Genomic DNA, 49,846 nt, shown 5'->3' with positions numbered 1-49,846 from the left:
TGACGGTGCGCGGGAACCTCGAATACGGACTCAGGAACCGCAAGACGCCGCGGGCCGAGATCGACGCCCGCGTGATCGAAGCGGCGCGGGTGCTGGAGATCGAGCCCTTCCTCGACCGCAAGCCGCAATCCCTCTCGGGCGGCCAGCGGCAGCGGGTGGCGATGGGCCGCGCCATCGTCAGGAAGCCGCAGGCGTTCCTCTTCGACGAGCCGCTCTCGAACCTCGACGCGAAGCTCCGCGTGACGGTCTTCCATGGCTTTGCGTTCCTGCGGGGCGGGATCACGGCGTGAGCGCCGCGGTCGGCGATCGCATCGTGGCACTTGCGGGTGTCGTAGGCGCCGTCTGCGGTAACGCTGCCGATCTCTTCGTCCGCCGGGATCTGGTTGAGCAGATCGGGCAGGACCGGGGCGTCACCGATGTGGCTCCCGGTGATCTCGACGGCCCGGACCTCCAGCGTTTCCTCGTCTATCCCGAGGTGGATCTTGCGCCAGACCCGGCGCCTGGGGCCGCCATGCTTGCGCGCGTGCCATTCGGCCTCGACCTTGATCCCGGTGCTGTCGATCAGCAGGTGCATCGGCCCCCCGGAGCCCCGATACGGGATGTTGACGGCCAAAGTCTTCTTGCGCCGCGACAGCGTGCTGAAGTCAGGCACCGTCCAGTCGAGGCCGACCAGGCGAAGCAGGCTCTCGACGAACCCGGTCGTCTGCCGCAACGCCATGCCGAACAGCACCTTCATGGAGAGGCAGGTCTGGATGGCGGCATCGCTGTAGGTCTGCTGTCGGCCACGTCGACCCGTCGCCGCCGCCTCCCAGATCATCTCTGGGTCAAACCAGATCGTCAGCGAGCCCCGGCGCTTGAGCGCTTCATTGTAGGCCGGCCAGTTCCTGGTCTTGTAGGTCAGGCGTGTGGGTCTGCTCATGTCGACCAGCTACCATGCTGGATTCGCGACGTGAATCCCTGAAGGGATTTGTGCAACAGAGCCCCTTCCATGGCTTTGCATTCCGGCGGGGCGGGATAACGGCGTGAGCACCTCGATCCGCGATATGAGGTGATCGCCAAGACAATCGTCAGCAAACGGACCGGACGCCGCGCTCGAGGAGTGCGGGAATCTGCGGCCGGTGCTACAATCGCCCGCATAGCAGGTGAGCCACGGCGATGAAGCTCCCCCAGACGCGCTACGCCCGGAGCGGCGACCTGCGGATCGCCTACCAGGCGGTGGGTCAGGGGCCCATTGATCTCGTCTTCGTGCCCGGATTTCTCTCGAACATCGACCTTCACTGGGAGGATCCGGGTTATGCCCATATGTTGCGCCGCTTGTCGGGATTTACTCGGCTGATCCAGCTCGACAAGCGTGGCACGGGCCTGTCGGACGGGGTTGATCCTGTCCATCTTCCCGATCTCGCAACCTGCACGGATGACGTGCGGGCGGTCATGGACGCGGCCGGAAGCGGGCGGGCCGCGCTTCTCGGCGCGTCCGAGGGCGCACCCCTGTCGCTGCTTTTCGCAGCGACTCATCCTGAGCGGTTGCGGGCCCTGGTGCTCTATGGCGGCTATGCCTGCTTTCACCGCTGGGTGCAGGACAGCGAGGCGGTCGAGCGCTTCGTAACGCAGGCCGAAACGAGTTGGGGCCAGGGCAGGACGCTCCGGAACTTCGCCCCTGGGCGGTCGGTCGATCCGGAGCTTCAGGCTGGGTGGGCGCGGTTCGAGAGGTTGTCCTGCAGCCCCACCGCCGCGATCGCGCTGGCCCGTATGAACGCAGCCATCGACCTGCGGGCAATCCTGCCCCGCATCCGGGTGCCAACCCTGATCCTGCACCGTCGTCACGATGCCCGCGTGAACCCCGAGGCGGCATCATACCTTGCGCGGCATATCCCCGGTGCGGCGTTGCGTTGGCTGGAGGGGCGCGATCACCTGATCTGGACCGGTGACACGGACGCCGTCGTCGATGCCATCGAAGAGTTCCTGACCGGCACCACGCCATCGACCATGCCCGAGCGGAGCCTTGCGGCTCTCCTCGCCCTGCGTGTGACGGGTGCGTCCCGGCGGGCGCTTCTTGACGCTGAACTCGCTGAGCGCATGGCCGGATTCGACGCACGCCTTTCCAACGAGGCGCGATGCTTTGGCGGTTCCGTCATGGCATCAGGGCCCGAAGGCCGGCTGCTGCGCTTCGACGGGCCCTCGCGGGCGCTGGCTTGCGCGCAGATCCTGAACGATCTCGCGCGCTCGCTGGGGATCGGGTTGGGTCAGGGCGTGCATGTGGGCGAGGTCCTGCCCGGCGAGAGTGCCGCCTATGGCAGCATAGCGCGAATTGCCCTTGCCTTGGCCGGGCAGGCGGCCTCCGGCATCGTGCTGGTCTCGACCGTCGCCGCAGAGGTTGCCTTCGGCGCAGGCCAGCATTTTGCCACGTGGGGAGAGGTTCGGATCGACGGCGCGTTTGTGGCGGTCGAACGGCTCGTCCCCGAGCAGCATCTCGGGCGGGCGCGCCGCGTTCCACGGCGAGATCCTGAACTCGCGCCTCTCACCCAACGCGAGCGGGAGGTTCTCGCGCTGGTGGCCGAAGGGCTCAGCAATCACGAGATCGCCGGGCGGCTGGAGCTTTCTGCGCATACGGTCAAACGGCACGTTGCCAACATCCTTCTCAAGCTCGATCTGCCCTCGCGCGCCGCTGCCGCCGCCCTGCTGGCGCGCAGCGAGGGCGCCTGAGACTGGCCCGATCGGGCCATCGTCGTCATAGCCCGTTCGGTGCAAGCGGAACCCGGAGCGCTTGGGGCAGACTGCCCCCGAGTTCGCCGTTCGGGCCGATCCTCAGCCCGGAGCGGCGCCTGCGATGGAGGCTTGCCATGTCCCGAATCCTCATCCTTGCTCTGATCGGCACTGCGCTCCCGGCCGTGGCGCAGGAGGCCACCGACATGATCAAGAGCGCGGAATCCGCCGCGCCGGCCGCGGTCGCCGCCGGGGCCACGATCCACGGCTTCGACGAGAGTGGCGCGATGACCACGCTGCGTGAAGGCAGCAACGGCTGGTGGTGCATGCCCGACAACCCTGTAACACCCGGCCCCGACCCGATGTGCGGCGACGCAAACGCGATGGATTGGGTAATGGCCTGGATCAACAAGGCTGAGCCGCCAGCGGACCGGATCGGCTTCATCTACATGCTGGCCGGCGGAACGGATGCCAGCAACACCGACCCCTATGCCGCGGGACCGACGGCGGGCAACAACTGGATCGAAACCGGTCCGCACGTGATGGTCGTGAACGCGGGAGACGCAATGTCGGGCTACTCCGAGGAGCCCAGCCCCGACACGACGATGCCCTACGTCATGTGGGCCGGCACGCCTTATGCCCATCTCATGATCCCGGTCGAATAGACACTCGGCCGCGGGGGCCTATTCCGAGGAGGATGCCTTGCAGGGCACGACAGCTGAGCGCGTAAGCGCCGAGGGCCTGAAGCATGCAATCGAGAACCGCGATGCCCGTCGGCTTGCCAGCCTCTACGCCGATGATGCCGAGGTCCGGATGATCGATCGCAACAATCCGCCGAGCCATCCGCGCGTGGTGAGCGGCCGTGCCGCCATCGCGACCTACTGGGACGACATCTGCTCGCGCGCCATCACCCATGCGGTGGATTTCGCCGTCACCGAAGGTGACCGACTCGCCTTCACTCAATCCTGTGCTTATCCGGACGGCACCAAGGTCTTCTGTATCGCGACGGTGGAACTCGGAGACGGAAGGATCGCCCGGCAGACGCTCGTGCAGGCTTGGGACGAGTGAGCTGCGCAAACCCGCGGAATACGACCGCGCCCGTGGCCTGATGAGCGGCTTCTGCAGCGCACCCGGACGCACCATAGACCGCCTCGTCACTGGTCGGCTCCCAGTCAACGCCACCGGACACTCTTGGGTGCGAACGAGCCGGCCACTGCCACTCTCTTTCCCCATGAGCGAAACGAGGAGTAGCTGCCTTAGTTGACTCCGGATGGGCGTTGGACGAGTAATCGCTCTCTCCGCGTTGCTGCCGGACAGTGCTGCAGGGAACACGAAGGTCGGCTTCGGGAAAGTCGCACTGCGAGGCCACGCTCGGGACGACCGTCGGCCATGGGCCGATTGACGCGGCGACGAGGTCACACCGTATCGTGCAAGCAAGCGCGGCGAGCATTGCAGCCGACGGCCGCATTACGGTCGAACCAGCCGCCGTGGTCGAAGATCATCCGCTCGGTGGCACCGCGGGCAGGTGGCCTACGCTTCCTGAGAAACTGACGAGGCTCAGTGCGCTTATGTTTCCACTCAACCTTATTGCTGGCGGATGACGCTATAGAGGGTCACTGCGTAATGGTTTTGGAGAGCGGCGACGACATCCTCGCTGTGGTGGCGTCGCGCGCCTCGAACATCACCTCTCGGCGGGCGGCCTGGACGCTGGGCGAGGTGAGGAGACGATGGTGGGAGACCTCGATGATGTTCGCCGCGACCGCGCCGATCCGGCCGGCTATGTCGGCGAGCACGCCGGGGCGGTCGGGAATGTTGAGCGCGAGGCGCATCAGGCGCCCGTCGCGGAACATCACGCGCTGGAGGACCGAGGCGAGGGCCCGGTTGTCGATGTCGGCGCCGCAGATCGGCCCGCCGACGCGCTGGCCGCGGAAGAGCTCGGGGTAGGTCAGCAGCGCCGCAATGCCGGCGGCGCCCGCGCCCTCGGCCACCACCTTCGCCTCTTCGGCGGGGCAGGCAATCGCGTTCTCGATCTGGTGCTCGGGGACCCTCGGGACGCGGATGGCGTGCTCGGTCTATTCGAGAAATTGGGAATGGAGGTGGGTCGCGCAGCTCATGCCGCGCCCGGCAAGCAGCAGGAATGGCTGACCTCCCGCAGGTCCCGCCCAGCCATGGCGCTTAAGTCGACCGACCAGCTGCCACGGGCGACGGCTCATTCGGCTACGTCGAAGTCCTAGAAGATCCCGCGCGCGTCGATGGAGGTGCCTTCTGGCGCCACAACCTCCCCGCGGACGGAACGTCCGTATTCGCGACCGCACAGACGCCCGAAAGGGAAGCGTAGTTGGGATCGTAGCCCATCTGATGCCCCATGCCACGCCTCCAGCCGTGCTCGAACGGGGCAAGTCTCTATATAATGGGTCATTTTGCTCTGATAGCTTCCCTCGGGTGACCCGATAATGAGACATCGGGGCCCTGGAGAGCCCAGCCCCCCAATCAGCGGAAACCATGTTATCAAGATCCTTCCCTCTCGGCCGAAAGTGATTTGCCCTGATACGCCCCATTGCGGACGTGTTTTCTGGTTTTTTAAGGCATGGCCGGACCTTGTCGGTGTCGGTCACCACGGCTGCTCGAAACGAGGACGGCACAGGCAAGCAACGCTTCTAGCGGCGGCGCCAACTCTCCGCAGCCGACATCCACTTCTGGCTGTGGTCCTCCGGGCCACGCACTGCTGGCGCTCTCCCCATAACCTGCCCCGATGACGAGACCTGAGGCGCCGGCCAGACGCTCGACACGCCGCGTAGAGGGTTGCTGCCGCCGAACGGCTGGAGCCTTGCTCCGCGGCCAATGTTCTTCCTATGTTCCGGCCGTGACTCGCCGGTCGACCCCGCAGAAGATGATAGATGATCGAGCCTTCCAGTGCGGATGCTCGTGGTCGTGCCGGCTATCGGCTTCGGTGCGAGGATGAGGCCGCTCCATGAGTGGCTAGATCGGGAGGTCGGGCGGACAGAACACGCGATCCACGGCGACCGGCCAGTCCTCGCCCCGATACGGTCGCGATCTATTTTCGAGATCCCGGCGACGCTCACGCGTTCCTGCAGGCGCATCCCTGGCTCGAGCTGGCAGACGGCACCACTGCGGCTTGGTATAGCTCGCCGCACCTGCCCTTCGGCCGCCGTGAGGAGTTCCAGCCCGTGTGCAATCTCTACAGCAACACCACGACGCAGGAGGCCATGCGCCAGCTTTTCCTGCACCTGGGCTGGCAGGATCGCGCGGGGAACCTGCAGCCGGGCGAAATCTATCCCGATCAGCTCGCCCCCATCGTTCGCCACACGCCCGAGGGCGATGGCCTGGAGCTGGTCCGGGCGCGGTGGGGCATGCCGACGCCGCCCATGCACATGAGGACCGAGCGCGATCCCGGCGTGACCAACATCCGCAACACCGGCTCGCCGCACTGGCGGCGATGGCTGGGGCCGGAGCATCGCTGCCTGGTGCCGATTACGTCGTTTGCCGAGCCGCGGGGCAAGGGCCTTTGCAATGTCTGGTTCGCGGCCGCGGACGATAGCCAAATGTTCTTCGCTGGCGTCGAGACGCGCGGCTGGCGATCGCTCCGCAAGGTGAAGGACGGCGTGACGATCGACGACCTGTTTGCCTTCCTAACGACCGCGCCGAACGCAGAGGTGGCGGCGATCCATCCCAAGGCGATGCCGGTGATCCTGACGGCGCCGGCCGAGTGGGAGACGTGGTTGACAGCGCCCTGGGCGGAGGCCCGTCAGCTACAGCAGACACTGCCTGACGGCGCTTTGCGGCTGGTCGCGACCCCCGTGTAACGCTACGTCACCGTGCCAGAATCGTTCCCTTCCAGCGTGCCAGAAACTCACGCAACACATTGTTTTTTATAGATCGATTGATTTTTCAATCCTCTCCCGCAGCACCATGACTTAGCAGTCACTGCGGCCTCATCGCGCACAGTTATCTGCACAGGTTATTTCCTCCTTTCGATGATCTCCACTGCGCTCTCCTGATGGTGCGGGCTGTGGTGCAGTAGTGTTTGCGGGATGGTTTCGGGGGACGTGTCGAAGTATTCGGCGGCATCCTCGACGTGCAGGCCATCCTTGATCGCCCAAGTGATCGCCGTCTGCTTCAGGACGTGAGGGGTGACGCTCTCGATGCCGGCGCGGGACGCCGCCTTGGCGATGCCGATCTTGACGCTGGCAACAGGCTTGCCCCGGAACATGATGACGTGAGTGCCGCGCCGTCGCGACCAGCGATGCAGTGGCCCTTCTACTGGCGCGGGATGCTGATGCCGCCCGCCGCTTGTTCGGCCTGCTCCTCGGCCCGGAAGCGGATCAGCCCCGCCTTCAGATCGACACGCGGCCAGATCAGGTCCAAGATCGTGGAGGCTCGGCGGCCGGTGTAGATCGACAGGACGATGAACCGCCGCACGGGCGGCTCGGGGTGACGGATCAGCCGGGCGACTTCGGACCACGTAAGCCAACGCTCGCGGGGCGCTCCAGCCTGAGGCAAGGTGACGGCGATAGGATGGATCACCAGCCCTTGGGCATGGGCGTGGTTGAGCGCGGCTTGCAGGACGCCGAGTCCGCGGCGAACCGTCGCACGCCCGGCCGAAAGCTCGCGCGTCATGCGCTTCCCTGTTTTGGTGATGGTTGTCACGGTGCGAGCCTTCGCGCGGTCTTTCGCGTAGAGGCGGCAGGTCGAACCTTTCACCGCGTCGCAAGTCAGGCCGTCCCAGGCTCGGGGCCCATAAGGGGATTCCGTTGGCGAGCCGGTTCTGATTCAAGCTTCTCAAGGAGGAGCTTGCATGTCCGACGGCGCTTCCTCGTTCACCGAAGAGCAGATGTCTCGGCTGGCGCCGCTGCTGCCACGAGACACGCGTGGTGTTCCGCGAGTGGACGACAGGCGGGTGATCAGCGGGATCGTTCACGTCCTGAGAGCGTTGCCGCTGGAAGAACGCGCCGCCCTGCTACGGGCCGCACAAGACCTGTCTCACAACCGCTTCGTTGGTCGCGCCCAACGTGGTGTAATTTCGGTTGTGGTTCCGGGCCGTCCTGGTCAGGCGGCCTTCGGTGTAATCTGAAGCGGCTTTTCCTCCTCGGTTGCTGGCGGGATCGAATCGGCCATGGCCTCGACCTGCATGTATCGGTGCTGACGCTGCCACTCGTCGCTGGCTTTGAGCAGGACAGCGCCGATGAGGCGGACGATGCTCTCCTCGTTCGGGAAGATGCCGCCCACATCGGCTTCGGCGTCGTCCATGAACGCTCCCAGCTTCGGCCATCTGGCGCGGAGTTGGTCGGCGACATGCCGCCAGGTCTGCACCGCATTGTCGTGATCGCGCTGGTCGAAGGCCTGCCGGATCGCGGCCGCGACCATCGTGTGCTGGCCCTTGGGAACGTAGGCGAGCGCGTTGCGCCTGGCGTGAACCCGGCATCTCTGCCATGACGCGCCGAGCACGCGGGTGATGGCGGCCTTCAGCCCTTCGTGCGCATCGGCAGATGACAAGCTTCACGCCGGTCAGCCCACGACGCACCAGATTGCGCAGGAAACTCGTCCAGAACGGCTCGGCCTCGGAAGGGCCGATGTGCAGGCCGACGATCTCGCGCTTTCCGTCCGTGTTGACGGCCACTGCGATTATGGCCGCCACCGAGACGATGCGCCCGCCCTCGCGCACCTTCAGGTAGGTGGCGTCGAGCCACAGATAGGGCCAGTCGCCGGCGAGCGGGCGCTTGAGGAAGGCGTTCACCCGGTCATCGATGTCCTTGCACAGCTTGGACACCGACGATTTCGAGATGCCGGTCAGGCCCATGGCCTGCACCAGTTCATCGACCTTGCGCGTCGAGACGCCGTTGATCCAGGCTTCCTGGATGACGGCCACCAGCGCCTTCTCCACCGTCTTCCGCGGCTCCAGGAAGCCGGGGAAGTGGCCCCGGAGCGCATCTTCGGGATCTTCAGGTTCAGCGTGCCAAGTCGGGTGTCGAGCGAGCGCTCGCGGTAGCCGTTGCGCCAGGTCTGGCGGGGCTCGCGCTCGTAGCGGCCAGCGCCGATCAGCCCGTCGACGTCCGCCTCCATGATCAGCTGCAGCACGTTCTCGGCAATGAGGCGCAGGAAATCGGTATCGCCGCTCTTCGCGGCAAGCTCGGCCAGCGGTAGTCTGTCGTTGGTCAACGGGGTTTCCCTTTCGGTCAGGTTGAAGTCGATCAACTGCACCTTCCCGACAGGCCCGGTGACCACCCGACGCAGGGCGAAACCGGCAGCGAAATCTCCACCGCAAAGTCCACCCACGTCGCTCCCCGAAATCACACCACGAGCTTGGACGCTACCGCTTCGTTCGCTGGGCGGCAAAGGGGGGCTGGGAAGACGTCTTCGTCCGGGGTCGCGGAGGCTGGTGGTCCGTCGGCGGCGCTGATGGCGCAGTGACCGCAGTTCCAACCACAAACGCGATCTGGAAGGGGGGCTAGACCCGGCTATTTCTGGTTCTTTCATCGCCGAGCTGGCCAGTTAGCGATGCCAGTTAAGCCTCCCCGCCGACACAGGCATGCCAAAACGGACCGCCAGCTTGCCTCAGAACCGTTGCAGCCAGGTCTCGAAGGTGGCCATGCAGTCCGACAGGAACTTCTCGCTGCCGTCCTTGACGATGTTCCCCTCCTTGTCGAAGACATTGTAGGAATCGCCGATATACATCTCGGGTTGCGTCATCAGCGGCAGGCCGAGGAACACCGTCGCCTGCCGGATCGCGTGGTTGGAGAGCGCGCCGCCGATGCCCGAGGGCGAATGCGTCGCGACCGCCCCGGCCTTGCCCTCCCAGATGCTGCTGCCATACGGGCGCGATCCCACATCGATCGCGTTCTTCAGCACCGAGGGGAGCGAGCGGTTGTATTCGGGCGAGACGAACAGGACCGCGTCCTGCGCCCCCATCTCGCGGCGGAAACGAGCCCAGGACTCGGGCGGATTGTCGGTGTCCAGATCCTCGTTGTAATGCGGCATGTCGCCGATCTGGATCTGCGTCATCTGCAGGCTGGAGGGCGCCAGGCGCATCAGCGCCTTGGCCAGCTTCAGCGCATAGGAGTCCTTGCGGAGGCTGCCGACCAGCACGCCCACATTCTTGTTGTCCGCCATGATCTCGCTCCTGATGCCGGGTTCCAGACGGCTAACCGCGCGCCCCGGCCGAAGTTCCGCGCCGCGCGGGGAACGCCGCCGCCGCGGGATGCGTTTGCCGTGCATTCGCGCGCCCGCCGGCGGCGGGCTCCCTTCCCTCTGACAGGAGCGTCTGCCATGCGTGTGTGGAAATCCCTCTGCCTCACGACGGCCCTGAGCGCGGTGGCCATGCTGTCCGCCGCGAACGCCCAGCAATCGCCGCAGGACGTGACCGATGCCGAGTTCCCGTTCGAGAAGGCGGTCCTCGCCTCCGGCCTCGGCAACCCCTTCGAGATCCGCCTCGGACCGGACGGCATGCTCTGGGTGACGGAGCGCACCGCCGGTCGCCTGAGCCGCGTCAACCCCGAGAACGGCAGCGTCATCAGCGCCTATGAGTTCGCCCTGCCCGAGATCACCAGCGGCGCCCAGACCGGCGTCATGGGCTTCGCCTTCCATCCCGACTTCGGCAATGGCAGCGATCAGGTCTTCGTCTATGTCACCTACGAGGACGAGACCCGCACCGACCCCACGCGCCCGGACGAGGCCGATCCCTATCACGACCTCTTCAACAAGGTCGTGCGGCTCGACTATGACGCGGCGACGGGCAGGCTCTCCAACCCCACCGACATCCTGACCGGGATTCCGGCCAACAACGATCACAACTCGGGCCGGATGCAGGTCGGACCCGACGGGCTGATCTATCTGACGGTCGGCGACATGGGCCACAACCAGCTCGCGAACTGGTGCCATCCGATCGAGTCGCAGACGCTGCCCTCGGCCGAGCAGGTCGAGGCCGAGGACTGGTTCGCCTATCAGGGCAAGGTGCTGCGGATGAACCTCGACGGGGGGATTCCCGAGGACAACCCGGAGATCGACGGCGTCCGCAGCCACATCTTCAGCTATGGCCACCGCAACCCGCAGGGGATCGACTTCGGCCCGGACGGGACGCTCTACTCGAACGAGCACGGGCCGGATACGGACGACGAGATCAACGTAATCGAGGCCGGCGGCAACTACGGCTGGCCGCATGTGGCCGGGCAGCAGGACGACAACTTCTACCTCTATGCCAACTGGTCCGAGGCCTCCGAGCCCTGCGAGTCGCTGCAATGGATCGGCCCCTCGCAAGGCGCGCCCGAGGTGGTGCCGCAGCAGCAGGAGACCGAGTGGCAGGCGCCCGAGAACTACAAGCCGCCGCTCGCCACCATGTTCACCGTGAGCGAGCCGATCCCCGGCTGCGAGGACTTCGGCTATTTCTGCCGCCCGAGCATCGGGCCGTCCTCGATCGACTTCTACGAGGGCGGCGTGCCGGAGCTTGAGGGCATGCTGCTGATGACGGCGCTGAAGCACGGCTCGATCTACGCCTTCGATCCGAAGGCCGGGGCCGAGGGTGACTTCACGCGCTACTACCTCGGCATGAACCGCCTGCGCGACCTGGAGATCGCGGATGACGGGCGGACGATCTACATCGCCACCGACTCGCAGGGGGCGGTGCAGAATGCCGAAGGCGAGGGCGCGGCGGGGCTGGAGAACGCCGGCGCAATCCTCGTCTATACCGCGCGCGATGGCGGCACCGCGGCCGAAGCACAGCCCGCGAGCGAGGCGCAGCCGGCGCAGCAACCGGCGTCGGAGGCCGAGGCCACCGAGGCGGAGGCCAAGGGCGGCGCCGCCGCCGCGACGACGTCACCTGAAGGCGGCAATGCGGCGCAGCCCGCGGAGGCTGCTGCCAGCGGCGAACCGGCGTCTGACGCGCAGGCCGCGGAAGGCGAGGCCGGGAGCGGCGCGGCTACCGGGAACGAGGCAACCCCAGGAGGCGATGCGGCCCAGCCCCCGCATGATGCCGCGAGCCACGAGCCTGCGGCCGACGCCGCCGCCACGGATGCCCCTGCTGACGGAGCCCAGGGCGGCGGCGAGCCGGTGGCGGGGCAGCCCGCGGCCAACTGACCCATGCAGACCGGCGCGGCCCATTGCGGCCGCGCCATCCACCGGAGAGAACCATGCCATCCATCAGCCCCGACGCCCCTACCATCGAGCGCGAGGAACAGCCGAGCCGTGGGCGCTATGTCCTGCGGCTGGACGGCGCCGAGGCCGAGCTGACCTATTCGCGTGCCGGAGACAGCACGATCATCATCGACCACACCTATGTTCCTGACGCGATGCGGGGCCGTTCGGCCGGCAAGCTGCTGGTCGCGCGGGCCGTCGAGGATGCCCGCGCCGAGGGCCGCGCGGTCATCCCCCTCTGCCCCTTCGCCAAGGCCCAGATCGAACGCCACGAGGAATGGCAGGACGTGCTGGCTCGCTGAAGGCTAGCCACCCTCGGCCAGCACCAGGCTGACCTCGGTCCGGCCGCCGCCGCGCAGCAGGCCCAGTTCCACCGTCGCCCCCGCCTCGCGGATGTCGAGCGCGGCGCCGAGATCCGCGGAATCCCGGATCGCTGCGCCGTCGAGCGCGACGATCACGTCCCCGAGGCGCAGCCGCCCGTCCCGCGTGACGCCCAGCGGCCGCAACCCTGCCGCCGCCGCCGGGCTGCCGGGCACCACGTCGAGAACCGGCACCCCCGTCATCCCGGCCCGCCGCAGCAGCGCATCGCCGCGTGGATCGAACAGGACGCCCATCGTCGGCGGCGCGTAGCGGCCGGTCGCGATGAGCTGCGGCACGACCCGGTTCACCGTGTCCACCGGCACCGCAAAGCCGATCCCGACGCTCGCCCCCGAGGGGCTGTAGATCGCGGTGTTGACGCCGATCAGCAGCCCCGCGCTGTCGAGCAGCGGCCCCCCGGAGTTGCCGGGATTGATCGCCGCATCGGTCTGGATCAGCCCGCGGATGCTGGTCCCGCGCTCGCCCGGGATCTCGCGCCCGAGGGCCGAGACGATGCCGGTCGTCAGCGTCCAGTCGAGGCCGAAGGGGTTGCCGATGGCAAAGACGCTCTGCCCGACGCGCAGGTCGGCGCTGCCGCCGAGGGGCAGGGGCGCCGGCTGCTGCGGACCGGCGTCGATCCTGAGGACCGCAAGGTCATGCCCGGAGGCGGTGCCGACCAGCCGCGCCGGAAAGGCCTCGCCATCCGCGAGGCGCACGATGGCGGAGGTCGCGCCCGCGATGACGTGGTTGTTGGTCACGACATGGCCCTGCCGGTCCCAGAGGAACCCCGAGCCGCTGCCGAGCGGCACGTTGACGGCATCGCGGGTCCAGAAATCAACGACCCGGTTCTCGGTGGTGATCGAGACGACGCTGTCCTTCGCGCCCTCGAACAGGGCGATCGTGCTCTGCTCGCTGTCGGCGAGGTCGCCGCGGGCGACGATGAGCTGCGGCGCGGCCGGCGGCGCGAGGGTTCGCTCGATCAGCGGGAGCCCGCGCCAGACCAGCACGGCGAGCACGGCGACGATTGCGATGAGCGCCAGGCGGGCGCCGGAGCCGCCCCTCATGGTTGCCTGCGCCCCGGCGCTGTCCTCGGTCTTCGTGCCAGCATGGGGCCGCAACACCCACGCATGCGGCCGGGTTCCCTCGCCCCGCGCCGCCCCGCGCTTCCCCTCCGCCGCCATGCATGTTAGCGGGCGCGCTGCCATTCCCCCCGCCTTCTGCACGGCTCCCGCGCATGTACGAGCTCTGCCCCGAGACGCCCGACGACACGCCCGAAGTCGAGGCGCTGCTCGACCTGTGCTTTGCGCCGGGGCGCACGGGCCTCAGCTCCTATCGGCTGCGCGAGGGCGTGCCGCCGGTGGCGGAACTCTGCCTCGTGCTGCGCGATCCGGGGGACGTGATGGTGGCCGCGATCCGCTACTGGCCGGTCAGCATCGCCGGGCGGCCGGTGCTGCTTCTCGGCCCCATTGCCGTCCACCCGACCGCGCAGGGGGAGGGGCTGGGCGGCTACCTGATCCGCAAGAGCCTCGAGCGCGCGGCCGCCTCGGGCTGGGAGCGGGTGATGCTGGTGGGCGATGCGCCCTATTACGCGCGCTTCGGCTTCAGCCGGCTGGATGCGGTCGAGATGCCGCCGCCGACCAACCCCGACCGGGTGCTGGGGCTGGAACTCGCGCCCGGCGCATGGGTTGACCTGCGCGGCCCGGTCGAGCGTGCGCTCTCGCCCGCGCCGATCCCCGCCGGCACGCCCGAAGCCTGCGTCGAGGTCGAACTGCGCCCCGAGGAGACCGAATGACCGTGCCCGCCCCGCGCCAGGACATCCTGCCGCCGATCACCGATCCGACCGTGCACGCCGAGCTCGACCGGCTGGCCCGCGCCTATGTCTCGGCCGGAGGGCTGGCGATGGAGCTGCTCTCGACCGTTGGCGGCGGTGCCGAGGGCGCGTTGCGGCGGCTGCCCGGCTTCGTGCGCGGGCGGCTCGACCGGATCACGCTGATCGGGCTCGAGCGGGCGATCGGGGCGGCGGCGGCCTCGCGCGGCGTTGTGCGGGACCGGGGCGACTGGTTCAACCGGCTGGCCTCGACCACGACCGGCGCGCTCGGCGGGGCAGGGGGGCTGGCCGGGGCGATGATCGAGCTGCCGGTGACGATCACGATGCTGATGCGCGCGATCATGTCGATCGCGGCCGAGCACGGCTTCGACCCCGACGACGAGGACACGCGGATGGAGGCGCTGCGCGTCTTCGCCGCCGCCGGGCCGCTGGAGGGCGATGACGGCACCGACCTCGGGCTGCTGGCCGCGAAGCTGTCGATCACCGGGCATTCGCTGCAATCGCTGATGGCGAAGGTGGCGCCGAAACTGGCGGCTTCGCTGGGCCAGAAGCTGGCGGCACAGGCGGTGCCGCTGCTCGGCGCCTTCGCCGGGGCGTCGATCAACTACGCCTTCACGCGGTATTACCAGCAGGTCGCGCGGGTGCATTTCGGGCTGCTGCGGCTGAGGGACGAGTCGGGGCTGCCGAAGGAGGCGCTGCTCGAGGCATTGCGGCAGCGGGTGGAGGCGCTGCAGGCGAAGCGGGCGGTGAAGCGGGTGTGAGGAAGGACGGCGTCCGAGAGACGCAGCCTGAGGGTTCCCCGCTAAATCCCGCGCGTCCGCCAAAGCGGACGGGTCCGCGCCCGCCCGCCCCACAGGCGGGCGCGTCCGCGCCCACCTTCGTGCGTGCGCGGACCCTCTGTCCCGCTTCGTCATCGGATCAAGCGGGATTGGGGCCCCGCGCCCCAATCCCTCGCGCGGAGGCGTCGCTCACTCCTCCTCCACCCCGAGCGCCAGGGGAGCCGACGCCACCGCATCCAGATCCCCCACGCTCAGCGGCCCGGATGGCCGCGACAGCCGCGCCCGCACCACCCAGTGCAGCCGCTCCTGTGCCCGCGTGATCGCCACATAGGCCAGCCGCTTCCACAGCGGGATGCCGGCCTCGCTGCGCCCCGACCAGGCCGCCGCGGCGATGTCGGGCGCGAAGACCTGCACATCCGGCCATTGCGAGCCCTGCGCCTTGTGGATCGTGACCGCAGCGCCGTGCAGGAACGCGGCGCCCATCCGCGCCGCCGAGGCGATGAACGGCTCCTCCACATCCGGCGTCTCGATCTTGATGATCGCGGCGGCGCTGAGGCGCGGGTCCTCGGCGCCCACGACATGCAGCCGCGCGAAGCCGGGCTTGCGGCCGGGCCCGAGATAGACCACCTGCGCGCCCTTGATGAGCCCGCGCGCCTCGAGGTCGATGCGCTTCCTGCGGTGCTTCATTGGCAGCTCGATCCCGTCGCAGATCAGCGGCTCGCCTGGCAGCAGCGCGTCGCCGGGCGCGCCGTGGGCGGCGCGGAAGGCGGCGATCAGGCGCACGCGGGTGGCGTTGCGCCAGACCAGCACCGGGCTGCGCGCCATCAGGTCGCTCTCGACCCGCTCGGCCCATTGCACCCGCGGGTCGCGGGCGGCGGCGTCGCGGACGAGGCGCTCGAAGCCGGCGAAGTCAAGGTCGGGATCGGCGAGCGCATGGGCGAGATCGAGGATCGGGTTGCCCTCGGCCTGGCGGTGGATGCGCTCGAGGACCAGCTTCTGCTTCGGCGCGAGGCGGTCGAAGACCATCTCGCCCGACTGCCCCACGGGGGCCAGCTGCGCGGGGTCGCCGAAGAGGATCAGCGTCGGGAAGATCTCGCGCAGGTCGTCGAACTGACGCTCGTCCAGCATCGAGGCCTCGTCCACGAGGCCGATGTCGAGCGCATCCTCGCGCCGCTTCCAGCCGGTGATGAAGTCCGAGCCGCGCAGCCCCGCCGCGGCGAGCGCGCCGGGGATCGAGGCATGGCGGGCGTAGAAGGCCTGCGCCCGGTCCATCGCCTCGGCGCTCAGGCCCTCGATCACGGGGCGGTCGCCGGTGCCCGCGAGCCAGTCGGCAAGCTTTTCGTATTGGGGGTCATAGACCGGGGTATAGAGGATGCGGTGGATCGTCGTGGCAGGCACGCCACGGGTCCGCAGCACGAAGGCGGCCTTGTTGGTGGGCGCGAGGACCGCGACCGTGCGGCGTTCCTTGCGGCGGCGGCCCTCGTAATCGCCGGACACGACCTCGGCCCCGGCCGCCGTCAGCGCGCGGGTGAGCTGCGCCAGGAGCAGCGTCTTGCCGGAGCCGGCCTTGCCGATGACGGCGCGGACCTGGGCTCCGCCCTCGCCGGGGGGCGAGAGGGCGCCTGCGTCGAGGTCCACGCCGGCGGCGTCGAGGGTGGCTTCGAGCGCCTCCCAGGCCGCCGTCTGGTCGGGGGAGAAGGCGGGCGGGGCGGCGGCGTGGTCCATCGCGGGACGTTAGCCGTCATGGCTCCGCCGCGCAAACCGGGGGCTGCCGCCCCCGAACCCCCGCGGATATTTCCAGACAGAAGAAGAGGGTGGCGGAAGGCGCGCCGCGCTGCGGCGTTGCACCGGCGGCGGCGCGTCCCTATATCGGCGCCTCACCCCCCTGCCTGCGAGGACCGCGCCAAGTGACCGACCTGCCGACGCCCTACTACCTCATCGACGTGGCGCGGCTGCAGGCGAACATGGGCAAGATCGCGGCGCTGCGCGAGGCGTCGGGCGCGAAGGCGCTGCTGGCGCTGAAATGCTTCGCCACTTGGTCGGCCTTCCCCTACATGCGCGACTTCATGGACGGGACCACCTCCTCCTCGCTCTACGAGCTGAAGCTCGGGCGCGAGGAGTTCGGCAAGGAGACGCATGCCTATTCCGTCGCCTGGGCCGATCACGAGATCGCCGAGGCCGTGGGCCATGCCGACAAGATCATCTTCAACTCGCTTGGGCAGCTCGACCGCTTCGCCGCCGCCGCCGCCGGGATCGCCCGCGGGTTGCGGCTGAACCCGCGCTTCTCGACCTCGGGCTTCGACCTCGCCGACCCGGCGCGGCCGTTCTCGCGGCTGGGCGAATGGGATCCCGCGCGCCTTGAGGCGGCGATGGACCGCATCACCGGCGTGATGATCCACAACAACTGCGAGAACGACGATTTCGCCGGCTTCTCGGGCCAGCTTGACCGGATCGAGCGCGAGTTCGGGCCCCTGCTCGAACGGCTCGACTGGGTCAGCCTCGGCGGCGGCATCGCCTTCACGAACGAGGGCTATCCGCTGGAGGACCTGGCCGCGCGCCTGCGCGCCTTCGCCGACCGCCTCGGCGTGCAGGTCTATCTGGAGCCGGGCGAGGCCGCGGTGACGCAATCGACCACTCTCGAGGTCACGGTGCTCGACCTGCTCGACAACGGCCGCAAGCTCGCCATTGTCGACAGCTCGATCGAGGCGCATATGCTCGACCTGCTGATCTACCGCGAGCGCGCGACGCTGCCGCAGGACGGGGCGCACGAATACCAGATCGCCGGGAAATCCTGCCTCGCCGGGGACATCTTCGGCGATGCGCGCTTCCCCGCGCCGCTGAAGGTCGGCGACCGCATCAGCGTGGGCGATGCCGCCGGTTACACGATGGTCAAGAAAAACTGGTTCAACGGGGTCGCGATGCCCGCCATCGCCATCCGCGAGACCGATGGCACGGTCCGAACCGTCAGGCAGTTCGGCTACGGGGATTTCCGCGCCGCGCTCTCCTGACCCCTTCCCCTGCCGCCTGACCGCAAGGAGACAGTCGAAGTGAAACCCAACGTCCTCATCATCGGCGCGGGCGGCGTCGCCCAGGTCACGGCGCATAAATGCGCGCAGTGGGCGGCCGAGTTCGGCGCGATCCATATCGCCAGCCGCACCCGGTCGAAGGCCGACGCGATCGTCGACGGCATCCGCGCCAAGGGGCACGAGGCCGCGATCCCGACCCATACGCTCGACGCCTCGGACAGCGCGGCGGTCGCGGCGCTGATCCGAGAGTTGGAGGCGGGCATCGTCATCAACGTCGGCTCGCCCTTCGTGAACATGCCGGTGCTGAACGCCTGCATCGAGACGGGCGCCGCCTATATCGACACCGCGATCCACGAGGAGCCGGACAAGATCAACGAGGCGCCGCCCTGGTATGCCAACTACGAGTGGAAGCGCCGCGAGGATGCCGCTGCCGCGGGCGTCACGGCGGTCCTCGGCGCGGGCTTCGATCCCGGCGTCGTCAACGCCTATGCGCGGCTGGCCGAGGACGAGTATTTCGACGAGATCACCTCGATCGACATCGTGGATGTCAACGCCGGCTCGCACGGGCGCTACTTCGCCACCAACTTCGATCCCGAGATCAACTTCCGCGAGTTCACCGGCAAGGTCTACACCTGGCAGGGCGGCGAGTGGCGCGTGAACGAGATGTTCGAGGTCGGGCGCGAATGGGACCTGCCGGTGGTCGGCAAGCGCAGTGCCTATCTGTCGGGCCATGACGAGATCCACTCGCTCGCCGCCCGCTATCCGCAGGCGGATGTGCGCTTCTGGATGGGTTTTGGCGAGCACTACATCAACGTCTTCACGGTGCTGAAGAACCTCGGGCTGCTGTCGGAACATCCGGTCACGACCGCCGAGGGACTGGAGGTGGTGCCGCTGAAACTCGTCAAGGCGGTGCTGCCGGATCCGGCGAGCCTCGCGCCCGATTACGAGGGCAAGACCTGCATCGGTGATCTGGTGAAAGGCACCCGCGACGGGCAACCGGGGGAGGTCTTCATCTACAACGTCGCCGACCATGCCGAGGCCCATGCCGAGGTCGGCAGCCAGGGCATCAGCTATACCGCGGGCGTGCCGCCGGTCGCGGCGGCGATCCTGATCGCGCGCGGGCCCTGGGACGTGAAGCGCATGGCGAACGTCGAGGATCTGCCGGCGCGGCCCTTCCTCGACCTGCTGGGCGAGATGGGCCTGCCGACCCGGGTGATCGACGCCGAGGGCGACCGCCCGATCTGACGCCTCTGATCGGACTCAGCGCGGCGGCGCGGCGGTCAGGAACCGCAACGCGCCGCGGCCGTTCCCCTCGGCAGCCGGACGCGGGGAGAGAGTGACAGACATGACGGAACCGCGGCAGACGCCTGAGCGCGCGGCCTTTCCCCGGCTCGCCCGCGATTCCGCCCGCCTCAAGCGGTTCCCCCGGTGGCCGGTCATCGGCATCTTCCTGATCCTCGCCTTCCAGATGGTGGCCGAAGCGCGGGCCTTCCTGATGCCGGTCACGCTGGCGATCCTGCTGTTCTTCGTCTTCTCGCCGGTGCGCCGCCTGCTGCGCCGCCTCGGCCTCGCGTCGGGTATCACGGCGGGCCTCATCACGCTGAGCCTGCTCGTCGCGGTGGCGGTGCTGGGCTACCTCGTTTCCGGTCCCGTCACCAATGTCGTCCAGAACTCGGACGAGATCTCGGCCCGCGTCGAAGCGGCGGTTCACGACCTCCGCAGCCAGTTCCGCGGGCTGGAGGAAGCGGTCTCGAGCATCGGCCTCGACGGCGGCGGCGGCGGAGAGACGACCGTCAGCACCAGCCCCGACGGCACGACCACGGTGCAGACCGGCCCGGCGGTGGCGGGCACGACCACGGACGCCACGGGCGCGGTCGTCGGCGGGGATGCCGGCCAGGACATCACCGTCACGGTGGACACGGCCGAGAACGGCAGCGTCACCGGCACGCTGATGACCCTCGGCCCCGAAATCGCCGGGCAGGTCGCCTTCACGCTGATCCTGCTGTTCTTCCTTCTCGATGCGGGCGATCTGCTCTACCTCAAGATCGTGCAGAGTTTCGGCACGATGGGCGAGAAGCGCAGGGCCTACATGGCGCTCCGCGAGATCGAGGACAGCCTCGGCGCCTATCTGGGCGCCATCACGCTGATCAACGCGATCCTCGGGGCGGCCTTCGGCCTCGCCATGTGGGCCTGGGGGATGCCGAGCCCGGTGCTGTTCGGGGTCGGCATGTTCCTTGCGAATTTTGTTCCCTATATCGGCCCGACGCTGGTTGCCCTGGTCACCGCCCTGGTGGCGCTGACGGTCACGGGCGACATGTGGTCCACGGTCCTCATCGCCGGCACCTCTGTCATGATGAATTTCGTAGAGGGCCAGTTCGTCACGCCCTATTTCCTGTCGCGGCGGCTGCGCATCAACACGGTGGTGGTGTTCACGACGGTCGCGCTCTGGGCCTGGCTGTGGTCGGTGATCGGCATGATCGTCGCGGTGCCGGTGCTGGTGGTGGTGCGGGTGCTGGCGGGGCACATTCCGGGGCTGGAGAAATTCGCGAACTTCCTCGCCGGCGAGCCGCCGCCCGCGCTGGAGGAGGAGGAGGAGGAGACGCCGCCCGAGAAGGATCTCGACGGCGGCGCGGCGCGGGTGCTGGTCGAGGCGGGCGACGCCGAGCCCGACAGCGGCGCGGCCGAGGAGCGCGTGGCCGCGGTCGGGCGGGCGGTGGAGGAGGGCGGCGTGCCGCCGCAATCGCGCGGCTGATACCCCGCGCGCGATTGGATGGCGTTGACGCGTTGCGGTAAGCGCGGGATGGCCCTAATGTCGCGCCGATGCAGATGCATATTCCGCAACAGCCGGAGTCCGAGCCGGGCGAGCCCCTGCCCGAGCACGACCCCGGCGATGCCCCGCCCGAGGGCCATAGGCGCGGCATCGCGCCCGAGCCGAAGGCTCAGCGCCGCTGGCGTCTGTCCGACATCCTGACCCGTCTGGCCGAGGACACCACGCGCGAGCGCGTGTCGGTCGGCGACATCGTCGCGGCGATGCCGGGGCGCGCCACGGCGGCGCTGCTGTTTCTCTTCGCGGCCCCGAACGCGATCCCGACGCCGCCCGGCACCTCGGCGCTGCTGGGCCTGCCGATGGTCTACCTCGCCTCGCAGATGATGCTGCGCCGCCAGCCCTGGTTGCCCAAGCTCGTGGCCGCGCGCTCGATGCGGATCGAGGATTTCGCGGCCCTCGTCGGCCGGGCGGTGCCGGTGCTGGCGCGGGCCGAGCGGATGCTGCGGCCGCGGCTGCTGCCGCTCGTCAGCCCCGCGGCCGAGGTGCTGATCGGCGCCTTCTGCTTTCTTCTCGCGCTGGTCGTGGCCCTGCCGATCCCGCTCGGCAACATGCTGCCGGGCTTTGCCGTCGCGATCCTCGCGCTCGGCGTGCTGGAGCGCGACGGGGTGTGGGTGATCGTCGGGACCATGCTCGGCCTGACCTCGCTGCTGGTCGTGGGCGGCGTCGTCTGGGCCATGATCGCGGCGCTGGTCTTCATGATCGGACAGGCCTGGGGCTGAACGCGATGCTGCTGGAAATCCTCGCGGTCCTGATGCTGACCGTCATCAACGGCGCGCTCGCCATGTCCGAGCTCGCGGTCGTCTCCTCGCGCCCGGCGCGGCTGAAGGTCATGGCCGAGGGCGGCAGCCGCGGCGCCGCCACCGCGCTCGAACTGGCCGAGGAGCCGGGGCGCTTCCTCTCGAGCGTGCAGATCGGCATCACGCTGGTCGGCATCCTCTCGGGCGCGGTCTCGGGGGCGACGCTGGGCCTGCGGCTGGCCAATGCGCTCTACCAGGCGGGGCTGAGCGCCTCGATGGCGCAGACGCTGGGCGTCGGCATCGTGGTCGTGCTCATCACCTATCTGTCGCTGGTCGTGGGCGAGTTGGTCCCGAAGCAGATCGCGCTGCGCTCGCCCGAGGCGGTCGCGGCCCGCGTGGCGCCGTTCCTGAAGGGTCTCGCCCGGGTCGTCGCGCCGCTCGTCTGGCTGCTCGACGCCTCGGGCAAGCTGCTGCTGCGGCTGCTGGGCCTCGGGAAGACGAGCGAGGGCGGCGTCAGCGACGAGGAGGTGAAGATGATCATCTCCGAGGCCGAGAGCGCGGGTGTGATGAAGCCGGCCGAGACCGAGATGATCGCCGCCGTCATGCGCGTGGCCGACCGCAACGCCCGTGGCATCATGACCCCGCGCCACGAGGTCGAGACGCTGCCCCCCGACTGCACCTTCGAGGAGGCCGTGACCGCCTTCGCCGAGAGCGGCACGGGCCGCCTGCCGGTGCGCGACGCCGATGGCGACATCGCCGGGGTGCTGGCGCTGAGCGCGCTGCTGGAGCAGCGGCAGGCCGGGGGACCCTACGACCCGCAGGCCGTGATGGAGCCGGCCGAGACGGTGCGCGAGGGCCTCGGCGCGCTCGAGGTCCTGGAGCGGCTGCGGACCTCGCCGACGCGGATGCTGTTCGTCTATGACGAATACGGCCATTTCGAGGGCATGGTTACGCCCATGGACCTGCTGGAAGCGATCACGGGCGAGTTCGCGGATGGCGAGGTGGACGAGCCGAAGATCACCGCGCGGGAGGACGGCAGCCTGATCGTCGCGGGCTGGATGCCCGCCGACGAGTTCGCCGACCACCTGCGGATCGCGCTCGAGAGCCCGCGCGACTACGAGACGGTGGCGGGGCTGGTCCTCGACCGCATGGGCCGGTTGCCGGAGGTCGGCGACCTGGCCGCGGTCGGCAACTGGCGGATCGAGGTGATCGACATGGACGGGCGGCGGATCGACAAGGTGCTGGTAGCTCGGATCGAGGAGTAACGGCGGCCGCGTAGGGTGCGTGCTCCGCACGCACCATCAGGACGTTCATGGCCGGTGCGTGCGGAGCACGCACCCTGCGCATCATCCCCCGGCGCCCCGCGCCGCCCCGGTCGCCCGCGTGGAAGAACTCCCGAAGCCGCCCCGCTGCGCCACCTGCGCCGCCGACATTGGCGGCCGTCCCAGGGTCGAGGGGCCGCGGTTGAAGGTCGCCGGCGCGACCTGCCCGGCGCCGCGGTTGGTGGCGAAGGTCTGGCTGCCCGCGGGGTTCGAGAAGCGGCCGTCCCCGGTCCGCACCATCGGCTGGCTGAAGACCCCGCCGCCACGGCCCATCATCGAGCCGATCATGTAGCCCATCAGCAGCGGCATGAACGAGAAGCCACCGCCGCCCTGCTGCTGCGCCACCGGATCGCCGCCGCAGTTGCCGACGCCATGCTCCTGCTCGCAGAGTTCCAGGCTCTCGTAGCGCGGCGCGGTCTCCTCCCAGGCCGCCTGGGCCTCGGCGAAGGTCGTGCGGCAGTCATCGGCGGTGAAGAAGAGCGAGCCCGTTTCGGCCTCCGCGAGGCAGCTCTCGAGGTCCGGGAAGGCCGCGGCGTCAACCTTTTCCTCGCAGCCGGCGAGGGTGAAGACTGCCGCGCCGGCGAGGAACAGGGCGACGTGGCGCGAGCGCTTGCGCGGGCGCGGGGTCGCTTGAGCGTCGGTCAGGGTATCCTTCATGGGCGTCACCCCTCGATGAAATGCGGCTTGAAGCGGGACAGGTCCTGCGTGATCCGGGCGCGGTCCTCGCGGATGCCGAGGCCCGCGCAGGTCTCGCCCACGATCCACGCACCGAGGACCGGATGGAAGCCCTCGAAGGCGGGGAGCGGGGCGAGGGCCTGGACAATCATGGGATGGTGCGAATAGGCGCGGTCGGGCGAGGCCTCGGCCGCCCGGCCCCCCTCGACGATCTCGACGCCTGCGCCCTCGCGCGAGAAGAGGGGCTTCAGCACATGGCCGCGGCTCAGCTGCGCCTCGGCCGCGGCGAAGGCTTCGGCCACGCGCGGGGCAGGGGTGCCGCCGGTCAGCGCCTCGGCCACATCCGCCGCGAAGAAGGCGGGCAGCAGGTTCGGATGGCCGGGCGCCAGTTCCCAGAGGAGCGGCAGCAGGCCCTTGTTCGACAGGATCGCCTTCCACGGCGGCTCGATGAAGCGTGTGCCCGAGGGGGCGAGATGCGCGGCGAACTCGTCGCGCAGCATGTCCTCCCACGGGTAGAGCTTGAAGAGCGTGCCGATCACCCGGTCGGCGCTGTCGGTGAACTGGCCCTCGGTCGAGAGGCCGATGGCGGCGAGGTCGGTGAAATGCGCCCCGAGGCCCGCCTCGCGCGCGGCCCAGGCGAGCGCCTCGACGGTGGCGTAGTCCTCGGGGTTGTCCTGGTCGGCGGCGAAATGGATGTCGGCGCCCTGTTCCGCGAGCGCGGCCCAGCGGTCCACGAGGGCCTCGTGGATGGCGTTGAACTGGTCCGCGTCGGCCGGGATCAGCCCCTCGGCCTTCGCCTCCTCCAGCCAGAGCCACTGGAAGGAGGCGGATTCGTAGAGCGAGGTCGGGGTGTCGGCGTTGTATTCCAGCAGTTTAGCCTCGGAGGTGCCGTCATAGGCGAGGTCGAAGCGGCCATAGAGCTCGGGCTCGCCCGCGCGCCAGCTTTGCGCAACGAGGTCGTGATGCACGGCCGGGATGCCGAGGCGGTCGAGCCATTCCTCCGAGGCCACGGCACGTTCCACCGCCTCGCGGCAGAGGGCGTGGAGTTCGGTCGCCGGGTCCTCGATCCGGGTCTCGATCTCGTCAAGGGTGAAGCGGTAGGCGCTGGTTTCGTCCCAGTAGGGCTCGCCGCCCATGTCGGCGAAGGTGAAGCCCAGTTCGGCGGCGCGGCCGCGCCAGCCGGTCCGTTCGGGCAGCGGCAATCTCTGCATGCGTTCCCTTCCAGCGGTCCAAGGGACATGACCATGCCCGCCGGTGGATGCAAGGGTCAGGCGGCGCGGGCCTCGGCGCGCGGCGCGGCGTCGCGGGCGAGGATCAGGTCGCGCAGGGTGGCGTTGACCGGGGCCTCGATGCCCGCAGCCTCGGCCTCGCGCACGACAGCGCCGCAGAGCGCGCCGATCTCGGTCGCGCGGCCCTGGCGCAGGTCCACGGCCATCGAGGGCAGATGCGTGGCGGCGTCGCGTCCGACGGCGTCGAGATAGGCGAGGGCCTCGGCGTCGGGCAGGTCGATGCCGCGGGCGCGGGCGATGCGGGCGACCTCGGTGGCGGTGGCGGCCAGCAGTTCAGGGGCGCCGGGGCGGGCGCGGGCCTCGCCCACGGTGCAGTCCAGCAGGCCGCAGATCGCGTTGTAGCAGCAGTTGATGACCAGCTTCTTCCAGATCCGCAGGTCGATGCCGGGGTCGATCACGGCCCGCGCCGCCGGGCCGTCGAGCAGCGCGCAGAGGGTGCGGTCGGTCTCGTCGGCCTCGCGGTCGAAAGGCGCGAACCAGGTCTCGCCGCGCCCCGCATAGCTCGCCTCGATCTCGCCCGGACCGAGCATTTCGCTCGTGAGCGTCGTGAGGCCATAGGCGAGGCGCGCTTCGGGGAAGGCTTCGCGGATCAGCGGCAGGTTGCCGATGCCGTTCTGCAGCGTGAGGATCAGCGTCTGCGGCCCGACCATCGGCCGCGCCGCCTCCATCGCGGCGGCGGTCTGGCCGTGCTTGACGAAGACGATCAGCGCGTCGCAGGGGCCGATGGGGGCGGCGTCGCTGCTCGCCCCCATCGGCACCACCCGCTTGCCCGCGGCGGTGTGGACCATCAGCCCGCGCGCGGCGATGGCATCCACATGCGCCTGCCAGCGGTCGAAGGCGAGGACCTCGGCCCCCGCCTCCGCCAGTTGCCAGGCGAAGAGGCTGCCCATCGCGCCGGTGCCGACGATCCCCATCCGCATCGCGCTTACTCGCTGTAGAGTTCGCGCAGCTTCGCGCCTTCCTCGGGGTTGGCGGCGACGACCGGCTTCCAGCCCTCCTCGATCGACAGCGCGAGGAAGGCCGCGGCCTCGTCCTCGGGCAGCGTCACGGTCGCGATGCCGGCCTCGGCCTGCTGCTGAAGCTCGGCCTCGGCGGCGGCGGTCAGGTCGGCGCCGTCGGCCTCCCAGGCAAGCATCTGCTCCTGCAGGAACTGCTTCTGCGGCTCGCCGAGGTTCTCCCAGCTGCGGGCGCTGAGATAGACGCCGGTCTCGACCTGATAGAAACCGGGCTCGACGCGGGCGGCGGTCTTTTCCTGCCAGCCGAGGTCGAACACCCCGCGCGAGGGCCAGGCATAGCCGTCGATGGTGCCGCGCTCGAGCGCGGTGAAGACCTCGCCCGCGGCGGTCTGCATCGGGTTGATGCCGAGCGCGGTGAAGAACGCCTGATAGGTCGGCGCCGAGCGGATGTTGAGGCCCTCGAACTTCAGGTCGGTCGGCTCCTTCGCGAGGTAGATGTAGTATTTCATTCCCTCGGACAGCCGCCCGAGCCAGTGGATGCCAGCCTTCCGCATGTGGATGTCGTCGAGCAGCTGGTAGCCGCCGTTCTCGCGCAGCTCGGGCATCTTCTTGTCGGTCAGCGTCATCGCCAGCCCCTCCGGGACCAGGTTCGCGTGATAGACCGCCGTGGTGTTGGCGAGGTCCACGACGCCGCCGCGCAGCGCGTTGCCGACCTCGAAGGGCGGCATGGTCTCGGGCCCGCCGATCACCTCGATCCGCAGGATGCCCTCGCCGGCCTCGTTCACACGCTCGACCCAGGCGTTGAAGGGCTCGGCGATGGCGGTGTCGAGCTGGAACGCCGAGACGGCGCGCAGCACCGTCTCCTGCGCCGAGGCGGTGCCGGCCATGAGCGCGAGGGCGAGCGCGGCGCCGGCTGTCAACTTGATGGTCATGGTTGTCCTCCCTGGACGTGTTGGGCCGCCGCTCAGTCGAGCATGCGCGGCAGGTAGAGCGTGAGATCGGGCCAGAGCAGCATCAGCGCGAGGATCACCAGTTCGATCACGATGAAGGGCGCGGCGGCGCGGTAGATGCGGGTCAGCGGCATGTCGCGGATCGTGCCCTGCATGACCATCAGCAGCAGGCCGAAAGGCGGCGTCAGCAGGCCGAGTTCGATCGCCACCAGCATCAGCAGCCCGAACCAGATCACGTCGATCCCGGCCGTGTGGACCAGCGGGATGAAGAACGGCAGCGTGATCATCATGATCGAGATCTGGTCGATGAGGCAGCCGAGCAGCAGCACGATCAGCAGCATGACCAGCAGCAGCATGAAGGGCGTCATGTCGAGGCCCTGCACCATCCGCAGAAGGCCCGTGGTCGCGCCCGAGAAGGACAGGATCTGCGAGAAGGTGGTGGAGGCCACGATGATGAAGAGGATCGAGATCGAGACCTTGGCGGTCTCGGTCAGCGACTTCATCAGGTTCGCAAAAGTGAGCTGGCGGTAGAGCATGGTGGTCAGCAGCGCCGCCACAGCCCCCAGGGCCGCGGCCTCGGTCGGCGTGGCGATGCCCGAGAGCATGCCGCCTACCACCGCGATGAAGATGCCCGAAAGCGGGATCACGTCGCGGATGAAGGGGGTGACGCGTTCGCGGAAGGGCATCGGCGGGGCGGTGTCGCGCGGGGCCGAGGTGGGATCCGTCATTCCCACAAAGATCACGTAGACGAGGAACGCGACACCCATCAGCAGCCCCGGCATGATGCCGCCGATCAGCAGTTGCGAGATCGAGATGCCCGACAGCGAGCCGAGCATCACCGCGAGCGCCGAGGGCGGGATCAGCACGGCGATGCCGCCGACCGCCATCGCCGGACCCATCGACAGCGTCGGCGAATAGCCCCGGCGCAGCATGTCCTGCGAGACGGTGCCGCCGAGCATGGCGGTGTTGGCGATGGAGGAGCCCGAGAGCGTGGCGAAGATCGTGCCGCCGACGACCGTGACGCAGGCCAGACGCGCGGGCAGGCGGCTCAGCAGCCGCTCGACCGCGTCGATGGCGCGGTAGGCGAGGCCGGTGTGGAACAGCAACTCACCCATCAGCACGAAGAGCGGGATCGGCACGAGCGAGAAGGAGTTGACCGAGAGGGAGGCGTTCCGCGCGAGCTGCATCAGCCCCATCTCGCCGCCGAGAAACAGCCAGGCCCCGACCAGGTTCACGCCGAGGAAGGCGATGGCGACCGGCAGGCCGACGGCGAAGAGGATCGCCAGCAGCACCAGGAACAGAAGAAGCGTCTGCCACCAGATCATGTCGGACGCACCTCACCACCGATCCGCAACACGAACTCGATGGTCGAGAGCGTGAAGCACCAGACCATCGGCAGCATCAGCCACCATTCCGGGAAGACGAGGTTCTTGAACACCGCGGCGCCGCTGGCCCGGCTGTCCAGCAGCACGGTGATCGCGAGCCAGGCGCAGATGCCGCAGATCACCGCGCCGAGGACATAGGAGACGCGGACCACAACGCGAGCGACCGCCGGGCTCATCAGCCGAAGCAGGATGTCGATGTTGACGTGCCCGCCATGCCGCAGCACCCAGGGCGCGCCGAGGAAGGTCGAGAGGGTCAGCAGGTATTCCGTGACCTCGTTCAGCCACGGCCAGCGGGCGAGGGCGAGGTTGCGCACCACGATGTCGGTGGCGACCAGCAGCGCGAGCAGCCCGAAGCCAACCGCGGCGACAATCCCTCCGGCATTGACGACGAGGGTGAAGACCCCGTCCCGTTTGCTGGGCTGCATGGTGAAGGAGACTCCTCCGCTGAAGGCCTGTGGAATAGTTCAAGCTCAAAACTTGTCAAGCGCCGCGTTCGCGGGCCGCGGCGCGCGGCTCAGAAACTGTTGCGCTCGTGGTAGGTCCGCAGGAAGGCGCGCATGCGGGGGTCGTCGGGCTGGTGCAGGATGCGGGAGGGCGTGTCGGCGGCGACCAGTTCGCCCTTGTCCATGAAGGCCACGCGGTCCGCGACATGGGCGGCGAATCCCATCTCGTGCGTCACCACGGCCATCGTCATGCCCTCGGCGGCGAGCGCCTTCATCACGTTCAGCACCTCGCCCACCAGTTCCGGGTCGAGGGCCGAGGTTGGCTCGTCGAAGAGCATCAGCCGCGGCTCCATCGCGATGGCCCGCGCGATGGCGACGCGCTGCTGCTGGCCGCCGGAGAGGCGCACGGGGTGACTGTCCATCTTGTCGGCGAGGCCGACCTTGGTCAGCGCCTCGGCCGCGCGTTCGCCCGCCTCGGCGCGGTTCATACCACGCACCCGGATCAGCCCCTCGGCCACGTTGCCGCGCGCGGTCATGTGCGGCCACAGGTTGAACTGCTGGAACACCATGCCGATCGAGCAGCGCATCTCGCGCAGGCGGCGGGCGCGCATCTTCCGGCCCGGCGTCTCGTAGCCGATCAGCTCGCCGTCGATGCGGATCTCGCCCGAATCGTATTCCTCGAGGAAGTTGATGCAGCGCAGCAGCGTCGACTTGCCCGAGCCGGAGGGACCGATGATGCAGGTCACCTGTCCAGGCGGGATCGTCAGGTCCACGTCCTTCAGGGCCTGGAACGGGCCGTAGAACTTGTTGACCTCGATGATCTCGACGGAAGCGGCCTGCATCGTCACGTCCTTTCGACCAGATGCCGGGTGATCCTCGCCTCGAGCCGGCGGCCGACGCGGCTGATGACCTCCACGAGGCCCCAGAAGAAGAGGGCGAGGGCGAGGTTCGCCTCGAGGTAGCGGAAGGTCTCGGTCGACATGCGCTGCGTCTGATACATGAGTTCCGGCACGGTGATGATCGACAGGATCACGGTCTCCTTCGTGAGGATGATCGCGAAGTTGACGAGCGCGGGCAGGGCCGAGACGAGGCCCACCGGCAGCAGCACGCGGCGCACGATCACATGCTCGGCCATGCCGATGGCGCGCGCGGCCTCGATCTGGCCGGGGGGGACGGCGCGGAAGGCGCCGCGGAAGATCTCGGCGAAATAGGGGCTGCCGTAGATGGTGAGGCCGAGGATGCCCGCGGGCAGCGCGTCGAGGCGGATGCCGATCATCGGGCCGCCATAGTAGAGCAGGAACAGCTGCACGAGGAAGGGCGTGCCGCGGATCACCTCGATATAGACCTGCAGCGGCCAGCGCAGGACCGCGCCGCCGTAACGCTGCACAAGCGCGATCAGGAGGCCGAGGGCCATGCCGAAGACGGTGCCCAGCACCCAGCAAAGGACGGTCATGCCGAAGCCGCGCAGCAGCATCGGCCCGTAGGTCGGGATGAGGTCCATCAGACGGCCATCCGGTATTCGAGCCATCGGCCGAGTGCCGCGAGGACGAGGTTGATCGCCAGATAGAGGCAGGCGGCGGCGAGATAGACCTCCAGCGGGCGGAAAGTGGTCGCGGCCTGCGCCTGGCTGGCGCGGGTGATCTCCATGATGCCGACGACCGAGACGAGGGACGATGCCTTCACGAGCAGGATCAGCTCGTTGACCAGTTGCGGCAGCGACAGCGCGACCGCCTGCGGCAGGATCACGCGCCGCCAGACATGGGCCGGGCGCATGCCGATGGCGACGGCGGCCTCGGCCTGGCCGCGCGGCAGGGCGTTGATGGCGCCGCGCCAGATTTCCGAGATATAGGCGCTGGCAACGATGGCGGTGGTGCCGACGGCGGCCACGATCGCGGGCACGTTGATCCCGATGACCGGCAGCAGGAAGAACACCACCAACAACTGCACCAGCATCGGCACGCCGCGCAGATAGCTGACCCACAGCGCCGCGATGAAGCGGAGCGGCCGCGAGCGCGACAGCGCCAAGATGCAGACCACGGCCCCGATCACCAGCCCCAGTGCGATGCCCAGGCCGGACACGAGCAGCGTGTAGCGCGCGGCCCAGGCGAGGGGCGCGAAGCTGTCGAAAAAGACCGGGATCGAGAACATGGCGGCCTGCCGGATCCGGCGCGGGCGGGCGAGCCCCGCCCACGCCGTTTGCCTCAGTTCGTCGGCACCTCGCGGGGCAGTTCGGTGTAGCTGCCCAGCCACTTCTCCTGGATGGCCTGCACGCGGCCGTCGTCGGTCATTTTCAGCATCGCCTGGTTGATGGCGTCGGCGAAGCTGGCGCTGTCCTCGCCGGGACGCAGGACCCAGGCGAAATAGGTCGGCTCGCCGAAGCTGGCCGGCTCGAAGAGTTCGAAGGTCTCGCCGCGGTTCTTCACCAGATAGGTCAGGTTCGGCATCGAGCCCGCGACCGCGTCGAGGCGGCCGGCGGCGAGGTCGGCATAGGCCTCGTCGGTGGTGCCGTATTCGCGGACGGTGACGCCGCCCAGCTCCTCGCCATAGGCCTGAAGCTGGCGGAACTGCGCGGTGCCCTGCTGGACGCCCACGGTCTTGCCCTTGATGTCCTCGGGCTTCTGCAGATCGTCATTGCCCGCGCGCTTCACGAGCGAGACGGTGGCGTCGGCGATCGGCAGGGTGAAGGTGTAGCGCTCAAGCCGCTCGGGGGTGATCGTCACGGGGGCGATCACGATGTCGAACTTGCCGACCTCGAGGCCGGGCAGCTCGGCGGTCCAGGGGATGTCCTGATAGACCGGCTCGACGCCGATCTCTTTTGACACCTCGTCGAAGAGGTCCTTGGTCATGCCTTCGTAGGTGCCGTTGTTCAGCATGTCGAAGGGCGCGTAGTGCATGTCGGTCGCGGTCACGATCTTGCCCGCGGCCTTGATGTCGGCGAGCTGGTCGGCCGCGGCGGCGCCGGCGGCGAAGGCGGCGAGGCCGAAGGCGGCGGCGCCGAGGGTGGTGCGGAAGTTCATCGGTCACTCTCCTTGCTGGTCAGTCGGTTGATTGCGGCGCCGGATCGTTGCGGCGCCGCCCTGTCTTACAGGATCGCGGGCAGGTTCAGCCCGTATTCCCGCGCGCAGTCCAGTGCAATTTCATATCCCGCGTCCGCATGGCGCATGACGCCGGTCGCGGGGTCGTTCCACAGCACCCGCTCGATCCGCCGGTCGGCATCCTCGCTGCCGTCGCAGCAGATCACCATGCCGGAATGCTGCGAGAAGCCCATGCCGACGCCGCCGCCGTGATGCAGGCTGACCCAGGTCGCGCCCGAGGCGCAGTTCAGCAGCGCGTTCAGCAGCGGCCAGTCGCTCACCGCGTCGCTGCCGTCGCGCATGGACTCGGTCTCGCGGTTGGGCGAGGCGACCGAGCCCGAATCGAGGTGGTCGCGGCCGATCACCACCGGCGCCTTCAACTCGCCCGAGCGCACCATCTCGTTGATCGCCAGCCCTGCCCGGTGGCGGTCGCCAAGCCCGATCCACATGATCCGCGCCGGCAGGCCCTGGAAGGCGATCCGCTCGCGCGCCATGTCGAGCCAGTTGTGAAGATGGGTGTTCTCGGGGAACAGCTCCTTCATCTTCGCGTCGGTCTTGTAGATGTCCTCCGGGTCGCCCGAGAGCGCGGCCCAGCGGAACGGGCCGATGCCGCGGCAGAACAGAGGACGGATATAGGCGGGGACGAAGCCGGGGAAGGCGAAGGCGTTTTCCAGCCCCCCCTCGAGCGCGACCTGGCGGATGTTGTTGCCGTAGTCGAGCGTCGGCACGCCCGCGTTCCAGAAGTCCACCATCGCCGCGACATGGGTCTTCATCGACGCGCGGGCGGCGGCCTCGACGGCCTTCGGGTCGGTCTCCTGCCGCGCGCGCCATTCGGCCACGGTCCAGCCGAGCGGCAGGTAGCCGTGGATCGGGTCATGCGCCGAGGTCTGGTCGGTGACGATGTCCGGCCGCGGCCCGCCGTCCTTCATGCGGCGCACGAGTTCGGGGAACACGTCGGCCGCGTTCCCGATCAGGGCGACGGACTTCGCCTCGCCGGCCTTGGTCCAGCGGTCGATCATCGCCAGCGCCTCGTCGAGCGAATGCGTCTTGGCGTCGCAATAGCGTGTGCGGATGCGGAAGTCGGCGCGCGTCTCGTCGCATTCCACCGCGAGGCAGCAGGCCCCGGCCATCACCGCCGCCAGCGGCTGCGCGCCGCCCATGCCGCCGAGGCCCGCCGTGAGGATCCACTTGCCCTTCAGGTCGCCGCCGTAATGCTGCCGCCCGGCCTCCGCGAAGGTCTCGTAGGTTCCTTGCACAATCCCTTGCGTGCCAATGTAAATCCATGAGCCCGCCGTCATCTGGCCATACATCGCCAGCCCCTTGCGGTCGAGTTCGTTGAAATGCTCCCAGGTTGCCCAGTGCGGCACGAGATTCGAGTTCGCGATCAGCACCCGCGGCGCGTCCCTGTGGGTGCGGAAGATGCCCACGGGCTTGCCCGATTGCACCAGCAGCGTCTCGTCCTCTTCGAGCGAACGCAGCGAGTCGCAGATGCGGTCGAAATCCTCCCAGGTGCGCGCCGCGCGGCCGATGCCGCCATAGACGACCAGCTCATGCGGGTTCTCGGCCACGTCGGGGTGGAGGTTGTTCATCAGCATCCGCAGCGGCGCCTCGGTCAGCCAGCTTTTCGCACTGATCTCGGGGCCGGTCGGGGGGAAGACGTCGCGGATGTTGTGGCGGGGGTCGGTCATCGCGCACCTTTCAGGTTGAGGATCCTCGCCATCACGGCCGCAGCCCCTCGAGCCCCGCCGTGGCGAGCAGCGCGCCCGAGGCCACCAGCCGCGCCGCGCGCTCGATGTCCGGCGCAAGGTAGCGGTCCTCGACCACCGCCGGCACCTCGGCCCGCAGCGCCTCCAGCACCGCCTCGAGCCGGGCGGAGGTCCTCAGCGGGGCGCGGAACTCGATCCCCTGCGCCGCCGCCATCGCCTCGACGCCGAGGATGACCGAGAGGTTCGCGTTCATCCGCAGGAGCCGCCGCGCGCCATGCGTGGCCATCGAGACGTGGTCCTCCTGATTGGCCGAGGTCGGGGTCGAATCCGTCGAGCATGGGTTCGCCAGGTGCTTGTTTTCGCTCATCAAGGCGGCGGTCGTCACCTCGGCGATCATCAGGCCCGAGTTGAGGCCCGGATCGGGCGTGAGGAAGGGCGGCAGGTCGTGGCTCAGGGTCGGATCCACCATCAGCGACACGCGACGCTGGGCGATGGCGCCGATCTCGGCCAAGGCAATGGCGATCTGGTCGGCGGCGAAGGCCACCGGCTCGGCGTGGAAGTTGCCGCCGGAGACGATCCGCCCCTCGCCCAGCACGAGGGGGTTGTCGGTGACCGCGTTGGCCTCGATCTCCAGCGTCTGCGCGGCGTGGCGCAGCAGGTCCATCGCCGCGCCCGCGACCTGCGGCTGGCAGCGGATGCAGTAGGGGTCCTGCACGCGCGTGTCGCCCTCGCGGTGGCTCTCGCGGATCTCGGAGCCCTCCATCAGCGCCCGCATGCCGCGCGCGACCTCGATCTGGCCGCGATGGCCGCGCAGCTCGTGGATTTCCGCCTGCAAGGGCGCGGTCGAGCCCATGATGGCGTCGGTCGAGAGCGCCGCCGTGACCACCGAGGTGGCGGCGTTGCGCCAGCCGTCGAACAGACCGATGAGCGCGAGCGCGGTGGAGACCTGGGTGCCGTTGATGAGGCCCAGCCCCTCCTTCGGGCCGAGCACGATCGGCGTCAGGCCGGCCCGCGACAGCGCCGCGGCGCCGGGCATCCGGCGGCCCTCGTAGAAGGCCTCGCCCTCGCCGATCATCACCGCGCTGACATGGGCGAGCGGCGCGAGGTCGCCCGAGGCGCCGACCGACCCCTGCGCAGGGACCAGCGGCGTGACGCCGCGGGCCAGCATCGCCTCGATCAGCGCCACAGTCTCCCAGCGGACGCCGGAGGCGCCGCGGCCGAGGCTCAGCAGCTTCAGCGCCATGACCAGCCGCACCGTGCCGGCGTCGAGAGGCTCGCCGACGCCGCAGCAATGCGACAGGATCAGGTTGCGCTGCAGCGCCTCTGTGTCCTCGGGCGCGATCTTGACCGAGGCGAGCTTGCCGAAGCCGGTGTTCACGCCATAGACCGCCGCGCCGCCGCCTGCCGCGTCCGCCACAATCGCCGCAGCCGCCTCGACCGGCCGGCGCGCGGAGGGGTCAAGCCTGGCGGCCAGCCCCCCGCGCCAGAGGCGTTCGAGTTCGGCCAGGGTGGCAGTGCCTGGCGTCAGGGTCAGTGTCATTCGGAACCCCCGAAGATGCGGCGGTGGAGCGGGTTGAAGCCGATGCGCCAGGAGAGTTCGGCCGGGCTGGCGACGTCCCACACGGCGAGATCGGCGCGCAGGCCCGGCGCGATGCGGCCGCAGTCGTCGAGGCCGAGGGCGCGGGCGGCGTTCACGGTGACGCCACGCAGCGCCTCCTCGGGCGTGAGGCGGAAGAGGGTGCAGCCCATGTTCATCGTCAGCAGCAGCGAGGTCATCGGCGAGGTGCCGGGGTTGCAGTCGGTGGCGAGCGCCATCGCCACGCCGGCCTCGCGGAAGGCCTCGACGGGCGGCATCTGCGTCTCGTGGAGCGTGTAGAACGCGCCGGGCAGCAGGACGGCGACGGTGCCGGAGGCGGCCATCAGCGCCGCATCCCCGGCGGTCGCGTATTCGACGTGATCGGCCGAGAGCGCGTCATAGCGCGCGGCGAGCGCGGTGCCGCCCTGATGCGAGAGCTGCTCGGCGTGCAGCTTCACCGGCAGGCCCAGTTCGCGCGCGGCATCGAAGACACGGGCGATCTGTTCGGGCGAGAAGGCGATCCCCTCGCAGAAGCCATCCACGGCGTCCACCAGCCCCTCGGCATCGGCGGCGCGCAGGGCGGGGATGCAGGTCTCGGTGAGGTAGTCGTCGGCGCGGCCGCTGTATTCCGGCGGGACGGCATGAGCGCCGAGGTAGGTGGTGCGGATGCGGACCGGGCGCTCGTCGGCGATGCGGCGGGCGGCGCGGAGCATCTTCAGCTCGCCCTCGCGGTCGAGGGCGTAGCCGGATTTCACCTCGATGGTGGTCGCGCCTTCGGCGATCAGCGCGTCGATGCGGGGCAGTGCGGCCTCGACCAGCGCGTCCTCGGAGGCCTCGCGGGTCGCCGTGACGGTCGAGAGGATGCCGCCGCCCGCCCGCGCGATCTCCTCGTAGCTGGCCCCTTGGAGGCGCAGCTCGAACTCGCGGGCGCGGTCGCCGGCGAAGACGGCATGGGTGTGGCAGTCGATGAAGGCCGGGGTGACGAGGCGCGCGCCGAGGTCGGTGCGGGGCCAGCCGCTGAACCGCTCGGGCAGGGTGGCTTCGGCCCCGGTCCAGGCGATGCGCCCGCCCTCGATCGCGACGGCGCCGGCTTCCACCAGCCCGTAGCCGGGGCCGTCGAGGGTGGCGAGCTGGGCGTTGACGAGGATCTCGCGGGTCATGCGGATTCGCTTGCCATGTTGCGGGTATCGGGAATATGTCTGCACAATAGACGAGCTGTCAACAGCGGATGCGGGTCGCGCGATGACGATACTCTGGGCCGGGCAGGCGCTTCTGGAGGACGGCTGGGCCGAGCGGGTGCGGATCGAGATCGACGCTGCGGGCCGGACCGCCTCGATCCGTGCGGGCGCCGAGCCCGAGGGCGACCGCCGCGCCATCCTGCTGCCCGCGCCCGCGAACCTCCATTCCCACGCCTTCCAGCGGGCGATGGCGGGCCTGACCGAGCGCCGCGGCCCCGATCCGCGCGACAGCTTCTGGACCTGGCGGCAGCTAATGTTCCGCTTCCTCGACCGCCTCACGCCCGAGGACGTCGAGGCCGTCGCAGCCTTCGTGCAGATGGAGATGCTGGAGGCGGGCTATGCCTGCAACGTCGAGTTCCACTACCTCCACCACCGCCCCGGCGGCCTGCCCTACGAAAACCTCGCCGAGATGTCCGCCCGCATCGCAGCCGCGGCCGAGACGAGCGGCATTGGCCTGACGCTGCTGCCGGTCCTCTATCAGTTCGGCGGCTGCGACCGCCGCCCGCTCGGGCCGGGGCAGATCCGCTTCGGCAACGACCCGGAGCGATTCGCGCGGCTGTTCGAGGGGGCGGGCGCGGCGCTGCGCGGCCTGCCCGCCGACACCCGCCTCGGCGTCGCGCCGCACAGCCTGCGCGCGGTCGGCCCCGAAGGGCTGCGCGCGGCCACGGCCCTTGGCGAGGGGCCTATCCACATGCACTTGGCCGAGCAGCTGGCCGAGGTCGAGGAGGTCGAGGCCGTCCGCGGCGCCCGACCGGTGCGCTGGCTGCTGGCGCATGCGGCGGTGGACGCGCGGTGGTGCCTGATCCACTGCACGCAGATGGAACCCGACGAGACCCTCGCGCTGGCCGCGACCGGGGCGGTGGCGGGGCTCTGCCCGATCACCGAATCCTCGCTGGGCGACGGCATCTTCGACGGGGTGCGATGGACCGGCGCGGACGGGCGTTTCGGGATCGGCTCGGACAGCAACATCCGCATCGCGCTCAGCGAGGAGCTGCGGACCCTGGAATACTCGCAGCGGTTGCGCGACCGCTCGCGCGCGGCGCTGGCAACGCCGGACGCCTCGACCGGCCGGGTGCTGTTCGAGGGCGCCGCCCGCGGCGGGGCGCAGGCAGCAGGGCGCGGGCGCGGCGTGATTGCGGAGGGCGAGTGGGCCGACCTGCTGGCGCTCGACGGCGAGGCGGTGGACCTCGCCGGGCGGCGGGGGGATGTGGCGCTGGATTCGTGGATCTTCGCCGGCGACGACCGGATGGTGACGGACGTGTGGTCCGCCGGGCGGCATCTCGTCACGGGCGGCCGCCACGTCGCGCGCGAGGCGATCACCCGCCGCTATGCCGAGACCCTGCGCGGCCTCCGGGATGCGCTCTGATGCTGGAGGCGCCGGTCACTTGGCAGGCGATCCGCGACGAGGCGCTCGCCCGCATCCGCAGCCGCCGCTGGCCGCCGGGCGAGCTGATCCCGTCCGAGACCGACCTCGCGCGCGAGTTCGGCTGCGCCCGCGCCACCGTCAGCCGGGCGCTGCGCGAACTGGCGGAAGCCGGCTACCTCGACCGCCGCCGCCGGGCAGGCACCCGCGTCGCCCTGACCCCGGTGCGCAAGGCCACCCTGAAGATCCCGGTCCTGCGCCACGAGGTTGCGGCCCGCGGCGCCCGCTACGGCTACGCCCTGATCTCGAGCGGCGAGAAGCCGGCGCCGCTGCATGTCAGCAGCGTCCTCGGGCTGGAGGCGGGGATGCCGCTCCTGCATGTGCTGGCGCTGCACCTCGCCGACGGCGCGCCCTATGCGCTCGAGGACCGCTGGATCAACGCGATGGCCGCGCCGGGGATCGAGGCGGCCGACCTTGCCGCCATCAGCGCGAACGAATGGCTGGTGCGCAACGCCCCCTATTCGCATGGCGACCTCGTGCTGTCGGCGGCCGCGGCCGACGCCGAAACGGCGGCGATCCTGCGCTGCCCCGAGGGCGCGGCGCTGTTCGTGGCGGAACGCGCGACCTGGCTGCACGACACGCCCATCACCAGCGTGCGCCAGAGCTATTCGCCGGGGTATCGGCTGGCGACGACGCTGTGATGGCTGAGTGGCGACCCCGGCAGAACGCCAAATCGCCAGGATCAATGATGTAGCGAAAAGCCGTCCAAGTTCTTCGCCCTGTCGGCAGCGCCAGCATCCACAAGGCTATGTGCTCCGCCACGGCCGGATCTGTCCTGGCAAGAAGGGTTGGACTGGAGCCTGCCGGCGCCGGCTCGCGCTGGTGCGCTTCACGCAAGCGGGGCGACAGATCGTTCGGCAGGCTCATAGGCGCGGCCGCTGATGCCGAGGCACGGGTGGGAGCGGCTGATCGAACAGATGGCGGATCTGCTGCTGCAGTGGAGCCTCGGCGCCGTGGTCGCGGCGGTCCAGGCGATGCGCGGGGGTGGGTTGATCGTCGCGGTGACGGTAGTGGCAGAGGGCGGGCGCAGAGGTTACATCCGCGATATCTTGCGGAAGTTCCTGCCTCAGCTGCGGCTTGGTGTCCTTCATTCCGGGATCCTCGTGCAGCGCAGCTCAGGCCTTCCCGTCACCAGGGCTTCCTCCGTCAGCATCCCGTGCGAATGCTCGCCGTCCGGGTAGAGAAGGGTGCGCATGAGGGCATCAGCCGTCGGCGCGGTGGTAGCACGTCGGCGCAGTGGTAGGACCAGACGGCCGAGGCCGATGGCGCGCTTGATCTCGCCGCAGATCGCCTTGACGCCCTCCAGCGACGGCTCCCCCTTCCAGACGTGGATGCGCACGGCGGTCGTGCCTGCACTGATGCGCGAAGCCTACAAGGTAAAGGACACGATGAGGAGCTGGCGCCGGAGGATACGCGCGACCTGAAGAACACTGGCAGTACGCGTCTTAAGCTCGCTTACACACACAGGATCTAATAACCATGTAAGCAAAGGTTCCCCCAAAGGGACCTTTGTATACTGTTCAACTATAATAGAAAATATGGAGCGGGCGATGAGATTCGAACTCACGACCCTAACCTTGGCAAGGTTATGCTCTACCCCTGAGCTACGCCCGCGCTCCGATCCGGTGGCATCGGCCGCCGGTGCAGGCTGATCTAATGGGCCGCGCGGGGGGGTGCAAGCGGATTTTTTCCGCTTGTCGGATGCGCGGCGGGGGGCCACCCTCCGGCCGACTGTGAAGACGAGGGGGAGGGGCGATGCGGCCGTCCGACCAGCTGGCCGAATTCGTGCGCGCGGGCCTCCTCGCGGGCGAGGCGCCGGCGCGGCTGGGCGAGGCGTTGCAGGGCGCCGGCTGGTCCGAGGCCGAGATCGAGGGCGCCTTGTCCGCCTGGGCGCCACCGGTGCCGGGGCTTGGCCTGCCGGTGCCGCGACCGCGGCCTTACGTCTCAGCGCGCGACGCGGTCCTCTACGGCATCCTGTTCCTCGCGCTCGTCAACATCGCCTGGGCGCTCGGCGCGCTCGGCTTCGACATCATCGATGCGCTGATTCCCGATCCCGGTGCCTTCGGCGCACCGCCGCGCGGGGTGATGCGGTTCTCGATCGCGCAGATGACGATCTTCCTGCCGGTGTTCCTGTGGCTCAACCACCGCGTCGTGCGCGCCACCCGCAACGATCCCGGCCAGCGGCGCTCGCTGGTGCGGCAGTGGTTCGCCTCGGTCTGCTTCGTGCTGGCGGTGATGGCGCTTCTGGGCGACGCGGTGGTGGTCGTCTATGCGCTGCTGCGCGGCGAGCTGACGGCGCGCTTCGCCGCCAAGGCGGTGCTGGTGGCGGTGATCGGCGGGCTGGTGGTGGCCTATCTGCGGGACGAGCTCGATGCGCGGTGAGGCGAAGGGCTGGGCCACCGGGGCCATCACCATCCTGTCGGTGCTGGCGGTCGGCGGGGGCCTCGCGCTCTCGGGCGGGCCGATGCAGGGCCGCAAGGAGCGCCGCGACGAGGCCCGGCAGGCGGATCTGCAGCGGCTGGCGAACCTGGTCCAGTGTCGCGCGGCGGAGGCCGAGGGGGCCTTGCCGCCGGACCTCGCCAACAGCGCCGTCTGCCCGGAAGAGGTGCGCCGGGCCGATCCGTTTACCGGCGAGGCCTATCGCTACGAGATGGTGGATGCGCGCAGCTTCCGGCTCTGCGCGGGGTTCGAGTTGCCGCTGGACCGTGGATCTGTCTGGGGACCGGCGGAGATCGATGCCGAGGCGCGCTGCCTGGTGTGGCACCTGCCGCCTGAGGTGGAGGTCAGGCCGGCGCGGGAGAGGGGGTAGGCAACGAGTCGGTGCGTGCGGAGCACGCACCCTACGCCGCGGCGACCCGTGGGGTGTGTGCTCCGCACGCACCGGGTGAGCCGAAAGAAAAAGGCGCGGCCCGTGCGAGCCGCGCCTCCGAAAATCCGTTCGCGGCTTACTCCGCGACCGTCACCGTCAGCATCTGGTCGGGCTCGTCCACCTTACCATTCTGGTCTGCGTCGCCCTTCTTGATCGCGTTCAGCACGTCCCAGCCGTCGATCAGCTGGCCCACCACCGTGTACTGCCCGTCGAGAAACGGCGCCGGGGCGAGGTCGATGAAGAACTGGCTGTTGGCGCTGTCGGGCGACTGGCTGCGGGCCATGCCGACCGTGCCGGCGCCGAAGGTCGCGTCCGAGAACTCGGCCCCGAGGTCGGGCTGGTCCGAGCCGCCCATGCCGGCCATCGCCAGATCGCCGCCGGTCTTGCCGTATTGCACGTCGCCGGTCTGGGCCATGAAGCCGTCGATCACGCGATGGAACACGACGCCGTCATAGGCGCCGCTTTGCGCGAGTTCGGTCAGGCGGGCGACGTGGTTCGGGGCGCGGTCCTCGTAGAGGTCGAGGATGATCGTGCCCTTCGGCTGGCCCTCGGCATCGGCGACCTCGATCACGAGGTTCGGGCCGGGGCCGTCCTCGGCCTCGGGCGCCGCTTGCGCCAGGGCGAAAGCCGGGAAGGCGAGGGCGCCCGCGAGGATCAGGAGCTTACTGGACATCGGCGGCCACCTTCATCGAGACGATACGGTCGGGGTTCTGCGGCGGCTCGCCCCGCTGGATGCGGTCGACATGATCCATGCCTTCGATCACCCGGCCATAGACGGTGTACTGGCCGTTGAGGAAATGGTTGTCGCTGAAGTTGATGAAGAACTGGCTGTTGGCGCTGTTCGGGTTCTGGCTGCGCGCCGCGCCGATGGTGCCGCGGTCATGCGGCAGCTTCGAGAACTCGGCCGGCAGGTCGCCGAGGTCCGAGCCTCCGGTGCCCGCGCGGCGCAGGTCGAAGTCCTTCTCCATGTTGCCATGCTGAACGTCGCCGGTCTGGGCCATGAAGCCCTCGATCACGCGGTGGAACGCCACGTTGTCATAAGCGCCGCTGCGGGCGAGCGCCTTGATGCGCTCGACATGCTTCGGCGCCACGTCGGGCAGAAGCTCGATGACGACGCGGCCGCCGTCCTTCAGCTCCAGGACGATGGTGTTCTCGGGGTCCTTGATCTCGGCCATGCCGGTCTCCCTTTGTTGCCGCCCCGAGGTAAGGTCGGCGCGCTCCCGGTGCAACACGCGGGGGGCCGGCAGGGGTCAAACGCGCCCGCAAAAGTTGACGCGGCCCGCCTGCCGTCGCAAAGAGGCGCGTGGCCGTTCACGAGTGCGAGAGGCAAGGACCATGGCGGATTTCCTGACGATCGACGACCTGAAGATGGACGGCAAGGTGGTGCTGGTCCGCGTGGACCTGAACGTGCCGGTCGAGGGCGGGCAGGTGACCGACGCCACCCGGATCGAGAAGATCGTGCCGACCATCAAGGATATCCAGAAGAAGGGCGGCAAGCCCGTGCTTCTGGCGCATTTCGGCCGCCCCAAGGGGCAGCCCGATCCGACCATGAGCCTGCGTCAGGTGATCCCCGCGCTCGAGGCCGCGCTCGGCCAGAAGGTCGGCTTCGCCGAGGACTGCATCGGCGGCCCGGCCAAGCGCGCCGTCGCCGCAATGGAGGCGGGCGACGTCCTGCTGCTGGAGAATACCCGCTTCCACGCAGGTGAGGAGAAGAACGACGCGACCTGCGCCGCCTCGCTGGCAGCCCTCGGCCAGGTCTATGTGAACGACGCCTTCTCGGCCGCGCATCGCGCCCATGCCTCGACCGAAGGGGTGGCGCGGCTCATTCCGGCCGCGGCGGGGCGGCTGATGGAGGCGGAGCTGAAGGCGCTGAACGCGGCGCTCGCCAACCCGGACCGCCCGGTGGCAGCGGTGGTGGGCGGGGCGAAGGTCTCGACCAAGATCGAACTGCTCACCAACCTGATCGAGAAGGTGGATCACCTTGTCATCGGCGGCGGCATGGCAAACACCTTCCTCGTCGCGCAAGGGATCGAGGTCGGGAAGAGCCTGGCCGAACGCGACATGGCAGACACCGCCCGCGGGATCCTCGAAAAGGCCGCGGCGGGCAACTGCCGCATCCTTCTGCCGGCGGACGTGGTCGTTGCGCGCGAGTTCCGCGCGGGGGCGCCCTCGGAGGTCGTGGCCGCCGATGCCTGCCCGCCCGACGCCATGATCCTCGACGCCGGTCCGCAGACGGTGGCCGAGATCGCCCGCGTCTTCGCCGCCAGCCGCACGCTGATCTGGAATGGCCCTCTTGGCGCCTTCGAGATCGCGCCATTCGACGCCGCGACCAACGCCGCCGCGCAGGAGGCAGCGCGGCTGACGCGCGAGGGGCTGCTCGTCTCGGTCGCAGGCGGAGGCGACACCGTGGCGGCGTTGAACCATGCCGGTGTCGCGGATGACTTCACCTTCATTTCGACCGCGGGCGGGGCCTTCCTCGAATGGATGGAAGGCCGCGATCTTCCCGGCGTCGCGGTGCTGGAGCGCCCCTGAGGCCGACTCAGTCAGCGGTGGTGGCGCCTTCGACAGTGCCGGGGGTGATCGCCGCCTCGGGCGTCTGGATGTTTGCCGAGGTCTGGCCCGGGTCATCATGGCCCGGCCCCAGGTCCGAGTCGCGGGCCGGCGTGAAGAACAGGAACGCCAGGGCCGCGATCACGAGCGCCGCCACGATGCCCCAGATCGCGAAACGATGGCGCCGGGCTGATCTGGGGACGTTGCCTTCGGTGTTGGACATGGGCAGGGCTCCGCCTTCAGGGTTCAGCGGCATAACTCGCCGCGCCGCGCGGACGTTCCGTCATTCGCGTTGTTGCAAGGCCCCCGTCGGTTGCGCCGCGCCGGACTCGGCGTCGCGCTCGAAGGTGGCCCAGCCCGCGGGGCGGCCGGTCGGCGGCAGGTCGCGGGGCGACAGGCTGCGGTGGATTACCGACTTGGCGATGAAGAGGGCTGAGACCGGGGCCGTGATCAGCAGGAACACGCTGATGAGCAGCTCATGCCCCCAGGGCTGGCCGCGAAAGCCGTAGGCGAGCATCGACGCCAGCAGCACGCCGCCCACACCCAGCGTCGTGGCCTTGGTCGGCGCGTGCAGCCGCGTCATGGTGTCGGGCAGCTTCACGAGGCCGATGGAGCCGACCAGCCCGAAGAAGCCGGAGACCACGAGCAGCGCAGCCACGACCATGTCCACGAGCGCCATCATTCGATGATGTCCCCGCGCAGCAGGAAGCGCGAATAGGCGACGGTGCCGATGAAGCCGGTCATGGCGAAGAGGATCGCCACCTCGAAGACCACCAGCCGGCCGGTCCAGATCCCCGCGAGGACGATCAGCGCAATGGCGTTCACGGTCAGCGTGTCGAGGGCCAGCACCCTGTCGGGCACGTCGCGCGGCCTGAGGATCCGCCAGGCGTTCAGCAGCAGCGCGATGGCGTAACACACGGCGGCGAAGCCGAGGGCGATGTTGACGAGGAGCTGGGTCGTCATTCCATGAACTCCTTCAGACGCGCCTCGTAGCGCGACTTGATGTCGTCGCGGACCGAGTCGGGGTCGGGCGCATGGAGGCAGTGGATCAGCAGCGCCCGTCCATCGGCCGAGACATCGGCCGTGACGGTGCCGGGCGTCATGGTGATGGTCCCCGCAAGCACCGTGATCGCCTCGGCATTGGTCAGGTCCAGCGGCACCGTGACCCAGGCGGGCCGCAACGCGCTGCGCGGCAGGAAGAGGACGATCCTTGCCACGACGACGTTCGAGACGGCGATGTCCCACAGGACCAGCAGCGCGTAGCCGGCCGCGCGCGGGAAGCTGCGGACGACCAGCGTCTCGGGCCAGAAGGGGCGGACGACGGCCGGGATCACCACGCCCAGCATGACGCCGAAGAGGACCGAGTTCGCCGACAGGCTGCCCACGAGCGCGCACCAGACCGCCGCCAGCAGCAGCGTCAGGCCGGGATGGGGCAGGACGCGGCTCACGACAGCACCGCCCGGATCAGCGGCGCGGGATCATGCAGCGCGGCGGCGGCGTCCTCGAGCCAGCCGAGGACTGGCCCGGCCGCGAGGGTCCAGAGGACCTGCGCCGCGATCAGCCCGGCCACCGCGCTGAAGGCCAGCGGCTGCGCCGGATGGGGCAGCGCCGGGGCATCGGATTCCTCCGCCTGCCAGAAGAGGGTCGAACCGGCCCGCGCGAAGCCCATGATCGCCAGGATCGCGGTCCCGATCACCAGCCACCAGAGGCCCCACTGCCCCCAGAGCGCCTCGAGGATCATCAGCTTGCCGAGGAACCCGGAGAGCGGCGGCATCCCCGCCATCGCCACGGCGGCGGCCATCGTCAGCGCCGCGATCAACCCGCCCTGCGCGAGCCTCGGGCCGCGCGCGAGGGTGAGGGTCCCGCGACGCGTGAGGATCAGGTCGGCCAGCAGGAACAGCGCCGCCCCCGCCAGGGTCGAGTGGACAAGGTAGTAAAGGCCCGCCGCCGTCGCCCCCGCCTGGCCGAAGGTCATGGCCAGCATCAGCGTGCCGACCGAGCCGATCACCGACCAAGTGATGACCCGCCCGAAATCCCGCGCGCCGTAGAGGCCGACCATCGCCACGATCAGCGTCGCGCCGCCGGTGACGCGGAGGATCTCGGCCAGCGCCGTGCCGGTTTCGGTCCCGGCCGGGAACATCAGTGTCAGGCTGCGCAGGATCGCGTAGACCCCGACCTTGGTCATCACCGCAAACAGCGCCGCCACAGGGCCGGGGGCGCGCTCGTAGGTGGCCGGCAGCCAGATGTGCAGCGGCACGAGGGCGGCCTTGATCGCGAAGACCACCATCAGCATCCCGGCGCCGATGCGGACCAGCCCGTCATGCTCGATCGCCGCGGCCTTCACGCCGATATCGGCCATGTTGAGCGTCCCGGTCGCGGCGTAGATCGTGCCGAGCGCGAACAGGAACACCGCCGAGCCGGCGAGGTTCACCACCACATACTGCACGCCCGCCTTGATCCGCGGCCCGCCGCCGCCATGCGTCATCAGCCCGTAGGAGGCAATCAGCATGACCTCGAAGAACACGAACAGGTTGAAGGCGTCGCCGGTCAGGAAGGCGCCGTTCAGCCCCATCATCTGGAACGCCATCAGCGGGTGGAAATGCACCCCCAGCCGATCCCAGCCGGTGCCGATGGCGTAGAGGACCACCGCGAGGCCGAGAACTGCCGCCAGCATCAGCATCAGCGCCGCCAGGCGGTCGAGCTGAAGGATGATGCCGAAGGGCGCTGGCCAGTCGCCGAGGCGGTAGAGCGCGGGCTCCGGCAGCATCAGCGCGGCGAGCGCGAGGCCGGTCAGCGCGACCATCCCAGCGACCGACAGCACGCGCCTGGTGATCAGGTCGTGCGGGACCGCCAGCACCATGACAGCGGCGACCACGGCGGGAAGCACCACCGGAAGGACGGGAAGGTGCATCATGTCCCGCCCCGCTCCGCCGGGTCGATGCCGATGGCGGCGCCGGTGGCGGGGGCGCTGTCGGGCCCGGCATTCGGGTCGAGGTCGATCCGGTCGCTGCGCGACTGGAAGAAGGCGCCGAGCGACATGACGACCACCACCGCGGTCATGCCGAAGGAGATCACGATCGCCGTCAGGACGAGCGCCTGCGGCAGCGGGTCGGTCATCGGCGCGTCCGGGACCGGCCCGGTCAGCAGCGGCGGCGCGTCGATGGCGAGGCCGCCCGTGGCGAACAGGAACACGTTGACCGAATAGCTCAGCAGCGACATGCCCACGATCACCGGGAAGCTGCGGCGCTGCAGGATCAGGTAGACCGCGGCCATGGTGGTCATGCCGACGCAGGCGGCGACCAGAAGCTCCATCCCCTCAGCCCTCCCGCCGTTCGGCGTCGCGCGCCGCCACGCCCAGCCGCGACAGCGAGGCAAGCGCCAGCATCACCGCGCCCATGACCGTCAGGAACACGCCGAGATCGAAGAGGGCCGCGGTCGCAAGCTCAAGCGGCTGCAGGCCGGGCAGGGTGACGTAGCCGAAGGCCGAGGTCATGTAGGGCAGGTCGAACGCCCAGGAACCCGCGCCCGTCGCCACCGCCACGGCGACGCCGGCGCCGATCAGCCCGTGATAGGGCACCGTCACCCGCTCCTGCGCCCAGGCGAAGCCCGAGGCCATGTATTGCATCAGCAGCGCGATGGAGAAGAGCAGCCCGGCGACGAAGCCGCCGCCCGGCGCGTTGTGGCCGCGCAGGAACATGAAGACGCCCACGACCATGGCCACGGGCAGCATCAGCCGCGTGGCCACGATCATCATGACGGGATGCCGGTCGCCGGCGCGCGGCGCCTCCATCGCGGGCGTGCGGACGGCGTTGGCCTTCAGCAGCCCCTGCGCGAGGGCGTAGATCGTCACCGCGGCGATGCCGAGGACGGTGATCTCGCCGAAGGTGTCATAGCCGCGGAAGTCCACGAGGATCACGTTGACGATGTTCCAGCCGCCGCCGCCGACATAGCTGTTCTCGGCGTGGTAGCCCGAGATCGTGGCGAAAGCCGGGTCGCGGCGCATGATCGCGTAGCAGAGCGTCGCGAGGCCGAGGCCCGCCGCGCCCGCGAAACCGAGGTCGAAGAGCCGACGCCGGTTGCTGTGCTCGACCGGGTCGGTCTTCGGCAGGAAGTTCAGCGCCAGCAGCATCAGCAGGATCGTGACGACCTCGACCGAGACCTGCGTCAGCGCAAGGTCGGGGGCCGACAGCCAGGCGAAGCCGAGCGAGATCATCAGCCCGATGATGCCGACGAAGACCAGCAGCACGAGCCGCGTGCGGTGCAGCACCACCGCCGCCGCGCCCGCCATCATCAGCAGCAGCCAGCCGACGAAGACCACCGGCGAGACCGGCACAAGGCCGCGCGTCGCCGGCCCGAGGCTGCCCGTCAGCGCGCCCCAGAGGCCAATGGCCAGCGTCGCCCCGGTGATCGCGGCGGAGTTGCGCGCCATGCTGCCCGACTGCAGCGCCTCGCCGAAGCGCGTGGCCCAGGCCGTGCTGCCCTCCATGAGACGCCAGTAGATCGCCTCGGCATCGGGGAACGGCGAGGCGCGGCGCGGCATCGCGGGCCCGATCGCCAGCAGGAGCAGCAGCCCCCCGGCCAGCGCCACGGCAGAGAGGGCGAGCGCCGGGTTCAGCCCGTGCCAGACGCTGAAATGGACCTCTACCGCCCCACCGGTCACGGCCGAGGCCGCGAGATCGACCACCGGGGCGGCCAGCATCGGCATCAAGCCGACCGCGACGACGCCTAGGACCAGCACCGCCGGGCCAAGCCACAGTCCCGCGCCCGGATCATGCGCCGCCGCTGCCTCGGGCGAGCGCGCCGCGCCGAAGAAGGTGCCCCAGAGGAAGCGGAAGCTGTAGGCGGCCGACAGGATGAAGGCGAGCGTCGAGACCGCGGCGAGGCCCCAGTCGGTGCCGCCCCAGCGAGTGCTCAGCGCCTCGTTGAGCATCAGCTCCTTCGAGATGAACCCGCCGAGCAGCGGCACCCCCGCCATCGAGAGCGACGAGAGCAGCGCAAGAACGAAGGTGATCGGCATCAGCTTTCGCAGCCCGCCCAGTCGCCTGAGGTCACGCTCATGCGCGGCGTGATCGACGATCCCCGCGACCATGAAGAGCGGCGCCTTGAAGAGCGCGTGGTTGAGGATATGCAGCATCGCCGCGGCCGCCGCCGGAACCGTGCCGATGCCGAGGAGCAGCGTGACGAGGCCGAGATGGCTGACCGTGGACCAGGCGAGCAGGGCCTTGAGGTCGGTCTCGGTCAGCGCGAAGGCGGCGCCGAGCAGCATGGTCAGCAGCCCCGCGGTCACGACGATGGCGAACCACTCGGGCGTGCCGGCGAAGACCGGCCAGAGGCGCGCCATGAGGAACAGCCCCGCCTTCACCATCGTCGCGGAATGCAGATAGGCCGAGACCGGCGTCGGCGCCGCCATGGCGCGCGGTAGCCAGAAGTGGAACGGCACCTGCGCCGACTTGGCGAAGGCGCCGGTCAGGATCAGGACCATCGCCGGCACCCGCAGCGGCGAGGCCGCCACCGCCTCGCGCGCCGCGAGGATGTCGCCGATCCGCATGCTGCCCGCGATCTGCCCGAGGATCAGCATCCCCCCGATCATCGCCAGCCCGCCGAGCGCGGTGACGGCGAGCGCCATCCGCGCGCCACGCCGGGCGTCGGGCTCGTGCGCCCAGTAGCCGATCAGCAGGAAGGAGGCGAGCGAGGTCAGCTCCCAGAAGATCAGCAGCAGCAGCACGTTGTCGCTGAGGACAAGGCCCGTCATCGCCCCCTGGAAGAGCAGCAGGAAGGTGAAGAACCGGCCCGCGCCGCCGTCCTCGGGGGCGAGGTAGTAGCGGGCGTAGAGGGTGATGATGAGGCCGATCCCGAGGATCAGCGCCGCGAAGAAGGCCGAGAGCCCGTCCACCCGGAACTCGGCCGCGAGCCCGATCTGGGGAATCCATGCGACGGACTGGGTCACGGCCTCGCCCGCCATCAGCGCGGGCAGGTTCAGCGCAAGCCCGGTCAGCGCGAGGATCGTGGGCACCGCCGTCGCCCAGGCTGCCACCGTGCGCCCGGACCTCGCCATGATCCCGGGCAGCAGCGCGCCGAAGAATGGCAGGAGGGCGATCAGCATAGGCGACATGCGGGCGTCGGCGTCTTTCGTGTCGGCGCCCGGAGGCGGGTCGCGCGGGGGAGGGGCGGGAACAGGCCCTCGCCGGCGCGGGGACACTAGCCGGGGAGCGGGCGGCTGACAACCGCGCGCTCCGGTGCGGGAATGCTCAGCCGGGCACCTCGACCAGGCCGAGCGTGCCGTCGGGCAGCGGCCGCTGAAGCGCGCGGACCGAGGCCCAGGGGGCGGTGAGCCACGCATCCCATTCGGAGGGGGCGATCAGGATCACCGGCATCGCCATCGGGTGGACGTCGGCAACCTCGGCGTTCGGCGGGCAGGTGAGGAAGGCGAAGAGGTCGTCGCTGGTCTGGCCGTCCTTTACCTTGCGGACGGATCGCCAGCCGCGGGTCTCGATGCCAGCAAAGAAGGCCGGCCCGGCGGGTGCGGAGCTGCACGGACGACCAGAGATCTGGCAGGCTGGCGTATTGCAGCGTGACCGGTCCGGGTTGGGTCTCGCAATCCACCGGCCGGGCATCCCCCAGCGGTGCGCGGTCGGCCTCGTCGGCAGACTCGACCAGGACAGCCGTGACGAAGGCGAGGATCGCGGCAGAGCCGACGGACGCAGCCGGAGCAGCTGAGCGGTGACATCCGCGCCATGACTGCTTGAAAGATTGGCAACTGCGGTTACTGACCGTCTTTCCGCTTGGGCAGCCCTGTCGGCTTGTAACTGCAAGTTGATCTGTTACCGTCCGGCTGCGGTTGGTCATGACCTGCCCCCCCGGGGTCCCTCGATCATGACGAGAGTCCTTGGACTTGGTATTGGTCGGTTTCGGGTTGGGCAAGCGCGCCGGGCGCGGAGCTCACGGATTGCTCAAGTGCCCGGCGCGCTTGTGACGGGGCCATTCCGCCG

General features: G+C 69.5%; 50 protein-coding genes, 1 tRNA gene and 3 pseudogenes. 20 read left to right on the top strand and 34 right to left on the bottom strand.

From position 1 onward, the window contains the following. The first annotated feature begins 5 nt into the window (after positions 1-5). Positions 6-290 carry an ATP-binding cassette domain-containing protein gene (locus GI374_RS16460; RefSeq protein WP_370515420.1) on the top strand — a complete coding sequence of 95 codons (285 nt, stop codon included), beginning with the start codon at positions 6-8 and terminating at the stop codon, positions 288-290. Here the strand turns inward: GI374_RS16460 and GI374_RS16455 are convergent. Next, a pseudogene (locus tag GI374_RS16455) lies at positions 212-919 on the bottom strand (IS5 family transposase); the annotation flags it as partial. The gene GI374_RS16460 and the pseudogene GI374_RS16455 overlap by 79 nt on opposite strands. 236 nt (positions 920-1,155) lie before the next feature. On the opposite strand from GI374_RS16455, the gene GI374_RS16450 reads away from it, so the two are divergent. The 3 genes from GI374_RS16450 (at position 1,156) to GI374_RS16440 (ending at position 3,771) form a co-directional block, all read left to right on the top strand. Continuing rightward, the gene (locus GI374_RS16450; protein ID WP_154338132.1) at positions 1,156-2,703 is read left to right on the top strand and encodes an alpha/beta fold hydrolase; all 1,548 of its coding nucleotides are present in this window, start codon (positions 1,156-1,158) and stop codon (positions 2,701-2,703) included. A 137-nt stretch (positions 2,704-2,840) separates the two neighbouring features. After that, positions 2,841-3,368 (top strand): hypothetical protein, encoded by a 528-nt coding sequence (locus GI374_RS16445; protein ID WP_154338131.1) that lies wholly within the window; start codon positions 2,841-2,843, stop codon positions 3,366-3,368. A gap of 37 nt (positions 3,369-3,405) precedes the next feature. After that, positions 3,406-3,771, top strand: coding sequence for a nuclear transport factor 2 family protein (locus GI374_RS16440; protein ID WP_154338130.1), 366 nt, complete (start codon positions 3,406-3,408; stop codon positions 3,769-3,771). Between the two features lie 545 nt (positions 3,772-4,316). Here the strand turns inward: GI374_RS16440 and GI374_RS16435 are convergent. Further along, positions 4,317-4,691: a hypothetical protein gene (locus tag GI374_RS16435; RefSeq protein WP_195759965.1), complete on the bottom strand. Its 375-nt coding sequence runs from the start codon at positions 4,689-4,691 to the stop codon at positions 4,317-4,319. A gap of 1,239 nt (positions 4,692-5,930) precedes the next feature. Between GI374_RS16435 and GI374_RS16430 the strand changes: the two genes are divergently transcribed. Continuing rightward, positions 5,931-6,527 carry an SOS response-associated peptidase gene (locus GI374_RS16430; RefSeq protein WP_154338129.1) on the top strand — a complete coding sequence of 199 codons (597 nt, stop codon included), beginning with the start codon at positions 5,931-5,933 and terminating at the stop codon, positions 6,525-6,527. Positions 6,528-6,682: 155 nt separating this feature from the next. On the opposite strand, the gene GI374_RS16425 is transcribed toward GI374_RS16430, so the two are convergent. Continuing rightward, the gene (locus GI374_RS16425; RefSeq protein ID WP_154338128.1) at positions 6,683-6,934 is read right to left on the bottom strand and encodes a hypothetical protein; all 252 of its coding nucleotides are present in this window, start codon (positions 6,932-6,934) and stop codon (positions 6,683-6,685) included. A gap of 47 nt (positions 6,935-6,981) precedes the next feature. Continuing rightward, a complete protein-coding gene (locus tag GI374_RS16420; protein ID WP_195759964.1) occupies positions 6,982-7,341 on the bottom strand; it encodes a hypothetical protein in 360 nt (119 codons plus the stop codon). A 178-nt stretch (positions 7,342-7,519) separates the two neighbouring features. On the opposite strand from GI374_RS16420, the pseudogene GI374_RS16415 reads away from it, so the two are divergent. Further along, positions 7,520-7,741 (top strand): annotated as a pseudogene (locus GI374_RS16415) (transposase); the annotation flags it as partial. A gap of 29 nt (positions 7,742-7,770) precedes the next feature. Here the strand turns inward: GI374_RS16415 and GI374_RS16410 are convergent. Both GI374_RS16410 and GI374_RS16405 read right to left on the bottom strand, forming a co-directional pair. Then, positions 7,771-8,880, bottom strand: a pseudogene (locus tag GI374_RS16410) (IS256 family transposase). 396 nt (positions 8,881-9,276) lie between these two features. Further along, complete coding sequence (locus tag GI374_RS16405) at positions 9,277-9,831, bottom strand: NADPH-dependent FMN reductase (protein WP_154338125.1); 555 nt, start codon at positions 9,829-9,831, stop codon at positions 9,277-9,279. 156 nt (positions 9,832-9,987) lie between these two features. Between GI374_RS16405 and GI374_RS16400 the strand changes: the two genes are divergently transcribed. Both GI374_RS16400 and GI374_RS16395 read left to right on the top strand, forming a co-directional pair. Then, positions 9,988-11,790 (top strand): glucose/sorbosone family PQQ-dependent dehydrogenase, encoded by a 1,803-nt coding sequence (locus GI374_RS16400; RefSeq protein ID WP_154338124.1) that lies wholly within the window; start codon positions 9,988-9,990, stop codon positions 11,788-11,790. Between the two features lie 53 nt (positions 11,791-11,843). Beyond that, a complete protein-coding gene (locus tag GI374_RS16395; protein ID WP_154338123.1) occupies positions 11,844-12,149 on the top strand; it encodes a GNAT family N-acetyltransferase in 306 nt (101 codons plus the stop codon). 3 nt (positions 12,150-12,152) lie between these two features. Here the strand turns inward: GI374_RS16395 and GI374_RS16390 are convergent, their stop codons facing one another. Next, a complete protein-coding gene (locus GI374_RS16390; protein ID WP_154338137.1) occupies positions 12,153-13,268 on the bottom strand; it encodes a S1C family serine protease in 1,116 nt (371 codons plus the stop codon). A gap of 170 nt (positions 13,269-13,438) precedes the next feature. Between GI374_RS16390 and GI374_RS16385 the strand changes: the two genes are divergently transcribed. Both GI374_RS16385 and GI374_RS16380 read left to right on the top strand, forming a co-directional pair. Beyond that, on the top strand, positions 13,439-13,996 hold the full coding sequence (locus GI374_RS16385; RefSeq protein WP_154338122.1) for a GNAT family N-acetyltransferase: 558 nt from the start codon (positions 13,439-13,441) through the stop codon (positions 13,994-13,996). Further along, complete coding sequence (locus GI374_RS16380) at positions 13,993-14,793, top strand: EcsC family protein (protein WP_154338121.1); 801 nt, start codon at positions 13,993-13,995, stop codon at positions 14,791-14,793. The genes GI374_RS16385 and GI374_RS16380 overlap by 4 nt, the downstream gene beginning before the upstream one ends. A gap of 207 nt (positions 14,794-15,000) precedes the next feature. Here the strand turns inward: GI374_RS16380 and GI374_RS16375 are convergent, their stop codons facing one another. Further along, the gene (locus tag GI374_RS16375) at positions 15,001-16,536 is read right to left on the bottom strand and encodes an ATP-dependent RecD-like DNA helicase (protein ID WP_154338120.1); all 1,536 of its coding nucleotides are present in this window, start codon (positions 16,534-16,536) and stop codon (positions 15,001-15,003) included. A gap of 239 nt (positions 16,537-16,775) precedes the next feature. Here GI374_RS16375 and GI374_RS16370 point away from each other — a divergent pair, with 239 nt between their 5' ends. From GI374_RS16370 to GI374_RS16350, 5 genes are all read left to right on the top strand, one after another. Continuing rightward, positions 16,776-17,819 carry a carboxynorspermidine decarboxylase gene (locus tag GI374_RS16370; RefSeq protein WP_154338136.1) on the top strand — a complete coding sequence of 348 codons (1,044 nt, stop codon included), beginning with the start codon at positions 16,776-16,778 and terminating at the stop codon, positions 17,817-17,819. 39 nt (positions 17,820-17,858) lie between these two features. Then, positions 17,859-19,082 carry a saccharopine dehydrogenase NADP-binding domain-containing protein gene (locus GI374_RS16365; protein ID WP_370515419.1) on the top strand — a complete coding sequence of 408 codons (1,224 nt, stop codon included), beginning with the start codon at positions 17,859-17,861 and terminating at the stop codon, positions 19,080-19,082. A gap of 100 nt (positions 19,083-19,182) precedes the next feature. After that, positions 19,183-20,589, top strand: coding sequence for an AI-2E family transporter (locus tag GI374_RS16360; protein ID WP_154338118.1), 1,407 nt, complete (start codon positions 19,183-19,185; stop codon positions 20,587-20,589). 68 nt (positions 20,590-20,657) lie between these two features. Then, on the top strand, positions 20,658-21,383 hold the full coding sequence (locus GI374_RS16355; RefSeq protein WP_229583432.1) for an exopolysaccharide biosynthesis protein: 726 nt from the start codon (positions 20,658-20,660) through the stop codon (positions 21,381-21,383). 5 nt (positions 21,384-21,388) lie between these two features. Continuing rightward, positions 21,389-22,666 (top strand): hemolysin family protein, encoded by a 1,278-nt coding sequence (locus GI374_RS16350; protein ID WP_154338117.1) that lies wholly within the window; start codon positions 21,389-21,391, stop codon positions 22,664-22,666. Positions 22,667-22,747: 81 nt separating this feature from the next. Here GI374_RS16350 and GI374_RS16345 read toward each other — a convergent pair whose 3' ends face one another. The 13 genes from GI374_RS16345 to hutI form a co-directional block, all read right to left on the bottom strand. Next, positions 22,748-23,380 (bottom strand): DUF1190 domain-containing protein, encoded by a 633-nt coding sequence (locus GI374_RS16345; RefSeq protein WP_154338116.1) that lies wholly within the window; start codon positions 23,378-23,380, stop codon positions 22,748-22,750. A 5-nt stretch (positions 23,381-23,385) separates the two neighbouring features. Next, complete coding sequence (locus GI374_RS16340; RefSeq protein ID WP_154338115.1) at positions 23,386-24,609, bottom strand: glutathionylspermidine synthase family protein; 1,224 nt, start codon at positions 24,607-24,609, stop codon at positions 23,386-23,388. 56 nt (positions 24,610-24,665) lie between these two features. Then, positions 24,666-25,607, bottom strand: coding sequence for a ketopantoate reductase family protein (locus tag GI374_RS16335; RefSeq protein ID WP_154338114.1), 942 nt, complete (start codon positions 25,605-25,607; stop codon positions 24,666-24,668). 5 nt (positions 25,608-25,612) lie between these two features. Further along, the gene (dctP, locus tag GI374_RS16330; protein ID WP_154338113.1) at positions 25,613-26,575 is read right to left on the bottom strand and encodes a TRAP transporter substrate-binding protein DctP; all 963 of its coding nucleotides are present in this window, start codon (positions 26,573-26,575) and stop codon (positions 25,613-25,615) included. A gap of 32 nt (positions 26,576-26,607) precedes the next feature. After that, positions 26,608-27,918 (bottom strand): TRAP transporter large permease, encoded by a 1,311-nt coding sequence (locus tag GI374_RS16325; protein ID WP_154338112.1) that lies wholly within the window; start codon positions 27,916-27,918, stop codon positions 26,608-26,610. Continuing rightward, a complete protein-coding gene (locus tag GI374_RS16320; RefSeq protein WP_154338111.1) occupies positions 27,915-28,403 on the bottom strand; it encodes a TRAP transporter small permease in 489 nt (162 codons plus the stop codon). Before GI374_RS16320 ends, GI374_RS16325 begins: the two co-directional genes overlap by 4 nt. An 89-nt stretch (positions 28,404-28,492) precedes the next feature. Next, positions 28,493-29,263, bottom strand: a complete 771-nt coding sequence (locus GI374_RS16315; protein WP_154338110.1) for an amino acid ABC transporter ATP-binding protein — start codon at positions 29,261-29,263, stop codon at positions 28,493-28,495. Positions 29,264-29,265: 2 nt separating this feature from the next. After that, positions 29,266-29,922 carry an amino acid ABC transporter permease gene (locus GI374_RS16310; RefSeq protein WP_154338109.1) on the bottom strand — a complete coding sequence of 219 codons (657 nt, stop codon included), beginning with the start codon at positions 29,920-29,922 and terminating at the stop codon, positions 29,266-29,268. Continuing rightward, complete coding sequence (locus GI374_RS16305) at positions 29,922-30,569, bottom strand: amino acid ABC transporter permease (RefSeq protein ID WP_154338108.1); 648 nt, start codon at positions 30,567-30,569, stop codon at positions 29,922-29,924. Before GI374_RS16305 ends, GI374_RS16310 begins: the two co-directional genes overlap by 1 nt. A 53-nt stretch (positions 30,570-30,622) precedes the next feature. Next, on the bottom strand, positions 30,623-31,438 hold the full coding sequence (locus GI374_RS16300) for a transporter substrate-binding domain-containing protein (protein WP_154338107.1): 816 nt from the start codon (positions 31,436-31,438) through the stop codon (positions 30,623-30,625). A gap of 65 nt (positions 31,439-31,503) precedes the next feature. Further along, on the bottom strand, positions 31,504-33,183 hold the full coding sequence (gene hutU / locus GI374_RS16295) for a urocanate hydratase (protein WP_154338106.1): 1,680 nt from the start codon (positions 33,181-33,183) through the stop codon (positions 31,504-31,506). 31 nt (positions 33,184-33,214) lie between these two features. Further along, the gene (hutH, locus tag GI374_RS16290; protein ID WP_154338105.1) at positions 33,215-34,741 is read right to left on the bottom strand and encodes a histidine ammonia-lyase; all 1,527 of its coding nucleotides are present in this window, start codon (positions 34,739-34,741) and stop codon (positions 33,215-33,217) included. Continuing rightward, positions 34,738-35,937: an imidazolonepropionase gene (gene hutI, locus GI374_RS16285; protein WP_154338104.1), complete on the bottom strand. Its 1,200-nt coding sequence runs from the start codon at positions 35,935-35,937 to the stop codon at positions 34,738-34,740. Before hutI ends, hutH begins: the two co-directional genes overlap by 4 nt. Before the next feature lie 82 nt (positions 35,938-36,019). Between hutI and GI374_RS16280 the strand changes: the two genes are divergently transcribed. Together GI374_RS16280 and GI374_RS16275 are read left to right on the top strand one after the other, a co-directional pair. Further along, positions 36,020-37,381 carry a formimidoylglutamate deiminase gene (locus GI374_RS16280; RefSeq protein WP_154338103.1) on the top strand — a complete coding sequence of 454 codons (1,362 nt, stop codon included), beginning with the start codon at positions 36,020-36,022 and terminating at the stop codon, positions 37,379-37,381. Continuing rightward, positions 37,381-38,079, top strand: a complete 699-nt coding sequence (locus GI374_RS16275; protein WP_154338102.1) for a UTRA domain-containing protein — start codon at positions 37,381-37,383, stop codon at positions 38,077-38,079. Before GI374_RS16280 ends, GI374_RS16275 begins: the two co-directional genes overlap by 1 nt. A 222-nt stretch (positions 38,080-38,301) precedes the next feature. Here the strand turns inward: GI374_RS16275 and GI374_RS16265 are convergent, their stop codons facing one another. From GI374_RS16265 to GI374_RS16255, 3 genes are all read right to left on the bottom strand, one after another. After that, positions 38,302-38,529: a hypothetical protein gene (locus tag GI374_RS16265; RefSeq protein WP_154338101.1), complete on the bottom strand. Its 228-nt coding sequence runs from the start codon at positions 38,527-38,529 to the stop codon at positions 38,302-38,304. Beyond that, positions 38,526-38,777, bottom strand: coding sequence for a DUF3168 domain-containing protein (locus GI374_RS16260; RefSeq protein ID WP_154338100.1), 252 nt, complete (start codon positions 38,775-38,777; stop codon positions 38,526-38,528). The genes GI374_RS16265 and GI374_RS16260 overlap by 4 nt, the downstream gene beginning before the upstream one ends. Positions 38,778-38,977: 200 nt before the next feature. Beyond that, a tRNA-Gly gene (locus GI374_RS16255) sits at positions 38,978-39,052 on the bottom strand. 141 nt (positions 39,053-39,193) lie between these two features. Between GI374_RS16255 and GI374_RS16250 the strand changes: the two genes are divergently transcribed. Together GI374_RS16250 and GI374_RS16245 are read left to right on the top strand one after the other, a co-directional pair. Then, positions 39,194-39,820 (top strand): DUF5671 domain-containing protein, encoded by a 627-nt coding sequence (locus GI374_RS16250; RefSeq protein WP_154338099.1) that lies wholly within the window; start codon positions 39,194-39,196, stop codon positions 39,818-39,820. After that, on the top strand, positions 39,810-40,247 hold the full coding sequence (locus GI374_RS16245; RefSeq protein ID WP_154338098.1) for a hypothetical protein: 438 nt from the start codon (positions 39,810-39,812) through the stop codon (positions 40,245-40,247). The genes GI374_RS16250 and GI374_RS16245 overlap by 11 nt, the downstream gene beginning before the upstream one ends. Positions 40,248-40,383: 136 nt before the next feature. Here the strand turns inward: GI374_RS16245 and GI374_RS16240 are convergent, their stop codons facing one another. Further along, the gene (locus GI374_RS16240) at positions 40,384-40,980 is read right to left on the bottom strand and encodes a peptidylprolyl isomerase (protein WP_154338097.1); all 597 of its coding nucleotides are present in this window, start codon (positions 40,978-40,980) and stop codon (positions 40,384-40,386) included. After that, positions 40,970-41,482: a peptidylprolyl isomerase gene (locus GI374_RS16235; protein ID WP_154338096.1), complete on the bottom strand. Its 513-nt coding sequence runs from the start codon at positions 41,480-41,482 to the stop codon at positions 40,970-40,972. Before GI374_RS16235 ends, GI374_RS16240 begins: the two co-directional genes overlap by 11 nt. 160 nt (positions 41,483-41,642) lie before the next feature. Between GI374_RS16235 and pgk the strand changes: the two genes are divergently transcribed. Continuing rightward, complete coding sequence (gene pgk, locus GI374_RS16230; protein WP_154338095.1) at positions 41,643-42,839, top strand: phosphoglycerate kinase; 1,197 nt, start codon at positions 41,643-41,645, stop codon at positions 42,837-42,839. Between the two features lie 7 nt (positions 42,840-42,846). Here pgk and GI374_RS16225 read toward each other — a convergent pair whose 3' ends face one another. From GI374_RS16225 to GI374_RS19685, 8 genes are all read right to left on the bottom strand, one after another. Beyond that, positions 42,847-43,080 (bottom strand): hypothetical protein, encoded by a 234-nt coding sequence (locus tag GI374_RS16225; protein ID WP_154338094.1) that lies wholly within the window; start codon positions 43,078-43,080, stop codon positions 42,847-42,849. A gap of 60 nt (positions 43,081-43,140) precedes the next feature. Next, positions 43,141-43,539, bottom strand: a complete 399-nt coding sequence (locus GI374_RS16220) for a Na+/H+ antiporter subunit G (RefSeq protein ID WP_154338093.1) — start codon at positions 43,537-43,539, stop codon at positions 43,141-43,143. Beyond that, entirely contained in the window at positions 43,536-43,820 is a 285-nt protein-coding gene (locus GI374_RS16215) for a K+/H+ antiporter subunit F (protein WP_154338092.1), read from the bottom strand. Before GI374_RS16215 ends, GI374_RS16220 begins: the two co-directional genes overlap by 4 nt. Continuing rightward, a complete protein-coding gene (locus tag GI374_RS16210; RefSeq protein ID WP_370515418.1) occupies positions 43,817-44,305 on the bottom strand; it encodes a Na+/H+ antiporter subunit E in 489 nt (162 codons plus the stop codon). Before GI374_RS16210 ends, GI374_RS16215 begins: the two co-directional genes overlap by 4 nt. Continuing rightward, on the bottom strand, positions 44,302-45,771 hold the full coding sequence (locus GI374_RS16205) for a monovalent cation/H+ antiporter subunit D (RefSeq protein ID WP_154338091.1): 1,470 nt from the start codon (positions 45,769-45,771) through the stop codon (positions 44,302-44,304). The genes GI374_RS16210 and GI374_RS16205 overlap by 4 nt, the downstream gene beginning before the upstream one ends. Further along, positions 45,768-46,169, bottom strand: a complete 402-nt coding sequence (locus GI374_RS16200) for a Na+/H+ antiporter subunit C (protein WP_154338090.1) — start codon at positions 46,167-46,169, stop codon at positions 45,768-45,770. The genes GI374_RS16205 and GI374_RS16200 overlap by 4 nt, the downstream gene beginning before the upstream one ends. 4 nt (positions 46,170-46,173) lie before the next feature. Then, positions 46,174-48,969 (bottom strand): monovalent cation/H+ antiporter subunit A, encoded by a 2,796-nt coding sequence (locus tag GI374_RS16195; protein WP_154338089.1) that lies wholly within the window; start codon positions 48,967-48,969, stop codon positions 46,174-46,176. Positions 48,970-49,105: 136 nt separating this feature from the next. Then, positions 49,106-49,231 carry a hypothetical protein gene (locus GI374_RS19685; RefSeq protein WP_255453738.1) on the bottom strand — a complete coding sequence of 42 codons (126 nt, stop codon included), beginning with the start codon at positions 49,229-49,231 and terminating at the stop codon, positions 49,106-49,108. Between the last annotated feature and the right edge of the window lie 615 nt (positions 49,232-49,846).

The organism is Paracoccus sp. S-4012 (genome assembly GCF_009674885.1).
Lineage (GTDB): Bacteria > Pseudomonadota > Alphaproteobacteria > Rhodobacterales > Rhodobacteraceae > Paracoccus.
This window is presented reverse-complemented; position numbering and strand designations above follow the sequence as displayed.

Bases quoted from the DNA above. Each gene is read 5' to 3' on its own strand.
- GI374_RS16395 (WP_154338123.1), top strand. From the start codon at position 11,844: ATGCCATCCATCAGCCCCGACGCCCCTACCATCGAGCGCGAGGAACAG.
- GI374_RS16275 (WP_154338102.1), top strand. From the start codon at position 37,381: ATGCTGGAGGCGCCGGTCACTTGGCAGGCGATCCGCGACGAGGCGCTC.
- GI374_RS16385 (WP_154338122.1), top strand. From the start codon at position 13,439: ATGTACGAGCTCTGCCCCGAGACGCCCGACGACACGCCCGAAGTCGAG.
- GI374_RS16305 (WP_154338108.1), bottom strand. From the start codon at position 30,569: ATGTTCTCGATCCCGGTCTTTTTCGACAGCTTCGCGCCCCTCGCCTGG.
- GI374_RS16380 (WP_154338121.1), top strand. From the start codon at position 13,993: ATGACCGTGCCCGCCCCGCGCCAGGACATCCTGCCGCCGATCACCGAT.
- GI374_RS16400 (WP_154338124.1), top strand. From the start codon at position 9,988: ATGCGTGTGTGGAAATCCCTCTGCCTCACGACGGCCCTGAGCGCGGTG.
- GI374_RS16250 (WP_154338099.1), top strand. From the start codon at position 39,194: ATGCGGCCGTCCGACCAGCTGGCCGAATTCGTGCGCGCGGGCCTCCTC.
- pgk (WP_154338095.1), top strand. From the start codon at position 41,643: ATGGCGGATTTCCTGACGATCGACGACCTGAAGATGGACGGCAAGGTG.
- GI374_RS16235 (WP_154338096.1), bottom strand. From the start codon at position 41,482: ATGGCCGAGATCAAGGACCCCGAGAACACCATCGTCCTGGAGCTGAAG.
- GI374_RS16215 (WP_154338092.1), bottom strand. From the start codon at position 43,820: ATGACGACCCAGCTCCTCGTCAACATCGCCCTCGGCTTCGCCGCCGTG.
- hutH (WP_154338105.1), bottom strand. From the start codon at position 34,741: ATGACACTGACCCTGACGCCAGGCACTGCCACCCTGGCCGAACTCGAA.
- GI374_RS16405 (WP_154338125.1), bottom strand. From the start codon at position 9,831: ATGGCGGACAACAAGAATGTGGGCGTGCTGGTCGGCAGCCTCCGCAAG.
- GI374_RS16350 (WP_154338117.1), top strand. From the start codon at position 21,389: ATGCTGCTGGAAATCCTCGCGGTCCTGATGCTGACCGTCATCAACGGC.
- GI374_RS16245 (WP_154338098.1), top strand. From the start codon at position 39,810: ATGCGCGGTGAGGCGAAGGGCTGGGCCACCGGGGCCATCACCATCCTG.
- GI374_RS16375 (WP_154338120.1), bottom strand. From the start codon at position 16,536: ATGGACCACGCCGCCGCCCCGCCCGCCTTCTCCCCCGACCAGACGGCG.
- GI374_RS16220 (WP_154338093.1), bottom strand. From the start codon at position 43,539: ATGATGGCGCTCGTGGACATGGTCGTGGCTGCGCTGCTCGTGGTCTCC.
- GI374_RS16265 (WP_154338101.1), bottom strand. From the start codon at position 38,529: ATGAAGGACACCAAGCCGCAGCTGAGGCAGGAACTTCCGCAAGATATC.
- GI374_RS16345 (WP_154338116.1), bottom strand. From the start codon at position 23,380: ATGAAGGATACCCTGACCGACGCTCAAGCGACCCCGCGCCCGCGCAAG.
- GI374_RS16200 (WP_154338090.1), bottom strand. From the start codon at position 46,169: ATGGAGCTTCTGGTCGCCGCCTGCGTCGGCATGACCACCATGGCCGCG.
- GI374_RS16340 (WP_154338115.1), bottom strand. From the start codon at position 24,609: ATGCAGAGATTGCCGCTGCCCGAACGGACCGGCTGGCGCGGCCGCGCC.
- GI374_RS16280 (WP_154338103.1), top strand. From the start codon at position 36,020: ATGACGATACTCTGGGCCGGGCAGGCGCTTCTGGAGGACGGCTGGGCC.
- GI374_RS16425 (WP_154338128.1), bottom strand. From the start codon at position 6,934: ATGTTCCGGGGCAAGCCTGTTGCCAGCGTCAAGATCGGCATCGCCAAG.
- GI374_RS16335 (WP_154338114.1), bottom strand. From the start codon at position 25,607: ATGCGGATGGGGATCGTCGGCACCGGCGCGATGGGCAGCCTCTTCGCC.
- GI374_RS16225 (WP_154338094.1), bottom strand. From the start codon at position 43,080: ATGTCCAACACCGAAGGCAACGTCCCCAGATCAGCCCGGCGCCATCGT.
- GI374_RS16240 (WP_154338097.1), bottom strand. From the start codon at position 40,980: ATGTCCAGTAAGCTCCTGATCCTCGCGGGCGCCCTCGCCTTCCCGGCT.
- GI374_RS16315 (WP_154338110.1), bottom strand. From the start codon at position 29,263: ATGCAGGCCGCTTCCGTCGAGATCATCGAGGTCAACAAGTTCTACGGC.
- GI374_RS16355 (WP_229583432.1), top strand. From the start codon at position 20,658: ATGCAGATGCATATTCCGCAACAGCCGGAGTCCGAGCCGGGCGAGCCC.
- hutI (WP_154338104.1), bottom strand. From the start codon at position 35,937: ATGACCCGCGAGATCCTCGTCAACGCCCAGCTCGCCACCCTCGACGGC.
- GI374_RS16320 (WP_154338111.1), bottom strand. From the start codon at position 28,403: ATGCAGCCCAGCAAACGGGACGGGGTCTTCACCCTCGTCGTCAATGCC.
- GI374_RS19685 (WP_255453738.1), bottom strand. From the start codon at position 49,231: ATGCCGGTGATCCTGATCGCCCCCTCCGAATGGGATGCGTGGCTCACC.
- hutU (WP_154338106.1), bottom strand. From the start codon at position 33,183: ATGACCGACCCCCGCCACAACATCCGCGACGTCTTCCCCCCGACCGGC.
- GI374_RS16310 (WP_154338109.1), bottom strand. From the start codon at position 29,922: ATGGACCTCATCCCGACCTACGGGCCGATGCTGCTGCGCGGCTTCGGC.
- GI374_RS16420 (WP_195759964.1), bottom strand. From the start codon at position 7,341: ATGACGCGCGAGCTTTCGGCCGGGCGTGCGACGGTTCGCCGCGGACTC.
- GI374_RS16300 (WP_154338107.1), bottom strand. From the start codon at position 31,438: ATGAACTTCCGCACCACCCTCGGCGCCGCCGCCTTCGGCCTCGCCGCC.
- GI374_RS16430 (WP_154338129.1), top strand. From the start codon at position 5,931: ATGCGCCAGCTTTTCCTGCACCTGGGCTGGCAGGATCGCGCGGGGAAC.
- GI374_RS16450 (WP_154338132.1), top strand. From the start codon at position 1,156: ATGAAGCTCCCCCAGACGCGCTACGCCCGGAGCGGCGACCTGCGGATC.
- GI374_RS16325 (WP_154338112.1), bottom strand. From the start codon at position 27,918: ATGATCTGGTGGCAGACGCTTCTTCTGTTCCTGGTGCTGCTGGCGATC.
- dctP (WP_154338113.1), bottom strand. From the start codon at position 26,575: ATGACCATCAAGTTGACAGCCGGCGCCGCGCTCGCCCTCGCGCTCATG.
- GI374_RS16360 (WP_154338118.1), top strand. From the start codon at position 19,183: ATGACGGAACCGCGGCAGACGCCTGAGCGCGCGGCCTTTCCCCGGCTC.
- GI374_RS16390 (WP_154338137.1), bottom strand. From the start codon at position 13,268: ATGAGGGGCGGCTCCGGCGCCCGCCTGGCGCTCATCGCAATCGTCGCC.
- GI374_RS16370 (WP_154338136.1), top strand. From the start codon at position 16,776: ATGGGCAAGATCGCGGCGCTGCGCGAGGCGTCGGGCGCGAAGGCGCTG.
- GI374_RS16195 (WP_154338089.1), bottom strand. From the start codon at position 48,969: ATGTCGCCTATGCTGATCGCCCTCCTGCCATTCTTCGGCGCGCTGCTG.
- GI374_RS16445 (WP_154338131.1), top strand. From the start codon at position 2,841: ATGTCCCGAATCCTCATCCTTGCTCTGATCGGCACTGCGCTCCCGGCC.
- GI374_RS16205 (WP_154338091.1), bottom strand. From the start codon at position 45,771: ATGATGCACCTTCCCGTCCTTCCGGTGGTGCTTCCCGCCGTGGTCGCC.